The following is a 57,671-nucleotide window of genomic DNA, read 5'->3' on the forward strand; positions in this document are numbered from 1 at the left end:
TTGTTAGCTGATACTATTTTAGAACTATTAAAATCAGAGATAAGTGAAGTTGAATTTAATAGATATATAAAGCAGTTAAAATATCATGAAAAAGGCTCAAGGTCAGACCATGTTGTATTTATTGCTCCAAATATACTTATAGCAAATTGGGTAAAGACAAAATATTCAGACAAAATTGCCCATCTTTTTGAAGTAAAAACTGGTATAAAACCAACTGTAAAAATAATGCTAAAAAATCAAATAAGTACAAATACTAAAAAAAGTGTTCCAATCGAGTTAAATGAGCTTACAAAAAGCAGTAAAAATACAATCTTAAATCCTTCATACACTTTTGATAGTTTTGTAGTTGGAAGTTCTAACCAATACGCTTATACAATAGCAAAAAGTATAGCAACTAAACCAAATGTTATGTATAATCCAGCTTTTATATATGGTCCGACTGGACTTGGAAAAACGCATTTGATTCATGCAATTGGGAATTATTCACAAAATCAAGGAAAAATTGTAATTTATGCTACTATTGAGCAGTTTATGAATGATTTTACATATAACCTTAGAAATCAATCTATGGAGAGATTTAGAGATAAATATAGAAATTGTGATATATTGCTTATCGATGATACTCAGTTTTTATCAAACAAAATCCAAACTCAAGAGGAATTTTTCCACACATTTAATGAACTTCATAGCGCAGGAAAACAGATAGTTCTAACAAGTGATAAACCACCAAAAAGCATAAATGGACTTGAAGAAAGACTTCAAAGCAGATTTGAGTGGGGACTGATAGCTGATATTGGTTTACCTGAACTTGAAACAAAGATTGCAATTATAAAGAAAAAATGTGAACTTGATGGAATAGATTTAAATGATGATATAGTAAACTATATAGCAACAAAAATGGGTGATAATATAAGAGAAATAGAGAGTGCAATTATAAATCTAAATGCTTATGCTTCACTAATGCGTCAAGAAATAACCTTTGAATTTGCAAAAAATGTTATGAAAGAGCAAATAAAAGAAAAAAAAGAAAATATTAGCTTAGAAGATATAATAGCTACAATTTCAAGAGAACTAAATATAAAACCAAGTGAAATAAAATCTAAAAAAAGAAATAAAAATATAGTAGAAGCAAGAAGAATTGGTATATATCTAGCTAGAACTTTAACACCAAACTCAATGCCTTCACTCGCTTCATTTTTTGGTATGAAAGATCATACAGCAGTTTCACATAATATGAAAAAAATAAATGAATTAATAGAAACAAATGAAACATTTAGATTAAAGGTTGATGAACTTAAAAATAAAGTTTTAACAAAGGATTAGTTGTAAGTTTATAAAAAATATGTGAATAAAAGTGAAAAACTAAAAATTTTTTTTCACTAGTTAAAATCGCTCTGTTAAAGAGTTTTTAACCTATTTCACAAATTCAGGGTAAACTACTACTTTTACTATAATTATAAATAATAAAAGGAGAAAAAATGAAAGTCTCAATAAATAAAAATGTGTTAGAAACAATTCTTTTAAATACAACAGCTTATTTAGAAAAAAAAGATTTAAGTCAAATAACATCACATCTATATATTTCATCAAATGATGAAGAGTTTATAGTAAAAGCAACTGATTATGAAATAGGCTTAGAATATAAAACTAAAAATATAAAAATAGCAGATAATGGAGTTGCAACTGCTAATGGTAAAAAACTTTTAGATATAGTAAAAATTTTAAAAGATGATGATATTGTTCTTGAAACTATAAATGATTATTTATATATAAAACAAAATAGTTCAAAATTTAAACTTCCTATGTTTAATCCAAATGAATTTCCTGAACTTCCAAAAGTTGATAATAAACCAAAATTTGATATAAATTCAAATACTTTTGTAAGAAATATCAAAAAAATTGCAAATGCAATTGATACTAATAATCCAAAATATGAGTTAAATGGTGCATTAATTGATATTAAAAATGGATTTATCAACTTAGTAGCAACAGATACTCGAAGATTAGCATTAGTTAAAATTGAAAATTCAAGTGAAGATCAATTTTCACTTATAATTCCTAAAAAAGCAATAGCAGAAATTCAAAAACTATTTTTTGATGATATTGAAATTTTTTATGATGAAAATACTTTAATAGCAAAAAGTGATAATTTTCAATTTTTTACAAAACTGATAAATGGAAAATTTCCTGATTATGAAAGAATAATTCCAAAAGAAAAAAGATTTAGACTTCTTTTAGATAGAAATAAAATGGTAGATTCTATAAAACAAATCTCAACTGTTTCAAATGAAATGAAAATAACTTTTAAACCTGAATCTATTTTATTTGAAAGTTTAAATGATGATAATATAGAAGCTAAAACAGAAGTAGATTTTAAAACTGGACTAGATAGTGAAATTACAATGGCGGTTAATTCTCGCTATATTATAGATTTTCTATCCAATATAGAAAGTAACAGCTTTACACTAGGTTTTAATGATACTGGACTTCCTTTTTCATTAGAGAGTGAAAATTTTATGACAATAGTCATGCCAATAATGATATAAAAAACTGGAGATAATTAAATATGAGTGAATACGGTGCAAGTAATATTAAAGTTCTTAAGGGACTAGAAGCAGTTAGAAAAAGACCAGGAATGTACATTGGGGATACCAATATAAACGGTCTTCACCATCTTATTTATGAAGTTGTTGATAACTCTATAGATGAAGCAATGGCTGGATTTTGTGATAAAATCACAGTTGAAATTACAACAGAAGGTTCTGCAATCATCACGGATAATGGGCGTGGTATTCCAGTTGCTCACCATGAGGGTGAAAACATGAGTGCAGCAACAGTTGTTTTAACTGTTTTACATGCTGGTGGAAAATTTGATAAAGATACATATAAAGTTAGTGGTGGTCTTCATGGTGTTGGTGTAAGTGTTGTTAATGCACTTTCAAAAAAACTTGTAGCTACTATTAAAAGAGATGGATATGAGCATAGACAAGAGTTTGCAAAAGGAATTCCTCAAAGCGATTTAGAAAAAGTAAAAACTACAAATAGAACAGGAACTTCAATAGAGTTTTGGGCAGATGATTCTATTTTTGAGACAGTTGAATTTGAATTTGATACTTTAGCAAAGAGATTCAAAGAAATTGCATATTTAAATCCAAAAATAACAATAGAATTTAAAGATAACAGAATTGGAAAAAGAGAAGTTTATCACTTTGAAGGTGGTTTAAGACAATTTGTTGAAGATATGAACAAAAGAGAAAAAGTAACTTCTGCTTATCATTACAATGATAGTGTTGATGATATAGAAGTTGATATAGCTTTGATGTATAACTCTGGATATACTGAGAATTTATTGTCTTTTGTAAATAATATACGAACAATTGATGGTGGAACTCATGAAAGTGGATTTAGAGCTGGACTTACAAGAGCAATAGTTAATTATATAAACAATAATGCAAATGCAAGAGAAAAAGATACAAAAATAACTGGTGATGATGTAAGAGAAGGTTTGATTGCTGTTGTTAGTGTTAAAGTACCTGAGCCTCAATTTGAAGGACAAACTAAAGGAAAACTTGGCTCAAGCTATGTAAAACCTATTGTTCAAAAACTAACATTTGAAAAACTTGTAAAATATTTTGAAGAAAATCCAATCGAAGCAAAAGCTATAATGAATAAGGCTTTAAGTGCTGCTAGAGGAAGAGAAGCTGCAAAAAAAGCAAGAGATTTAACTCGTAGAAAAGATGCTATGAGTGTAGGAACACTTCCTGGTAAATTAGCTGATTGCCAAAGCAAAGATGCAAGTATTAGTGAACTTTACTTAGTGGAGGGAGATAGTGCTGGAGGTTCAGCTAAACAAGGTCGTGATAGAGTTTTTCAAGCAATTTTACCTCTTAAAGGTAAAATTTTAAATGTTGAAAAATCTCGTTTAGATAAAATTTTAAAATCTGATGAAATTAAAAATATGATAACAGCACTTGGTTGTGGAATCGGTGAAGAGTTTAACGAAGAAAAACTAAGATATCATAAACTTATAGTTATGACAGATGCCGATGTAGATGGTAGTCATATACAAACTTTACTTTTAACTTTCCTTTTTAGATTTTTACGCCCTGTTATTGAAAAAGGATATGTATATCTTGCTCAACCACCTCTTTATAGATATAAAAAAGGTAAAAAAGAGATATATTTAAAAGATGATACAGAACTAAATAATTACTTGATTGAAACTGGAATTGATAATTTTGAATTTGAAGGAATTGGAACTAAAGATTTAATTGATTTTTTCAAGATAGTATCAGCTTATAGAAGTATTTTAAAAGAGTTAGAAAAAAGATTTTCTGTTATTGCAGTCATTAGACATCTCATAGAAAATCCAGATCTTGTTAGTTTAAGCTCAAATGATCTTTTTGAAGAGATTAAAAAATTTATGGATGAAATTGGATATAACCTTTTAAATCACAAAGTAACTGATGAATATATTCATCTTTATGTTCAAACAGAAGGTGGATTGGAAGAGTTAAAATTAGATGATAACTTTTTTACAAATCCGCTTTATCAAGAAGCACTTTTTATAAGTGAAAAAATAAAAGAGAGAGACCTTTCAATACTAGAAGGTGAAGATCCTGTTGAAACTTTGATTAAGATAGAAAAAGCTGCTAAAAAAGGTGCTTATATTCAAAGATATAAAGGTCTTGGTGAGATGAATCCTGAGCAACTTTGGGAAACTACAATGAATCCAGAAAATAGAAGACTTTTACAAATAAAAATAGAAGATTTTGAAGAAGCTAGTGATACATTTACACTATTTATGGGTGATGAAGTAGAACCTAGAAGAAATTATATACAAGCTCATGCAAAAGATGTAAAACACTTAGACGTATAAAATGCTTTATTCTGAGTCAAAAGAGAGAGAAAATAGGTTTATACTAGCATTAAAAATTAGTATACCATTTCTCTTTATTTTGGCTCTAATTCTTGTTTTTATAACAAGAACATATAAAAATAATTTAGATATTATTATACTTTTAACTATATTAGTTCCAATATATATTTATTATATTTTTTATCTTATATATAGTGGTTTTAAATCTACTCTTATTGATTCAACTACAAAAGCTTTCACAAGAAAAGAGATATACGAAAAAATAAAATCAATTAAGAAAAAAAATTTTGATTCAAGTGTAATTTTAATAAGAGTATTAAATATAATAGATATCAATGATAGATATGGGATCGATAATGCTGATAAAATTTTAAAAGAGTTTGTTCAAAGATTAGATGATTTTTTTAAAAGTTATAATTTTATTGATACAAAAATAGGAAGATATAGTGGTGGAAATTTTTTACTTGTAACAAAAGGTAGAAAAAAAGAGTTAAATCATTTAGTAACTATTTTTTCAAAAGAATTAAAAAATATTGGTATTAATAACATAGAAGTAAAAATAAAATTTGCTGTAATTGAATCTAATTATGATGATAATGTAGATAATATTGTAAAAAAACTTCTATCTGATATAGATGAAATGCAAGATTCAAAACTTCCAAATATAAAACCAAATGAGTTTGAAAAAATAATTTGTGAGGCAATTGATAATGAAAAAATTATTTTTAAATATCAACCTTCAATCAATAAAAATAAAGAAGTTGAATTTGTAGAAGTATTGACTAAAATTTATACAAAAAGTGAAGGAATGCTTTCTCATTCACAAATTCAAAGAGTTGTAAATCATGTGGGATATGAAACAATTTTTGATAAGAAAATACTAAAAGTTTTAATAAAAGAATTAGAGAGTGTTGATATTAAAAATAAAGTTTTTTCAGTTAAATTATCTGCGGTTAGTTTAAGAAATAGTGAATTTAGGCAATATGTAGTAGAGTTGTTTCATAAAAGTACTTTAAAACCTGAAAATTTTGTACTTGAATTTTTTGAAAATAGTGCATATAGTGAAATAAATAGATTTAAAGAAATTCTAAATAGTTATAAAAAATATGGTTTTAAAATTGGATTAATTAATTTTGGTGGAAATAATTGCTCTTTAGAATATATAAAATATTTGCCAATTGATATTGTAAAATTTGATATAGAATTTACTAAAAATTTAAATAAAAGTCGATGTAAAAAGATTTTGAAATCATATAAAGAATTACTAAATGAACTTGGTATAAAAGTTATGATAAAATTCATAGACAAAACCAGTATGCTTGAAGTTGTAAATAGTTATAATTTTGATTATATTCAAGGTTTTGTTATTTCAAAACCAAAAAATTTAAAGGAAATATTATAATGAAATATGGTGAAAAAGAGATTGTAGAATTTGATGTAGATAAAGATTTGGAAATTTGGCCAAATAAACACAAAAAAAACTATGTTATAAAAATAACTCTTCCTGAGTTTATGTGTTTATGTCCTAGAAGTGGTTATCCTGATTTTGCTACTATTTATATTGAGTATATTCCAAATGAGTTAGTAGTAGAATTAAAGGCAATAAAACTGTATATAAATAGTTTTATGAACAGAAATATATCTCATGAAGATAGCGCAAATGAGATTTATGATGTATTAGATTCAAAGTTAAAACCAAAATGGTTAAAAGTAGTAGCAGATTTTAATCCTAGAGGAAATGTTCATACTGTTATTGAACTTGATTCAAAAGAGATAAGAAGAGAAAATTAGTATGTTAAGTGCTTCACTCATTGAGCAGTTTTTTTCTTCAGCTTCAATACAAAGATGGAATGATTATCCAAGAATGGTTGAGCTTGTTGAACTTGATAAACAAGCTCACAAATTTATAATAGCATTCTTTTTAGCAAGAATTGAAGAAGAACAAATAAATCATATTCATTTAATTGAAGCTGGAATTTTTGAATTTTTAAGGCGTGGTGTTGTAACTGACATAAGGCCTGATGTTTTTAGAAAAGCACTTCAAAAGAAAGAAAAAGAGATAAACGAGTGGGTACTTGCAAAACTTCATGATAAACTTTGTGATATAGAAGATGGAGAATTTTACGATAGATTTAAAAACTATCTTAATAATCCAGAAATGTATAAAAAAGAGAGATTTATACTAAAAGCAGCTTCATATCTTTCTACTAGATGGGAGTTTTCAATAGTTTATCAAACTAGTCAATTTTTAAGTGGAATTGATAGAGTAAAAGAAGCTGTTGAAGAAGAGATTGAAGATTATTATGAGTTAATTGGTGTAAGAAAAATTGCTCTTAATAAAAAATTAGCAAAAATTATAGATTTGAGCGGAAGACTTCGTTTTCAAAAAAGATGGGCACAAACTCCAAGGATTCCTGAAACTTCTGTTTTAGGACATATGTTAATAGTTGCTATTTTAGGTTATTTTTATTCTTTGCATATAAAAGCATGTCCAAAAAGGATGGAAAATAACTTCTATTGTGCTTTATTTCATGATTTACCTGAAGCTCTAACAAGAGATATAATAAGTCCTGTAAAATACTCTGTAAATGGATTAGATGATATTATAAGTGTATATGAGATAGATATGATTGAAGATGAGATATTGCCTTTTATACCATCTAATATACAATCTCATTTTAAATATCTTTTGGGTTTATATGGAGATAATGAAAAAGATGAATTTTTAAATAAAATTAATGAAAAAAAGGTTTTAGTTGTAGATACTTTGTCAACTTATAATGAAGATAGATACAATGCCATAGATGGAGTAGCTCTTAAAAATTGTGACAGACTCTCAGCTTTTATTGAAGCAGTTTTATCTATATCTCATGGTGTAAAATCAAAAGAGTTGATTCAAGGAAAAGATTATATAAAAAATACTCTAAAAGAAAAAGGAAAAGTCGAAGGATTTGATTTTTATAAACTCGCTTGTGAGATTGAAGATCATTTATTTAATTAAGACCTTCCTCCAGATTACTGCGGCACATGAAACTAAAAGAGTGCTCTGCTGTGTTCCCACCCTGAAGCGTTGCTCTTCAAGCTCATTGCACAGGTCTAAAGGAAGGCTGGATGAAATTATACCAAAATAAAATATTTTTTATCTTAATTAGAATAGGGATGTAATATGTTTTTTAAAAAAATTAAAATATTTTTTTTATCTTTCTTTAGAGAATTTTTTGTCTATCATCATACTTCTTTAGAATTTAGAGCAAAAATTTTTGCCTCAATGATTGCAACAAAAAAATTGAATGATGAATGTGAATATGAAATTTTAAAAGATATTGCAAAAGATATTTATAAAAATGATGAATATAGAATAGATATTTTAATTCATACTACAAAAGAGTATATTAAAAAAGTTGTTCAAAAAGATTTTTTAGATATTGATAAACTTTTATTGGATATTGATAGAGATTTAAGAAAATATAAAAGATTTGCCTATAAAATAAACTTAGATCACTTAAAACAATTTTTTAACTGCAAAGGTGATGAAGAAACCGTTTTACTCCAAACTAGAATTTTGGAGTATTTTGAAAGTGAATTAATTTCTAGAGGTATAGAAATTTCTAAAGAGCAAAAATAGTACAAAAAATAGTGCTGAAACAAGTATAATAGAAGCTCCAGATGTAATATCAAAATTATAAGATACAAAAAGACCAACTAAAGTAAAAAATGTTGAGATGATTGAAGAATAAAACATCATACTATAAAGCGAATTTGATAATTTTTCAGATATATAAATAGGAATTGTAAGAAGAGAAATAACTAGTATTAATCCAACTACTTTAATAGCAATTACAACAGTAAGAGCAGAAAGTACTAAAATTAGTGTGTAGAAAAACTTTACATTTATGTTTCTTAATCTAGCATATTCACTATCGTAAGATACAGCCAAAATATCTCTATAAAAAAATGTAACTATCACTAGTATAGATATAACCAAAATAGACATAAAATATATATCATCTTTACTAACTGCCAAAATTGAGCCAAAGAGATAACTCATCAAATCTACATTATAACCAGGCGTTAAATCTATTAGAACTATTCCAATAGCCATTCCAACTGCCCAAATAAGACCTATAAAAGTATCAATTCTATGTTTTTGGTTGATAGTTATATAAGAGATTAAAAGAGCTGCTAATACGCTAAAAATCGATGCTCCAAAAAAGATTGGTAGTCCAAAATATACTGCTAATCCAATTCCACCATAAGATGTATGAGCAATACCTCCAGCTAAAAAAACCATACGATTTACAACTATTAGACTTCCTATAATTCCTGAAGCTATACTTACTAAAATCCCAGCTATTAAAGCATTTTGAATGAATTCATAATTAAAAATTTCAAGCATGCTTATTTCCTAACATTTGTAAAAGTTCAACTTCACAAAAATGTTCATCTTTTGTATAAAACTTTTTTTGATCTTTTATATTGTGATAAGTTAGTGTTTTATTTACATGTGCAACGACATTAGCATAACCCAAAATAACAGATATATCATGACTTACTACAATAATTGTCATAGTTTTATTTAACTCTTTTAATAAATCATATATCTCTTTTTGCCCTTTTACATCTATACTAGAAGTTGGCTCATCCAAAATCATAATTTTTGGATGAGCGCATAGCGCTCTTGCTATCATAACTCTTTGTCTTTGTCCACCAGAGAGTGAACCTATCTTTTTATTTTCATATTCAAGCATACCAACACTTTTTAAGGCACCTCTAGCACATAAAATCTCTTCTTTTTTATAGCCTATTAAAGGACGTTTACTTCCCACATGTCCCATCATTACAACTTCTATGACTTTAATAGGAAAATTAGTATTGATGTTTGTATTTTGAGGAACATATCCTATATCGCTTAGATTTTTAATTGGTTCTTTGCCAAAAATCTTAATACTTCCCTTTTGAGGTTTTAAAAGCCCTAACATAAGTTTTAAAAGTGTACTTTTCCCTCCACCATTTGGGCCAATAATGGCTAAAAAATCTTTATCTTCTACATGTAGATTAATATTTTCTAAAATAGTCTCTTTTGCATATGAAAATGATAAATCTTTTATCTCTACTACATTCATATTATTTTATTGCTTTACTTAGTTTTATTAAATTATTTGACCAATCTTTGTTTAGTGGAGAAATTTTTAAAACTTTTATTTTTAATTCATTTGCCAAAGTTTTTGCAATTTTATCAGAAAATTCAGGCTGAGTTAAAATTGCTTTGATTTTTTCCTTTTTTGCAATCTTTATAATATTGATTAGAGTTTTAGGTTTGATACTTTTTCCCTCGACTTCTACAGCAATTTGTTCTAAATTATAATCTCTTGCAAAGTATCCCCATGATGGATGAAAAACCATAAATTTTGATCCGCTTTTTACATCTTTCAAAATTTCTCTTATTTTTAAATCTGTTTTATTTATCTCTTCTAAAAAAGCTTCTAAATTTTTTTTATAAAATTGTTCATTTTTCTTATCTTGACTTGATAAAGCAAAATAAATTTTTTTTGCTATTACTTTAACATTTTTAGGACTTAACCATATATGAGGATCATAACTTTCTTCTTTATCGTGATGTATTTCATGATTATGTTCATGATGTTCTTGCATATGTATTTTTTCAATACCATCATCTAAATGAACTACATGTAAAGATGGATTTTGGTTTTTAAATCTTTTTAGCCAAATATTTTCAAATTCTACACCAATTGCAAAATAGATATCTGCATTACTAATATCCCTCATTTGAGAAGGCTTTGGCTCATAAGTATGTGGAGAGTTTCCTGGTTTTACCATCAAACTAATATTAACTTTATCTTTTCCAATTTTTTCTACAAAAGTAACTAATGGTTGTATACTAACAACACTGTTTACATTAGCATATGAAAATGAAATTAAAAAAACTAATAGTATAAATATTTTTTTCATAGGAATACTCCTTAAAATGGCAGAGAGGAAGGGATTCGAACCCTCGAAGGCTTGCACCTTACACGCGTTCCAGGCGTGCTCCTTCAACCACTCGGACACCTCTCTTTGTAGAGTGGAATTTTATCTATTTTCTACTTAGACACTCTTTACATATAACATCAAATGAAATTGTAGTATCTAGTATTTTGCTTTGAGTTTGTTTTTGAAATTTTTGTATGATTTCTTGCGAATCTACCATAAGATCTTCTATTTTTCCACACTCTTTACATATAAGATGAACATGTTTTTCTTTAGTAATTTCAAAATAATCTTTCTTATTAGCGATTTTTACTTCGCTTAAAACATCTTTTTTTATCATTTCATTTATATTTCTATAAATAGTAGATAAAGAGAGTGTTGGGAATTTTTCTTTAGAGTATTTTTCAATTTCTTCTAAAGTTGCATGTCCGTACTTATCTAGTGTATCTAATATACAAAGTCTTTGTGGTGTTGCTTTTAATTCATAGTTTTTTAACAGGTCAACATGTGACATAATTGTTCCTTTTTAATTTTATAATGAAATTATATCACAAATAATAATTTTTAGCAACTAATTAAATTTATTTTAAGTAATTATATGCAATAATTTCCTTGTTGAAAAAAATTATTGTTTAGGAGTTAAGATGGCGTGCGATTCAAAAGAGGTTGTTGCAATAGAAAATGAAAGAACTGAAGAAAAAAAAGAAAATAAAATAAATAAGGAGAATGAAAAAATGAGTTCATCAATGGTTTTACAAAAGGTACCTGAGTTTAAAATGGATGCATATGATGCAAAAAGTGGTCACTACATAAGTGTAAGTAGTGAGGATTATAAAGGAAAATGGCATGTAGTTTGTTTTTATCCTGCTGATTTTACGTTTGTTTGTCCAACAGAAATAGCTGCTATGAATGCAAAGTATGATGAGTTTCAAGAGCTAGGAGTAGAAATTTTAGCAGTATCAACAGATACTAAATTTTCTCACAAAAGATTTGTTGAAACTGAGCCACTTTTAAAAGGTTTAAAATTAACAATAGGGGCTGATCCTACTGGTACTGTGACAAGAGCATTTGGTGTTATGATTGAAGAAGAAGGAATAGCTCTTAGAGGAAGATTTTTAATTAATCCAGAAGGAGTATGTGTTGCTCAAGAAGTTCAAGCTCCAATGGTTGGAAGAAATGTAAATGAATTTTTACGTCAAGTAAAAGCTTGGAAACACGCAAGTGAAACTGGTGAAGTTTGTCCAGCAGGTTGGGTACCAGGTAAAAAAACACTTCCTGTTAATACTGATGTTGAACAAATGACAGGAAGAGTTGGAGATTATATTACAATCGAAGAAATTCTATCTTAAAAAATAGGGGGCTTTGCCCCTTTTATAAGTGATAAAATTGCAAATTCACTTTTAAGATGAGAATCTGTATAGGAGTGTGTGATAAGAATGACAAATTTTCAAAATCATATAACAATAAGTGAATTTCCTAATTTTCAATTTCAGATTTAATTATTTGGAGAAGATAAATAATTAAATAACTTTGTAATTATATTATATATAAAAACAAAAAAATTGTTCTAAGTCAAGAAATATTAACTTTTATGACTCATAATATCTATAATAACCTCATCGGTTGTATACATTCCATCTTGAGATAATTTTCCAATATTTTTTAGTGTTTCTTCTATATCACTTGCAATTATACCATCTCCACCATGTAGATATTTCCCTACTCGTGCTAAAAGATAAGAATCAAATGCAGCGTAAATTGTTGTAGATATTTTCATAGCACAAGAACTTTTTGCACCATCACAAATTATCCCAGATACATCTCCAAGTGTATTGATAATCGAGTGAGCAATTACTTCAAAACTCTCCTTGTTTATAAATGCCAATGCCCCAGCAACTGCAGCAGAAGAACAAATAACTCCACAATAAGCAGATAATCTTCCAACATTTGTTTTTATGTGAATTGTAGCAAGATGAGAGAAAAATAGTGCTCTAATAAGCTCTTCGTGAGAAATTTTCATGATTCTAGCGTATTCTATAAGAGCTAAAGATGATGTCATTCCTTGATTTCCACTTCCACTTGTTGTCATAACAGGGAGTGCACATCCACTCATCCTAGCATCACTTCCAGCACTTGCAAAAGATGCAGCTCTGTTTCTAGCATCATCTCCGTAAATTCCAAGCTCTATATTATCAGCTATTATTTTTCCTATATTAACTCCATAATTACCGACTAATCCCTCTTTTGCAATTTGAGAGTTTAGAGCTATGACTTTATTAAAAAGTGGTTCAATTTTTTCTAAATCAATTTTTTTAGCATATTCATAAATAGTTTTTATTGATAAAACTTTTCTATCTGTAAGAGGAGAGTTAAAATCTATATCATTACAAGGTCTATCAAGAACTACCCTTCCATCTTTTGTGATTTTTGTTATATTTGTATGCATATGTTTTACTTCAACACTAGCACTTGATTTTTTTGATTTAAGTTCAATCTTTATATACAATTTAACATCAGTATCTTCATGAATTACTTTTATGCTTTTAGTATCTAAAAATTCTCTTACTTTTTTCATATCTTCATCTGTTATATCACTTATAACCATAAGATCTTTTTTTGAATCTCCAGCTATTAGTCCCATCACAACAGATACTTCAATTCCCACCATTCCCCCACTATTTGGTACAACTACACTTTTTACATTTTTGATTATATTGCCAGATACTCTTATGATTACCTCTTTTATATCATCATCATTTAGTATTTCTTTTGTTTTTGCAGCTGTATAAGCAAGAGCAATCGGTTCAGTACAACCCTCAGCAGGAACAATCTCTTCTTCTAATATTCTTAATATCTTTTCCTCTGTATTCATCACACCTCTTTTATAATCACATAATTATATAAAAAAAGATAAGATAAGTATATAGTTTTTACATGTAGAGGAAAAATTTTATGGATAAAAGATATAAAAGATTTTATATAAGACTAGCTATTGGGGTAGTTTTTATACTCTCAATCTTGATTAGTAGTATCCTAAGCAGAGTTCTTGGGTGAGTTTTATCTTTTTTTCTAGAGGAGATGGCCCAAAATATTTACATTTTTCAACATATATCTGATAGCCATAATCAAGCCCTAAATCATCATAAAATTCTTTTAAATTTACAAATTTTATGCCAAATATCTCAAAAATATCCAGCTTTTCATACAAAGAAGAGTTATTACTTTTTATCAAATGTGAAGGTGCAATGCCAGTGTATTTACAAAATGCACTAGCTAAAACAAAGCCGCTTAAATCTTTACATGTAGAAATAACTTCATGATATTTTGGGATGATTGTTCTTTTGTCTAAAAAAACAATTCTACTACCATCATATTTTGCCGCTTTTACACTTTTCCAAAACCTGTATGCATTTGATGAAATTCCAACTTTATGACATAACTCTTTATTTAGCACAAAATTATCTAGAAATTGATTGTTTGAGAGCGTATTCATCTGCATATGCAGCCTTTAATCAACAGGAATTTTCATATGAAAACAAGCACCATCTTCTACATTAAAAGCCCTTATACTACCTTTTATATGTTTTTCCATGATTATTTTACACATATATAGCCCTATTCCAGTTCCCTCCTCTTTTTTAGTACTAAAGTATGGTTCAAATATATTTGGAAGGATATCTTCAGGAATTCCTCCAGCATTATCGATTATATTTACATGTATAAAATAATCTTCTTCATTTGTTACTATTTTTATTTTTCTATTTTTTATATTTCTTTCGTTAAAAGCATCTTTTGAATTATTGATTATATTTATAAAAATTTGAAGTAACTCTCTTGAGTAAGAGTAAATTTTACTTTTTTCATTATTTTCTCTACAAATAAAAATTTTATTGTTTTCGAGGCTTTTGCCTATGATGTTTAGCATTTCATCTACTATATCTTTTACATAAAAATACTCTTTTTCTTTGTTTGGTTTAAAAAAGTTTCTAAAATCATCTATGGTTTTAGAGAGATATTGTGTTTGTTTTAAGATAGACTCTAACTCCTCTTTTAAACTTTTTTCATCAAGAGATTCTAGTTCTATATCTACTATTGTATTATTTACAGCCATATTTATGATAGAAATTGGTTGTCGCCATTGATGAGCTATGATGCTTATCATTTCACCCATAGCAGCGTGTCTTGATTGAGCTAAGAGGAGTTCATCTTTTTTTTCTAACTCTTTTTTTAAAGAGTAATGCTCTGTAATATCACTATATAAACTTCCTATATAGTCTTTTCTATTTTCCAAAGGAATTTTAAAATTATATGCTCTAAAATAGTGTGTTTTTCCATCTCTAACATACTCAACAATATTTTCAGCATTTCCATTTTTTAAAGCTTCTTTGGCTAGTTTTTGTATCTTTTGTGCAGTTTTTTCATCTAAAATATCTTCAGTTTTAACACCTACTAATTCATGGTTTAAAAATCTTTTTAATCTCTCATTTGCATATAAAACTTCATTTTTTTCATTTTTTATAGAGACTAAAAATGGACTGTTTTCCATAAAAAGATCAAATAATTTCTTAGCCTCTTTTAGTTGAATTTCAAGGTTTTTTTGTTCTGTTATGTCTGTATAAAAACCTATAACTCTAATCGGATTTCCAAATTCATCGTATATTATTTCTCCTCTATCTAAGTTCCAAACCCAACTTCCATCTTTTCTTTTTAGCCTGTGAATATGCTCATAAAATTTTTCTTTTTTTATCTTCATCTTATCAATGGTTTCTAAAACATTTTGTGAGTCATCAGGATGAACTAATTTTTGCCAAGCTTCAATGCTATTTTCAATCTCATATTCTTTATATCCTAGCATCTCTTTCCATTGAGGTGAAAAATAAACTTCATTTGTTACCAAATTCCAATCCCAAAGTCCCTCTTTGGAACCATGTATTGCCATTTCATATCTTTCTTTTGATCTTACTTCTTTTTTTATAAGAGTTGTTATGATTTTGTGTATATAAAAATCCATTATTGTAATTATTAATATTATGATTAAAATATTAATTCTAAAGCTATCTGATATCTCATTTTCTTGGTCATATATATAAGTTATAAAAAGTATAGGTACTATGCTAACTAAAAATATAAGTAGTGATATTTTTTTTGAGATTTTCATTTACTTTCCATATAACTCATCTAGATAATCACTTCCGCACTTAAACTCTTCAAACCAATTTAAAAAATTTTCTACATGTATATCTTTAAAAAGTGAGCCATGTTGTGGAGCTATAATGTCAATATCATACTTTTTAACTTTACTTACCCATTTTTTTGCAATTTCATTGCTAGCCATATATCTTTTGTGGAAAGATTCTAAAAAAGTTTTGTGTTCTTCAAAATCACTCACACTTATCTCATCCTCATTAGGCTCTTTAACACTAGCTCCAATATCACCTGAAAAAAGTATCTTTGAGCGACTATCATATAGCGAAAAATTTCCAGGAGAGTGTAAAAAATGAGCTGGTATAAAATGTAAAAAATCCTCTCCAAAGTTTATTTTAGCACCCTTGTCATTTAAAGGAATAATTTTTTCAGTATTCATAAATCCATAATGACTCATAAATCTAATCCAAATTTTAGATACTATAAATGTACTAGGAGCTGATATATTCCACTCTGTAATGGAACCTGCAACATCTGGATCTTGGTGTGAAAAAAAGATGTATTTTATTTTATTTAAATCTATGTGCTTCTCAACAGCATCTTTTAAATCATAAAAAAGTGAGCTTGAACCTGGATCAATCAATATCCCTTCATCTTTTTGGATTATTAAGTATTGATTTAAAGAAAGATAATTGTTTTCATACTCTTCATCATCCAAGCTAAACATTATACATTTGTGAAGACCATCATTGTAAAGCTCAAACTCTTTTGTTTTCATTTAATATTCTCCTTTTTGTTGGAAGTAAACTTCAACACAAATTCTTCTTACTAAAGCTTTGCCTTTAGTTATTTATCTTAAACCTTTAAATTCTTTTATTATTTTTATTTGCTGTTTTGAAATATACTCAGTTAGAGTCCTTTTTCCTTTTTCATCTGGATGAAGAAAACAGATTATGTAATAAGATCTCTCTTTTTTTACTATTTTATAAACACTTGCATCGCTATTTATAATCATATGTTTTTTATCAACAGTAAATACCATGTCTATTCTAACTTTTGCTTCTTCTTCTAATCCAACAGGAAGGCTACTTGCTTCTATCTTTATACCATTTAGCGAGATGTCTAAAATTTTCATAGGAGTTAATGATTTACGGCCATTAAAAAACATAGAAATTGTATGATCTTTATCAGGCTCAACCCTTACTATCTTTCTCTCTATCGCAGAGTGTTCTAAAAATCTTAGATTTGAAAATACTATAGTTTGAGTTTCAAAATCATTCTTAACAACATTTTTACAAAGTACAGCTTTTGGCAGGGCTTCTGAGTAAATCAAAGCTCCTTTTTCTCTTAGTATTGCTTTTTGTTGTGTAAAAGTACTTTTTAATACTACTTTATCATCCAAAACTTCAGAAATAATTGCATCATTTACTATACTTATACCTCTGTAATAATTATAAAGAGTTACTTGCGCTCCATTGTTTAAAATAACCCTTAAAAGGTCAAATATAGCTCTTTGTTCTTCTTCGTATGAGTCATTTTGTTCTTGATTTTTATCAAATAGACCAAGTAAATTAAGCTCAGTAATATCATCAAGTGATACAATAGAATAACCCTTTCTTTTTGGTATATAATGCAGTTTAAATATAAAATGGTGCATTTTGTGTTTTGTATCAGCTATTTTTACATGATAAAGTTTATCTGGATTTCTTGAAGCTTCATCAAACCAATCTCGTTTTTCATCGTTATACAAAAAGCCATCATGTTTTAAAAACTTAGTTCCTAAATCATGAAATTTATGGTTAAAATCTTTTGCACTTTCTACTTTAAAAAAGTTAAGAAATTTTTGGGAAACAACTTGAGCCTTTCTTCCTTTTAAAAGAATTGACATAGAGCTTTGATAGTTGAAGATATCATTTAACTGCGCATAAAAGATTTTTTGCTCTTCTTCATCTTTTATCTTTTTTATAGTTCTAAAAAGTGTAGAAGTTAGTGTTTTTACCTCCACTGGTTTTTTTAGAAAATCAAATATATTATATTTTATAGATTTGAGCAAATTCTCTTGCGAATCAAATGCTGACATTATGATTATCTTTACATCTGGATTAATCTCATGAACCCTTTTTGCAAGTTCTAGGCCATCCATTTCGGGCATATTGATATCTGTTATGATTATCGGAGAAAAATGCTCTTTAAAAATCTCTATTGCTTCTTTACCATTTGAAGCTGAATATACAGTTTGAAATATCTTTTCTAAAAGCTTAGTTGCTTTTTGTCTTAAGGCATCATTGTCTTCAACATAAAGTATTGATAAATCACCGATTTCTTCTTTCAAATCCAATATATCAGACATATTTAACCTTTACATGTAAAAGTGCAAGAATATTTTAGCATATATTTGCAAAAAGGTTAATTATTGGCTTGTAGTATGATATAAAAAACAATTCAAAAAATAGATCAAAATTTAATTTCTCAAATTTTAGGTCACGCTGATGCGTCTATGTTATTTAGAAGATATAACAAATATATTAAAAATGATGTACGAAACATGAGTAAAAATTTAGGAATATTTGATTAATTTAACTACTTTAAAAAAATAAATTAGTTTAAGTCCCTATTTTAGGGGGTTAAAAAGTAGTGGCCGGGAGAGGGAGATTCGAACTCCCGGAGGTATTACCCTCGCTGGTTTTCAAGACCAGTGCATTCAACCGCTCTGCCATCTCCCGACAATGATATGTAAAATTTTGGAGGCGACACCCGGATTCGAACCGGGGATCAGAGCTTTGCAGGCTCGTGCCTTAGCCACTTGGCTATGTCGCCTCTTGTCGCCTCGTTTCATTTTCAAAACAAGTTATAAGTGGTGCCCGGGGCCGGACTTGAACCGGCACGCTCGTAAAGGAGCGAGGGATTTTAAGTCCCTTGCGTCTACCAATTCCGCCACCCGGGCAAACGCATTTTTTGTATCAAGTAAATGGAGCGGGAAACGAGGTTCGAACTCGCGACCCCAACCTTGGCAAGGTTGTGCTCTACCACTGAGCTATTCCCGCAATCAAAAATGAGGTGAAATTATATCATGTCTTTTCTTAAATGTAAAGGGTATATATAAAATTTTTTAAAATTTCGTTATAATAAGAAAAAAATTGAAGGATTGGTATGCGTAGTGATCAAGTAAAAAAAGGTTATGATAGAGCTCCACATAGAAGTTTATTTAGAGCAACAGGGGTTAAAACAGAGGATTTTGATAAGCCATTTATCGGTGTTGCCAACTCTTACATAGATATTATTCCTGGTCATTTTTTCTTGCAAGAGTATGGAAGAATTATAAAAGATGAAATAAGAAAAAATGGTTGTGTTCCTTTTGAGTTTAATACAATAGGAGTTGATGATGGTATTGCAATGGGGCATGATGGTATGCTTTACTCTCTTCCTTCAAGAGAACTTATAGCAAACTCAATAGAAACTGTTATGAATGCACATAAACTTGATGCTATGATTTGTATACCAAACTGCGATAAGATAGTTCCTGGTATGATTATGGGCGCATTAAGAGTAAATGTTCCTACGGTTTTTGTTAGTGGCGGACCTATGAAAAAGGGTTATACAAAAAAAGATGGAACACCGATAGATTTAGCAACTGTTTTTGAAGGTGTTGGTAAGTTTGAATCAGGTGAAATTAGCGAAGATGATTTGAGTGATTTGGAGTGCAATGCATGTCCTAGTGGTGGTAGTTGCTCTGGAATGTTTACTGCAAACTCTATGAATACACTAATGGAAGCTATGGGTATAGCACTTCCTGGAAATGGAACTATTCCAGCTCTAACTCCTGAAAGAGAAGCTCTCATAAGAGCTGCTGCAAAAAGAGTTTGTGAAATCGCACTTGATGAAAAATATAATTTTAGAAATATACTAAATGAAAAAGCAGTTAAAAATGCATTTGCAATTGATATGGCGATGGGTGGAAGCTCAAATACAGTTTTACATATGTTAGCTATAGCAAAAGAAGCTGGAGTTGATTTTAACATAGCTGACATTAACAAAATAAGTAAAAAAGTTTCTCACATAGCAAAAATTTCTCCATCATTAAGTACAGTTCATATGGAAGATATAAATAGAGCTGGTGGAGTTGGAGCTGTTATGGCTGAAATTGCAAAAAGAGACAATGGAGCTATGTATCTTGATAACCTAACAGTTACAGGAGATACGATTGAAGAGAGAATTAAAGATGCCAAGATTAAAGACACATCTATCATCCATACCTTAGATAATCCATATTCAAAAGTTGGTGGACTTGCTATACTTTTTGGAAATTTAGCAGAACAAGGCTGTGTTATAAAAACAGCTGGAATTACAGGGGAGAGAAGATTTACTGGAAAGGCAGTTTGTTTTGATTCTCAACAAGAAGCAATTGATGGTATAGTTGGTGGAAAAGTAAAAGCTGGGGATGTTGTTGTAATACGATATGAAGGTCCTAGAGGAGGCCCTGGCATGCAAGAAATGTTAGCTCCAACAAGTCTTATTATGGGTATGGGACTTGGAGCAAGTGTTGCTTTGATAACTGATGGAAGATTTAGCGGTGCTACTAGAGGACTTAGTATTGGTCATGTAAGCCCTGAAGCAGCTGAAGGCGGAATGATAGGTCTATTAAAAGATGGTGATGAAATCTTTATCGATGTTGATACATATGAGATAAGAGTAAATCTTAGTGATGAAGAGATTGAAAAAAGAAGAAGTGAGTTTAAACCAAAAGTAAAAGAGATAAAAGGAAGTTGGCTAAAACAATACAGACAACTTGTAACAAATGCTAGCAGCGGAGCTGTTTTAAAGACGGAATTTTAAAGATAGTAAATGGAATTTTTAAACACTCTTTTACAAAATACTATAACAATGCTAGCCATTGTTGATCCACTAGGGGTGAGTGCCATTATGCTCTCACTCCTTCATTCTAGTGCGACTAAAGAAGAAGTAAATAAAATAGCATATAAATCTACCCTGACTATTGTAATAGCATTTTTTTTGGTACTTTTTTTAGGAAATTTTTTGTTAAAGATTTTTGGAATTGAGCTTGATTCTCTTAAAGTTATGGGTGGAATTATACTTTTGCTTATGGGCATAAAGATGGTAAATGGAGCAAATGAGAGCAAAAACCAAACAAAAGAGGAGAGAGAAGAGGTAAAAACTCATGAAGATTTTTCTGTAATCCCTCTTGCAATTCCTATAACTTTTGGCCCGGGTATTTTTGCTACCATTGTCATACTAAAAGGTCATTCTCATAGTATTAGTGAACTCTTAGCACTTATAATTGCTTTTTTAATTGTTGCATTTAGTGTATATCTTTCTTTTAAAAACAGTATTTATATCAGAAAATTTCTAGGAATAACAGGTCAAAAAATTATAAGTCGTTTGATGGGCTTGATAGTAGGAGCGATTGCAGTGCAATTTATACTATCAGGTACAACTGCACTGCTCAAAGGTTATTTAGATTAGATAAAAAGTATACTAACGTGATTGTATACTTAATAGCTGTTATAATTAAGCAATACTTAAAGACAATGCGTAACCAAAACCAATTAGTGAAAAAATCGCTGCTATATCAACATATTTTAAAATTTGTAATGATTTTTCTTCTTTTTCCATTTCATATCCTTTAAAGTATTTTTGAAATAATACATAAATAAGCTTAAAATAAAATAAATTATATAAAAATAAATTTATTAAATTAAAAAATGTTTCAAAATTACTCTTATATTAACTTAAAAGCAAAAACTCATCAGATTAAAATTAAGCTTAGTTTTATTAAAGTAAGATTTTTTTAACAAAATACAGATAATTTTAAGCTAATATTAAGGAAAAATGCAAAAAAACTAATTTTTTTCAAATTTTTTTCCTTAAACCGATTTAGTTATAATAAGTAGACAATTTTCAGATAAAAAGGAAGAGGAATGAATGAAGGCGGATGGACATGTCCACATGATGTAAGAGGCATATGTGATATCATAAAAAAAGAGTGTGATCCTGGAGATAAGGGATGTGTACTTTTTGGAAAGGCAAAATTTGCAAATCCTGAAACTCCATCAAATGAAGCATTTGAAAAGAGGATGGAAAGAAAGATGAAAAAAATGCTTGAAGAGAGTAAGTAGTTGAGAGTTTCTACAAAAGAGATGATAGAACTCTCTTCTAAAGAAAATATAAAAAACATAAAAGAGGGTGTAAAAAAATTTGTAAATTTAGATACGAAAACAAAAGCTCCAAACACACAAGCACCAAAGATAACATCAAGTAAATTGATACAAACTTTACTAAAAGATTTGAGTTTAAATGCAAAAACAAAAGAGAGTGTGAGTGAAAGTCTAAAGCAAAATGAAATATCAAAGCAGGTACAAAATACAAGCAAGGAGTTAAACACACTTTTAAATTCTATAAAGAGCGATAAGTCTCTTTTTAAATTTGCTCCTATTTTAGAAAAACTTCTTTTACATGTAAAAGATATAAATCCTCAAAATATAAAAACTAGCCTATTAAATTCTGGAGTTTTGATGGAGTCTAAAATGGCAAATCAAACAAAAGATATTATGCCTGAAAATTTAAAAGAGGTTTTAGCGACTCTAAAAAAATACATTTCAAATGACTCTCCTAAAATATTAAAAACTATAGATTTACTTTTAAATGCCAAAAAAGCAGACAAAAATTTTTTTAATACCATTCAAAATTTGATAAAAGATATAAAACAAGATGTAAATTTAGTAAAATCAGTATCATTGCCTCTAACAAAACTAGAAAGTGCTATAAAACAAAATGCTCCTATAAAAGATATTTTATTGCAACTAAAAAATGAAATCAAAAAAGAGTCTTTACATGTAAAAAGCATTGATGTACTTTTGAGTTCTAAAAAGATGGATAAAGGATTTAAAAACAATTTAGAAAACTTGATAAAAGATATAAAAAAAGATGTAGTACTGCCAAATAAAATTGATAATATTTTAACTAAATTACAAAATGCTTTAGAAAAAAACACTCATATAAAACATACACTTTTAGAACTGAAACAAGAAATTCAAAAAAACATACCAAAAAGTACTTTACATGTAGAAACAATAAACAGACTTTTAGATGCGAAAAAAGTAGACAAGGTTTTTATGCAAGATATAAAAACCCTACTATCAGATTTAAAAGCAAAACCACTAGTTAAGATTACTGCAAAGCTTGATAACATTGCTCAAGAAAGTAAATTAATAGAATCTAAAATTAGTAATTTGGTTGAAATTCCTCCAAAAGAGATTGAGAAAGTAACTAGCAATATAAAAGAGAGTATGACAGAGTTAAAAGAATTGATTAGTAAAACAAGTATAAATGAAAAAGCTCAAATTACAAATATAGCAAATCAAATCATAGCTACTAAAGAAGTCTTTCCAAAAAGTTTAAATAATGCAAGTGTATCTGAACAAATCAAGCAAGTAGTTAATATCTTAAAAAGTGAGTTAGTTAAAACAGATATAAAAAGCCCTTTACATGTAGAGGTAGAAAAACTAGCAAATAAATTAGAATTTACTATAAAAGAGCAAATTCAAAGCAAAAAGATTGTTCCAAATCAAAACCTCAAAATGCCTTTAAAACCTGAGCTACTAAATGATGTTAAAGCTACACTTCTTAGTATAAAACATGAAATTAATTCAACTCAAACTCCAATTCATAAAGATATATTAGTTCAAGTTGATAGGCTTTTAACTCATATTGATTATTTTCAACTTGTTTCTCTTAGTTCAAACTCTTTAACTTCATATTTGCCATTTTCTTGGGATAGTTTAGAAGGTGGGCAGATTAGTTTGAAAAGGTTAAAAGAAAATAGATTTTTTTGTGAGATTAACTTGAAATTAAAAGAGTATGGTAGTATTGATTTGATGTTGATGCTTTTTGAAGATGTACATGTAAATGTCTCTTTTTTTACACAAAACAAAGATTTTTTAGAGTTGGTACAAGAGAATTTGTTGGCATTGAAACAAGGTATGAATAAATTAGGATTGGTTCCTTCAAATATTCAACTTTTTGATTCTAAAAAAGATAAAAAATTAAAAGAAGATACAAGAAATTATGCAAGTTCAATGGAGCTTGGAAATGGGATTAATATAGAGATATGATACAAAAGATATTGCAAGAAAAATTTGGATTTAATAGTTTTAGAGCTCTTCAAGAAGAAAGTATAAAAGCTATCATTGAAGGTAGAGACTTACTTACGATTTTGCCAACTGGTGGAGGAAAATCACTTTGTTATCAGCTTCCTGCACTTTATTTTAGGGATAAAGTAGCCATAGTTATTTCTCCTTTAATCGCTCTCATAAACGACCAAGTAATGGCTCTAAAGCAAAATGGCATAAATGCACAAAAACTAACTAGTGAGCAAAATGCATTTGAAATTGATGAGGTTTATACAAAACTATATAACCATGAAGTTTCACTTTTATATGTTTCCCCTGAAAGAGCAAATACTGATGGATTTAAAGTGCTTTTAAATGAGCTTGATATTAGCTTTATTGTGATTGATGAAGCTCATTGTGTGAGCGAATGGGGACATGAGTTTCGCCCTGATTATAGAAGTCTTCATTTTTTAAAAGAGGAGTTTTCACATATCCCAATAGCAGCTTTTACAGCAACTGCTACAAAAAGAGTTGCAAATGACATAGTAGAAGCTCTTGGATTAAAAAATCCAGTTAAACTAAAAGGAAGTTTTTTTAGAGACAACCTCATTTTAAATGTGAAAAAAAGAGTGGGAAATGGGCGAATTGAGCTTGTGAATTTTTTAAAAAACTATGAAGGTGAAAGCGGAATTATATATACTTTTACTAGAAAAGAGAGCGAAGAAGTTGCAAAGTTTTTAAATACTAGAGGTTTTGAAGCTTTGGCTTATCATGCAGGATTGAGTAATGAACTTAGAAGAGATACGCAAGATAAATTTGTAAAAGATGAAGTAAAAATAATAGTAGCAACCATAGCTTTTGGAATGGGCATAGATAAATCAAATGTTAGATTTGTTGTTCATATGGATTTGCCTAAGAGTATGGAGGGATATTATCAAGAGATAGGAAGAGCAGGAAGGGATGGTTTGAAAAGTGAATGTTTGCTTTTGTATTCTATGGGTGATGTTGTTAAAAAAAGTGAACTGATGAATCAAATAGAAGATGAAAGATATAAAAACTTTGCAAAAAATAAGATTGAAGAGCTTTATGCTTATGCAAACTCTAAAGAGTGTAGACACAAGGCAATTACGAGTTATTTTGAAGAAGAGATAGCTCCTTGCAATACTTTGTGTGATAATTGTCAAAAAGAGTATGAAGATGAGATTGATATAACAAAAGAAGCTAGGATGGTTCTTTCTACGATTTATAGAACAAATCAAAACTTTGGTAAAGCTCATATCGTTGATATTTTAAGAGGAAGTAAAAACAAAAAAGTTTTAGATAACAATCACGATAAATTAAGTGTTTATGCAATTGGAAGTGAAATTAGCAGTACTAGTTGGAACTTGGTAATTGATAAATTGTTTGAGTTAAAAGCTATAAGTAGAGGAGAGTTTAGAGAGCTTGTTTTAACTCCACTTGGAGCTGAGATTTTAAAAGGAAATGTAAAAGTTGAAGCAGAAGTTGACATTTTTAAAAAGCAAGATAAAAAAGTATCATTGGCTAAAAAAGAGATAGATTTTATTCATAAAGATGAGCATTTTGAAGCACTAAGAGAGCTTAGAAAGAGTATTGCTTTAAGAGATGGAGTTCCTCCGTATATCGTTTTTTCAGATAAAACACTAAAAGAAATTGCAAGTGTATTACCAAAAGATGAAGAAAGTTTTTTAGCAATCAATGGAGTTGGAGAAGTCAAGCTTGAGAGATACGGAAAACTTTTTTTAGATAAAATCAAAGAGTTTGGGCAGTAGGATGAAAAAAGCAGTAGCTCTCAGGTATAATCAAAAAAAAGAGAATGCACCAAAAGTTGTGGCTAAAGGACAGGGAAAAATTGCTGAGAGAATTATCAAAATTGCTGAAGAAAATGAACTACCTATAAAAAAAGATGAAGATTTGGTTGAACTTTTAACAAAAATAGATATAGACAAAGAAATCCCACAAAATCTATACAAAGCAGTTGCAGAAGTTTTTAGTTTTATATATAATATCACGAATAAAACAAAATAAGGAAAAAAATGGAAAATTTACCAAATTGCCCAAAATGTGGGAGTGAATACACTTATGAAGATGGAGAATTATTAGTTTGTCCTGAGTGTGCTCATGAGTGGTCAGCTAATGAAGAAAAAGAAGAAGAGTTTAGTGTAAAAGATGCACATGGAAATGTTTTAAAAACTGGCGATGATGTTACAGTGATAAAAGATTTAAAAGTAAAGGGAAGCTCTAGTGGTATCAAAGTTGGTACAAAAATCAAAGGTATTAGAGTTGTAGAAGGAAATGACGGACACAATATCGACTGCAAAATTCCAGGAATTGGAGCTATCAAGATCAAACAAGAGTTTGTAAAAAAATCTTAGTTTTTTAAGAAGATAATTTTTTTTTCATTTTAAGATTATTTTTAGCAAAAATCTTCATTTTGTTGATTATAATTACGTTTACTATTATAGATTTTATCTATGTATAGCATTGTAGATTTATTCTTTGAAGTCTAAATAATTGTTTAAGAGAAAAACATGAATGCATATGTATATGAGATGGTAGTTAATGGTGTTGACCAAGATGACATTGATGCTATTATGTCAAAACTTGAGGGTCGACTAAGCGGTAAAAGAATAGATGTAGAGCTTGAAAAATTAGGCTACGAAAGAATTTTCGATGATGAAGAAGATTCTAGCGAAACTGACAGCTTTGAACACATAAAAAGAAAAAAAGAGATGAGAGATGACTAATTTGCATAGATTGTCTAAATGATAGATAATCTATGCTTTTTTAATTGTCTTTTACAATTTCATATCCAAAAATAATATCTTTAGATTCGCCAGCTTCAAGTCTAAATTTCCATTGGATTTTTCCATTTGGACTTTTTAGACTTGGCTTTGGCTCTCCTATAAAATTTACTTTTATTTCTGCATCTTTTGATACAGGAATTTGCTCTGTAAAATTTACATTTTTGCTATATTTTCCAGCATTTTTTATACTATACTTCCAGTTTTGGGTTGAGATTGTTTTATCTCCAAAGAATGTTTTATCATTTAGTGTTTTAATCAATTCTTTTTTTATTTGTATATGCTCGTCTTCTCCAAAATACATAGTACTAAGAGATTCTTTTTTAATGGTTTGGATATTTCTTTTAGCAATTGGATTTAAATCCAAGTATAGATTTGCAAGTCCCCTTTCAAAATTTTTATGGCTTTTAAAAGTTGCTTTTATATAAGGCTTATTTGTCCCATAAGCATCTATAAAAGTTTCAAAATTTGCATCTAAAACTTCTTTGTTTAGCATATATAAATTATTTTGGTTTGAGATTAGTTTTTGATTTTTTAGAGTGTATTTGGATTTAGATACTAATTCTGAGTGAAAAGCTTCAGATTCTGCTGAAAAATCAGCTTTTGCCATTGCTAAAGCCATATTTTTTTTATAAGTAGTAGGCTGACCAATATATCTTGGATAAAACTTTCTAGGAGCTATATTTTCATTAAATGCGTAAGAGTAGATATTTATATCAACATTTTCTAAATCTTTTATCCCTTTATAATCAATACTGCTAAATTTTTCAATGCTTACAGATTTGTTTTTTGTATTCGCATATATATTGTAAAAATCTGATTCTTTTATATCTTTGTATGGAAATGAAACTTCTATTTTATTGGCTGAATTTTCTTTACATGTAAAGCTGACTTCAAGTTTTTTATACTCATTTAAAAATCTGTTGTTTTGTTTTATTTGTTGTAATTTGTTTGTTAGATCATCAATATTTTTTAAATTTTCTATTAATTTTGTACTTATGTAATCTGAGATTTTTTCTATCTCTTCAAAATTATTATCTACCTTAATAGATTTTAAAAGATTATTTTTTGCTCTTAATGCTTCAATTTTATATATTATATTATTTATTTCATCAGAACTTTTAAAAGTTTGATTGTTGGATAATTCATACTTTTTTATGTTGCAAATAGATTTTATTTTTATATCTTTTAAGTCTACAAAAGCTGGAATATCAATGCTTAGTGAACTAGAGTTTGTTTCAAAAGACTGTTTTAGTATGGCTTTGTTTTTATATAAATTTAGCTCTACATTTAAAGGCTCATAACTTGCAAATAAACTCACTGAAATTGCTAGTAAAAAAAGTTTTAATTTTAACATGGGTATAAAAAATCCTTTTTGTTTGTATTTTAGCATATTTGAGTAAACGCTTTATTATGTTATTGTTGATATAATATAATAAAAAAATACAGGGATATAGTCACATGAGCAAAAAAGAGACAAAATATATATTTGTAACAGGTGGAGTGTTAAGCTCGCTTGGGAAGGGAATTGCGGCTGCTAGTATAGCAACTTTGTTAAAACATAGCGGATTAAAAGTTAGTATATTAAAAGCAGATCCATACATCAATGTTGATCCAGGAACTATGAGTCCACTTGAGCACGGAGAGGTTTTTGTAACTAATGATGGAGCTGAAACTGACCTAGACTTAGGGCATTATGAGAGATTTTTAGATGAAGATTTATCTCAAAACAACAACTTTACAACAGGAAAAGTTTACTCTTCAGTAATTGAAAAAGAAAGAAGAGGAGATTATCTTGGAAAAACTATTCAAGTTATCCCTCATATCGTAAATGAAATTGCTGATAGGATTAAAAAAGCTGGAGAGGGAAAAGATATTTTAATCGTTGAAATTGGCGGAACTGTTGGAGACATAGAAGGACTTCCGTTTTTAGAAGCTATTAGGTCTTTAAGAAGTGAAGTGGGAAGAAAAAGAGCCATGTTTATTCACTTAACATTGATTCCTTATATAAAAGTTGCAGGCGAATTAAAAACAAAACCAACACAACACTCTGTTCAAGAATTAAGAAGAATTGGAATTAGTCCTGATATTTTGATTTGTAGAAGTGAAAAACCTCTGCCAAAAGAGTTAAAAAATAAACTCGCTTTTTCATGTGGAGTTGAGAGAAACTCTGTGATTGAATCAAGTGATGCTAGAACAATCTATAAAGTGCCATTGAATTTTCAAAAAGAAAATATACTAGAGCCAATTGCAGAAATTTTAGATTTGGGTGAGCTTAAACCAAACATGGATGAGTGGGATTCTTTGGTAAAAAGGGTAATTGCTCCTAGAAGTGAGCTTACAATAGGATTTGTTGGAAAGTATCTTGATTTGAAAGAGGCATACAAGTCTTTGACTGAATCTTTTATCCATGCTGGAGCTCATTTGGATGCAAAAGTGAATCTAAAATGGGTTGATTCAGAAGATATAGAAGAAAAAGGTGCTGGAGAGTTTTTAAGCGATGTAGATGGCATCTTAGTAGCTGGTGGCTTTGGTCACAGAGGTGTTGAAGGTAAAATAGATGCTATTAGATATGCAAGAGAAAATAAAATCCCATTTTTAGGAATTTGTTTGGGAATGCAGTTGAGTCTTATTGAGTATGCAAGAAATGTCTTAGGCATAAGTGATGCAACTTCAGTTGAGTTTGATAAAGATACAAAATCACCTATTGTTTATCTCATAGATAACTTTTTAGATGCTTCAGGAAACAAACAAGTAAGAACTCATACAAGCCCGCTTGGTGGAACTATGAGATTAGGCTCTTACAGATGTGATACAAAGGCTGGTTCACTTCTAAGAGAGGTTTATGAGGGCAAAAAAGTTATACACGAAAGACATAGACACAGATACGAAGCAAATCCAAGTTACAGAGATGCTTTTGAAAAAGCTGGGATGATAGTAAGTGGAGAGAGTGATGGATTGATTGAAGTTGTTGAAATCAAAGATCATCCATGGTTTTTAGCTGTTCAATTTCATCCTGAATTTACTTCAAGATTAACTGCGCCAAATAGAGTTTTACTCTCTTTTTGTGATGCAGCATTAAAATCAAATAAAGATGGGTAGGTTACTAAGTAAAGAAGATGTAAGGAATATATTAGCAAATAGATTTAAAGATGATACATGTAAAAGTTTGGGGCAAATGCCTAGCCCAAAATCATTTAAAGATATATCTAAAGCATCTTCTAGGATAGTTGAGGCTATAAACAATAATGAAAGCATTGTTATAGTAGGTGATTACGATGTTGATGGAGTAGTGTCGTCAGTAATTTTAAGTGAATTTTTTGATGATATTGATGTTTCTTACTCTTTGATAATCCCAAATAGATTTAGTGATGGATATGGATTAAATCCTGAGATAGTAAAAAAAGTAGACGCCAATGTAATCATCACAGTTGATAATGGCATAAGTGCAGTTGAAGCTGCACAGCATTGTAAAGAAAAAGGTATAGATTTAATTATTACAGACCACCATACCGTACCTTCAGAAGTTCCTGATGCTTATGCAATAGTAAATCCAAAACAAGATGATTGTGATTTTCCAAATTGTGAGATTTGTGGAGCTCAAGTTGCGTGGTATTTAGTAGCTGCTTTAAAAGAAAAACTAGGGCTCAAAACTTATGATCTTTCTAAATTTTTAGACCTTTTAAGTGTGGCAATTATAGCTGATATGATGGAATTAAAAGATATGAACAGAGTAATGGTCCTAAGAGGTATAAAAGCTCTTAATTGCTCAAACAGAATTCCTTTCATTGCTATAAAAGAGTATTTTGGAAAAGATATTTTAGAAGGAGATGATATCTCTTTTCTTATAGCTCCACTCATAAATAGCTCAGGCAGAATGGAAGATGCAATTTATTCTTATGAGTTTTTAAAATCAACAAACCTTGAAGATGCTATGGATAAACTAGAATACATAGTTCATCTAAACAATAGTAGAAAAGATGAAGAAAAAGCTCTATTTGAAGCGTCACTAGAACAAATAAGTGATGATGAAAATATCATCGTAGTTTGGGGCGAAGATTGGCATGAAGGTGTTATTGGGATAGTAGCATCAAGATTATCTAAAAAGTTTAAAAAACCAGCTATTGTATTTTCTATAAAAGATGATTTTGCAAAAGGAAGTGCTAGAAGTGTTGGTGAAATTGATATACTTTCTTTGATTCAATCTCAAGAAGATTTACTTTTAGGTTTTGGAGGACACAAAGGGGCTGCTGGAGTTGCTTTGAAAAAAGAAATGCTACCAAAATTTAAAAGTCAAATGATTAAAGCTTGTGAAAACTTAACCCCAAAAGAACTTGAAGCTGGAAGTGATGTTTTAGGAGAGCTTTGTTTAAAAGATATAGATTTTGAGCTTTTAGAGATTTTAGAAGAGTTTGAGCCATATGGACAAAAAAATCCAAAACCAAATTTTATACTTAAAGATGCTATGGTTAAGGTTGATAAAATCATAGGTAGAGACGGAAGGCATTTGAAGCTTATACTTCAAAAAGAAAATCACTCTATTGAGTCTTTATTTTTTAATTATGATGTGGATATAAGAAGAGGAGACAGGGTTGAGCTTGTATTTAGTGTTTCTAAAAACACTTACAGAGGACTTGTAACACCTCAACTTCTTATCAAACAAATTAGTATAGTTTAAAAAGATTTACCATCTTTGACAGGTACAAAAAGGCAATCATCTAACTCTTCTACATGTAGAGTGTTATTTGTCTTTTTGTATCTTGTGATTATCTGTTTTTCACCTTTTTCAATGGGAGCTACTAAAATACCTCCATCTTTTAATTGTTCAAAGATTTTATCTGGAACTTTTGGAGTTGAAGCAGAAAACAGAATTCTATCAAATGGTGCAAATTCTCTCCATCCATTTTGACCATCATCAAATCTTGTGTGAATATTGTATATATTTAAGTCTTTAAATCTCTGTTTAGCTTCTAAAAGTAATCTCTCAATCCTTTCAATCGTAAAAACTCTTCTTATGATTTTGCTTAGAACTATTGCTTGATAACCACTTCCACAACCAATTTCTAAAACACTATCAGCTCCCTTTGGTTTTAGGGCTTGAGTCATTTTAGCAACTGTTAAAGGAGAGCTTATCCATTGGTTTGCAACCATTGGTAAAGCTTCTAATTTATATGCATGTCTTATAAATCCTTTTGGCACAAAATGCTCTCTTTCGCTTAAACAAATTGCTTTGTATACCTCATCATCCAAGTGAATTACTTTTTTTATCTCATCAGCCATTTTTTTGCATTTTTGAAGTTTTATTTTACTACTAAAATCACTCATTATAGTCCTATATTCACGTATCTTCTCATTTTTTTTATTTCTCTTGAGTCAAAATTTTTTTTGATGATAAAAGATGAATCATCCCTATAAATATCACCAAAGGGAGTTATTATGCCACTGCTACTAGCCATGCTTTCATCACTACTATTTGAAACTATTACAAAGGCTTGATTTGCTATAGCAAGAGCTGTGCTAAGTGCTTTTAGATGCTCTTTTCTTGGCATTCCCCAAAAAGACGGAATCAAGATAACATCAGCACCAGATATTCTATCCCAAAGCTTGGTAAATCTCAACTCAAAACATATGAGTGTAGCAATTTTTATTCCTTTTATTTCTACTGTTTGTATCTCTTCTTCTTTCCCACTTGTGAAATATTTTGGCTCATCTCCTAGAGGAAAAAGTTTTGCTTTTGCTCTTTTTTGTACTATTTTTCCATAAGAAAATATATATAGGTTATTTAGATATTTGTCATTTTCTTTTTCGATTAGTGTTAAAGCTAAAGTTCTATCTTTAGATAGCTCTAATAGTTTTGGTATCGCTTCTTTGCTAAACTGGGCTGATATATCTAGGCTATCATATTTGTATCCACTAAGACAAAGCTCAGGTGCAAGTATGATAGAATCTTCTTTTGTTAGCTTGATAAGTCTTAAAAGAGTCTTGAAATTTTCTTCAAGACTCCTGTTTTCGTAGTTAAATTGAAGTGCAACAAGTGTAGGATTAAAAGTCATCAAAAGATAGACTTCCTTTTGAATAGTTAGTTACATTTCCTTCAAAAAAGTTTGTTTTTTGTTCATTAAATTTTGAAAAGTCATCAACCCATTTTATAGGGTGGCTTGCATTGTACATTTTTTCGTATCCAACAGCACTTAATCGCTCATCAATTAGGTAGTGAATGTATTCTTCAATGATATCATCAGTAAATCCCATAACTTGATTTTGAGTTATGTATTGTCCCCACTCAATCTCTAGCTCTCCTGCTTTTTTAAACATGTCAAAAACTTTAGCTTTAAGCTCATCTGTAAAAAGCTCAGGTCTTTCTTTTCTAACAGAATTTATCATGTTTTGAAAAAGTAGTAGATGAGTTATCTCATCTCTTTGGATAAATCTAATCATTTGAGCACTTCCTAACATTCTTCCTGCACGAGCTAGAGCATAGATTGCAGTGAAGCCTGCATAAAAGTAAATACCTTCTAAGATTTGGTTTGCAAACATAGCTAAAACAAGTTTTTCATCTGTTACATCTCCAGCTAATTCTTCATAAACACTAGAAATGTAATCATTTTTACGTCTTAAAACATCATCATGCTTTTCCATCTCATAAATTAAATCAGTATTATCACAAATGGCTTCAACCATAACTGCATAACTTTTTGAGTGATTTGCTTCTTCGTAAGCTTGTCTTGCAAGTAAGGCATTGATTTCAGGAGCTGTAATATAAGGATTGATGTTATCAGCTAAATTATTTGTTTGAAAACTATCCATACTAATTAGCTGAGACCAAACTAAATCATACATTCTTTTCTCTGCATCTGTTAAATTTTTGTTGTAATCAATCACATCTTTTGTTGTATCAACTTCTTTTGGAAACCAAGTATTTGCTTCCATCATATCCCATAGATTTAAAGCCCAAGTATATTTTGCTTTTGTAAAATTAAGAATTCCATGAGGATTTCCACCAAATACCCTTCTTTCATTTAAATTTTCATTTGAATTTGGGTTATATATTCTTTTTCTGTTCATTTAATTGTCCCCTTTTTACTGAACAAGTCCAGCAAAAATTCCCCGCGACTCTTGTGAAGTAAAACGGTTGCATAGCAATCACTCTCTTCGAGAAAGCACGAAGTAAACTTCTGTAAGTTTCATTTTGCTGTGTCTTTTATTTTATTTTATCTAAAATTATATATAATTGTTATTATGAAACAATATGAAGTAAAAATATTTAACAACCTAAATGATTCACTAAAAGATGAGATTAACAAACACGCAGAACTGATATCTTTTAAAAAAGGTGAGTATGTTTTCAATGCTGAAGATGCTATGAAAAATTTTTATATATTTTTAAGTGGAAAAGTAAAAATATATCAAATAAATCTAGAAAACGCAAAAGAGCAAACAATTTTTATACTTACCTTAGGAGATATGTACGATACAATCAGCTTACTTGATGGAAAACCTCACGACGTAATAAGTGAAATTTTAGAAGATGGAGAAGCTCTTAGGATTCCTGTTAAAAAAGTTAGAGAGTGGATAGGAACAAACCCAACTTTCAACAAAATTTTCTTTCCATATTTAGCAAAACAGATGAGAAGCGTAGAAGAGTTAGCAACTGATCTTTCGCTTTATAGTACTTCAGAGCGTTTAATAAAATTGATTTTAAAAAACATCACACCAAATGGAGTAAAATCACTACTTCACAACCTCTCAAGAACTGAAATCGCTAGTCTTATTGGGACTGTTAGACATGTTGTAGATAGACATATAAATGAGCTAAAAGAAGACAATGCGATAGAAGTAAAACGAAAACAAATTATCATCAAAGATATACAAAAATTGATAAAGAAACTAAATTTTTTAGAGTAATGCAACTAAAGTAGCAAAACTTTTTTTTCTTCCATGATAAAATTTCATCAAAGTTAAGTCAATAAGACTAAGAAATATTGCTTTGAAGGAGGAATATCATGTTATTAACAAGATTTGAACCAATGAGAGAATTAAGAGAGTTAAGAAAAGGTTTTGAGTATATGAACTCAATTATGAATGAGTTAGAAGGTCAAGGAAGTGAAGTTGGTATATCTTCTTTTGTTCCATCAGTAAACTCAAGAGAGGCAAAAGATGCTTATCACATCGAGATTGATTTACCAGGAATTAAAAAAGATGATATCTCAATAGATATTAAAGACAATGTTTTAACAGTAAGTGGAGAGAGAAAAGTAAGAGATGAGATTAGTGAAGACTCTTACTACAAGGTAGAAAGCAGTTATGGAAAATTTATAAGAAGTTTTACTCTACCAAAAAATGTAGATGTCGATAAGATTGAAGCAAACAGTGAAAATGGAGTTCTTGAAATCAAGATTCCAAAACAAGAAGTTATAAAAGACCAACCTAAAAAGATAAAAATTAAATAAAAATTTTCTAGGAGGTGTGACATGGATATTGTAAAAAGTACAAATGACATAAGCTCAAAAATTGAAGAAAAATTTGAGAAGGGTTTAGAGAAGACAAAAGAAATTTTTACAAATGTTGCAAGTCATCTTCCTTTCGCGAATTTTGGTAAAAAAAATTCTGATGTTTACAACATCGAAGTTGATTTGCCAGGTGTAAAAAAAGAGGATATTGAGTTAAAAGTTGAAGATAAATATCTTCAAGTAAATGCCGTAAGACACATGAAAAAAGAGGTTAAAGAAGAAGATTATTATCTTCTAAGCAGTCACTTTGGAAAGATTTCTAGGGTATTTGTTCTTCCTGATGGAATTAACAAAGATAGTATAAAAGCTAAGTTTGAAGATGGAAGATTATACATAGAAATCGAAAAAGAAGAATCTAAAAAAGCAAAAGTTATAAGTATAAAATAAGCTCTACATGTAGAGCTTAAGTACTTATTTTAAGGAGGGAGCCATGAAAAGTTATAAAAATATATTATATGCGATTGTTGCACTTCTTGTACTTATTGTAGGATTACAGGGGTATTATATATATAAATTAAATGAAAAAAGTGAGCCTGTAATTGCCCAACATGTGATAGATTCGTCTAAGCTTCCTTTAGATAAGTTTCAAGGAGCTAATCCATTTGAAGATATGATAAAAATGCAAAAAGAAATGGATAAGCTATTTAATTCTATGAGTTCTAATTTTGCGACAATTCCTGAATTTGAGAAATTTTTTAAAGATATGAGCATTTCACCAGCACTTGATTTAAAAGATTTGGGTGATAAGTACGAATTAAACCTAAATATACCAGGAAGTGATGAAAATAGCATAAATATAGATGTAAAAGACAACCAGCTAAAAGTAGAAGCAAAAACTTCAAAAGACAACAGTAAAAAAAGCGATAACTACATCTATAAAGAGATCTTTTCTGGCTCTTTTTCAAGGGTATTAACCCTCCCAAATGATGCAGATGCAAGTAAATTAAAAAGTGATTATAAAGATGGAGTTTTAAAGATAACTATCCCTAAGAAGGATTAATTCCTAAACTCTATTTGTAGTTCTTGTGATAGTTTTGATTTATCTAAAATAGCAGTAGGAGGGTTTGTCTCTCCTATTGTGTCTTCTACATGTAGATAGTTTTGAATGTAGTAAGTGTTGTTGTATTTTCTTTTTGTTAAATCTTTTATGATGTTATTTATGTCTTCTTCATTGATTAAATCAGGGTGAACAGTTGTTCTTGCTTCAAAAGGGAAGTTTTTTTCTATGAGTAAATCTAGTGTTTTATAAAATTGTTCAATATGTTTATTTTTTGTTATATCATTAAATTTATAAGCAGGCGCTTTATAATCAAGTGATATAAAATCAACTAGATTAAAATCAATAAGCTCTTTTATCACATTTGGGTTTAATCCATTTGTATCTATTTTTATATCAAATCCAAGCTCTTTTATCTCTTCACAAAGTTCAATTATGTGTGGATTTAATGTACACTCTCCACCACTTAAAACAACTCCATCAAGACGACCTATTCTTGTTTTTAAAAAATCCAAAATCTCTTGGTTTGTATATTTGCCCTCACCTAGAACAATCTCTTTGTTGTAGCAGTAAGGGCAACGCATATTGCATTTGGCAAACCAAATTATACATGCTAAATGATCTTTAAAATCAAGCGTAGTAAATTTGGTTATGTCAAATGCACTTTTATGCTCAAGAAAGTTTTTCTTCAAACTTTACTCTCTCTTTGTGTTCACCAATTTTACCTATGTTGAAACTCTCAACAGGGCGATGGTAACCCATAACTCTAGTGTAAACTATACACTTTGTTCTTCTGTCTTCTAGCTTCTTGAGTACTTCTTCTTTACTCATCTTCTAACTCCTTTTCATATTGTTTTATCAATTCTTCATCACACATTGGACAAAATTCATGTTCTCCACTAATGTAGCCATGTTTTTCACACACTGAAAAAACAGGAGTGATTGTAAGGTATGGCATACGATAATTTGTTATTACATTTTTTATCATTTTTCTACAAGCTTCAACTGAGCTAATTCTTTCTTTCATATATAAATGAAGTACTGTTCCTCCAGTGTAAGCGCATTGTAAATCATCTTGTAAATCTAGTGCTTCAAAAGGATCAGCTGTATAATCAGCAGGCAGTTGAGTAGAGTTTGTATAGTAGATATTTTCTCCACTTCCTGCTTGGATTATATCAGGAAATCTTTTTTTATCTTCTTTAGCAAAACGATAAGTTGTACCCTCTGCTGGAGTTGCTTCTAGGTTATATAAATTACCAGTTTCTTCTTGATATGCTACCATTTTTTTTCGCATGAACTCTATGATTTTACTAGCAAGTTCCATTCCATATTCATCTGCTATATTATGTTTGTCATCACTAAAATTTCTTATCATTTCATTTACACCATTGATACCAATGGTTGAGAAGTGATTTGCAAATCCAGGAAGATATCTTTTTGTATATGGATAAAGTCCTCTTTCATACATCTCTTGAACAAATACTCTTTTTTTCTCAAGAGTAGATTTTGCTAAATCCATAAGATATTCTATCTTGTCAAAAAGTGCTTTTTCATCACTCTTGTGAAGATAACCAAGTCTAGCCATATTTAGAGTTACTACTCCAATACTTCCTGTCATCTCAGCACTTCCAAAAAGTCCTCCACCTCTTTTTAGCAACTCTCTTAAGTCAAGTTGCAATCTACAGCACATACTTCTTACATTGCCAGGTTTATAAGCATCAGGATCTTCTACTAAGTTTCCATTTTCATCTCTTTTGTATTGACTTCCTATAAAGTTTTGAAAATAAGATGATCCAATCTTTGCTGTATTCTCAAAAAGTATATCGGTATTTTCTCCATACCAATCAAAATCTTCTGTTATATTAACAGTAGGAATTGGAAAAGTAAAAGGTTGGCCTGTTTTATCACCTTCAGTCATAACTTCGTAATATGCTTTATTTATGAGGTTCATCTCTTTTTGAAAATATTTATAAGTCATCTCTTCTAAAGAGTTAGCACCTCTATTTTTTGCTTCTTCTAAGAGTTTTTTATCTTCAATGCCCTTAAAAAGGTGAATATCATTACATGTAGGAATTTGACCAGCCAAATCAGTAGGTACTGTCCAGTCAATTGTTATATTGGTAAATGGACTTTGTCCCCAACGAGCTGGAACATTTAAGTTGTATACAAAGCTTCTTATAGCTTTTTTTATCTCTTTATATGATAAATTGTCTTTAAAAACATAAGGAGCAAGGTATGTATCAAAAGAGCTAAATGCTTGAGCACCAGCCCACTCACTTTGAAGTATTCCTAAAAAGTTTGCCATTTGACCTAGTGCTTCTCTAAAGTGTCTTGGCGGGCGAGATTCAACTCTTCCTCTAACACCATTAAATCCTTCATTTAGAAGCGCTCGAAGACTCCATCCCGCACAATAAGCAGTTAAACAATCAAGGTCATGTATATGATAGTCTCCATTTCTATGTGCAAAGCCCTCTTCTTTTGAGTAGATTTTATCAAGCCAGTAATTTGCTATGATTTTACCTGCTGTGTTATTTACAAGTCCGGCGTTTGAATATCCAGTATTAGAATTTGCTTTTATTCGCCAATCGCTTCCACCGATATATTCTTCTATCGTTTGAGTTGAATTTACAAAAGTAGTATCCTCATTTAGCCCTGCTACATGTTCTCTTTGCATTTTGTGAGTGTGTCTGTATATCATAAATGAGCGCATTACATCAAAATATCTTGCTTTATAAAGTTCTTGTTCTATCAAATCTTGTATATCTTCAACTGCTGCTACTCTTTTTGTGTCTAGTACACTCATAACATTTTTAAATACGCTTTCATCATAAGTTACTCTAACACTTTTAAAAGCTTTTTTAATCGCATCTTCTATTTTAAAAGCTTGAAAATCCTCAGTTGAGCCATCTCGTTTTAGTATTTTAGTAAGCATAACTTTCCTATTTGTTTTGGGGGTTAATTTAGTGCGATTATACTAAATGAAATTTAAACTAAAACTTAAAAATAAGTGCGTAACAGTTTTGTCACAACTAAGAAATAGCAAAAATAGCAAAAATTACTTAAAAGGTATAGATACTATAAAAACGATTATAATAAGCTAATTAAAAATATAAACTTAAAAAATATAAATAAATATATAATTAAGTTAAAAATTTTTATAAAGTTTAACTTTGTTAAAAGAGCCTAATCAAGAGTACTTTTTCGATATGAATAATTTTTTTTATGAAATGTTAAAAATTTATACATTATTTTTTTTATTTTAATAATATAAAGATAATAGTAACAAAAAAGTTATGGAGTAAATTGTTAAATTTACTCCATATAACAAGATTAGTCTATTTTTATAACAGCTCTTCCACTGCTATTGCCTGCTAGCATATCATCAATGAGTTTTGGTAACTCTTCTAGTGTGTGTTCGTGAATCAAATCATCAAGGTTTATTTTCCATTCGTTTGATAGCATGTTCCATATACTGATTCTTTGTTCACTTTTTAATTCTGCAGAATCAATTCCAAGTAAATTAACACCTCTTAAAATAAATGGAAAAACTGTTGTATTTAAAGATGGCGAGCCTACCAATCCACATATAGCAACACTTCCTTCTGGTTTTATTTGTTTTAGGATTTCTTCTAAAAGCTCTCCTCCAACAACATCAATACACCCATCATAAACAGGTTTTAAAAGCGGTCTTTTAGGGTTTTTTTCTATGCTATCTACTACTTTACTAGCTCCAAGTTTTTTTAGAAATTCTACTTTATCGCTTTTTCTACTAAGAGCACTTACTTCAAATCCAAGATGAGATAGTAGCTTTACACTAAAGCTTCCAACAGCTCCGCTAGAACCTGTAACTAAAATACTATCAGCTTTTTTCGCTCCATTTGCTATTAGTTTATAAACACCAATAGCAGAAGTTATTCCAGCAGTTCCAATTGCAGCAGCTTCTTTTAGGCTAAGAGTATCAGGAAGTGGTACAATCCACTCTTTTGGAACGCTTATATACTCGCTAAATGCTCCGTTTGTATTCATTCCTAAATCAAAACTAGTAACAATAACCTCATCACCTACTTTTATGTCATCACAATTACTTCGCTCAACAATACCAGCTGCATCAATTCCAGGTGTGTGAGGGTAGTTTCTAGTAACTCCTTTATTGCCACTTGCACTTAATGCATCTTTAAAATTTAGAGCGCTATATTTTACTCTTACAAGTATATCGTTTTTGTCCAAATCAACTAGAGGTAATTCTTTGATTTGTTTAGTAAATTTACCATCAATCTCTTCTACATGTAAAGCTTTATATGTCATATAAATATCCTTTTTTATTTATGGGCACCTCTAAAAACCCTAAAAGGTCCCAGAGGGAAGAAAAAAGATGAGATTGTAAAAAATCTTTTTTGAAGTGTAGCCGTAGCTACGGTGATAAAAAGTTTTTTGCAAGATCGCTTTTTTTATCCCTCCCGTAGGGCTTTTCATAGAGAGTAGTACTCGGCGTTAGATAACCTTCAATGTAGCTATGGCTACACTGAAGAACATCTGCCTTGATTACAACTCTCTATGAAAAGCTGAGACCATTTAGGGTTATTAGAGGTGCCCTTATTTTAACATATATAGCATATCTTTACAAATCATGAAAAACCATATGTAGTGAGTAATGTTAGTTGCTAAGTTCCTTTAGGGCTTTCATAGCTAAATTAGCTTTATTCTTTGGTACAAATATGTGATCATGATAGTAACCAGCTACTACATTTGCAGATATATTATAAGATGTCAATGCTTTAGAAAATGTAGCCGTTAATCCAACAGCTTCTAAACTAGAGTGTATTTCTAATGTGATTTTATTAAACACACCATCATATGCAATTTTATTTGCATCTGCTTTTTCTTTTTTGATTATTAGGGTTATGCCCTCTTTTTCAATAAATGTTCCAATTGGCTCTAAGTCTATGATATCTTTGGTTATTTTTGAAGTTTTTTTTGTACAAAAAACATAATCAGTTTCATCTAAAATTGGGTGCATCTCTTTTAGCAATAATTTTAAATCAACTATACCAGCCATAATTTATCCTCAATCAATAATAAAAGAAAGTTGCCTATTGGCAACCTTCACACTCCATACTTCTATCTGCAACATCAATCTTGCTCTCTGGAGATTGGCTTCTTAGGTAGTATGTAGATTTAATTCCTAGTTTCCACCCTAGCATATATATGTCATTTAAGTATTTCCCACTTGCTTTATCTAGAGTTATAAATATATTTAAACTTTGTCCTTGGTCTATCCATTTTTGTCTGATTGCTCCAGCTTTTATTAGTACTCTTTGGTCTAGTTCATATGCTGGAGTATAGTAGCTCCAAGTATCAGGGCTTAGATTTGGAACAACTACAGGAATCATTCCAGATAGATTTTCTTCAAACCATTTTCTTTTATAAACAGGTTCAATTGCTTGGGTGGTTCCTACCAGTATAGAAATTGAACTTGTTGGTGCAATGGCCATAAGATATCCATTTCTCATACCAAATTCTTTTACTTTTTTTCGTAAATCTTCCCAATTGTATGTGTATCCAAAAAGACCACCTCTATCTACTAGCTTTTTAGCTTCTTCGTTTGCAACATCTATTGGGAAAATTCCCCTACTCCATTTTGAGCCTTCAAATTCAGGATATTTTCCTTTTTCTACTGCTAAATTTGATGATGCATTGATAGCATTGTAACTAATAGCTTCCATAATTTCATCAATTTTACTAAAATGCTCATAGCTTCCCCACTCTATACCATGTTCAGCCAGCATTTGAGCTTCACCCATAACTCCAAGACCTATAGAGCGAGATTTTAGGTTTGTATTTTTTACTTTTGCATGAGGATAAAAGTTCAAATCGATTACATTATCAAGCATCCTAATAGCAATTGGCACAACTCTTTCAATATCCTCTTTTGTATTTATTTTAGAAAGATTTACACTCGCAAGGTTACATACAGCAGTTTTGCCTTCAATCATCTCTTTTTCAACTATGAAAATCTTTTTGCCATTTATACTATCAAGAGCAGTTATTTTTTTTGCTGGTTTTTCTATACCACTATCTACTTTGACTAAATCACTCTCTTCATATAATTCTACACTTTTATCTTCATAAACTATTTTTATTTTGTAGTGATTTGGCTCAGTATTTTGAAAAATTTCTGTACATAAATTTGAACTTCTAATAAAACCAGTATGATCATTTGGATTTACTCTATTTGCATTGTCTTTAAAGCATAAAAATGGATTTCCTGTTTCAAAAAGTTCAGTTAAAATCTTTTTCCATAACTCTTTAGCTTTTACTCTTTCTTTTGCTATATTTGGATCGTTTTCATACTCTACATATCTTTTTTCAAATTCCTCACCATGAAGTGTAGATAAATCATTTACTTCACAAGGATCAAAAAGTGTCCATATCTCATCAGCCTCTGCTCTTTTCATAAACAAATCATTGATCCAAAGAGCAGGGAATAAATCATGAGCTCTTCTTCTTTCTTCTCCAGAATTTTTCTTTAAATCCAAAAAGTCAGCTATATCCATGTGCCAAGGCTCAATATAAACTGCAATTGCACCTTTTCTTGTTCCTAACTGATCAACTGCTATTGCTATATCATTTGTTATTTTTAAAAATGGGATAATTCCTCCAGCAGCATTTTTGTGTCCATCAATGCTTCCCCCCATACTTCTAACAAGGTTCCAATCCCAACCAATTCCTCCACCAAACTTACTAAGTAAGCTCATCTCTTTGTAGCTATCAAATATGCCTTCAATATTATCAGGAGTACTTCCAATATAGCATGAGCTTAGTTGGTGTCTGTGTGTTCTTGCATTTGAGAGGGTTGGAGTTGCAAGCATGACTTCAAATTTTGAAATCAAGTCATAAAACTTTTTAGCCCAATCTTGACAGTTCAATTCATTTTGAGCTAAAAACATTGCTATTGCCATAAACATATGTTGTGGTAGTTCTATGGGATTTCCTTGTTTGTCTTTTAAAAGATATCTATCATATAGAGTTTTCATTCCAAGATAGTTAAATTGTAAATCTCTTTCAGGCTTTATATAATCATTTAAATCATCTAAATCATATTTTTCTTTTAATCCTAAAACAAGTCTTCCTTCTTTCTCTCCTCTTTGGAAATACTCTCTTAAATGAGAATACCCACTGTATTGATTAACTCTATGATATAAATCATATAAAAAAAGTCTAGCTGCAACAAATGTCCAATTTGGTCTATCAATATCTATTTTATCAACAGCAGTTTTTATAAGTGTTGCTTGAATCTCTTTTGTTGTTATCATATTTCTAAATTGAATCTTTGCATCAACTTCAAGTTCGCTTTGACTTACATTTTCAAGGCCTTCTACTGCACGGCTAGTATGCTTTTGAATTTTTGAGATATCTAATGCTTCAGTTCTTCCATTTCTTTTTTGTACAGTTATCATTTATTCTCCAAATACTCTTGTAAAAATTTTATCAACATTTTTTGTGTAATAATCATAATTAAAACACTCTCTTATCTGTTCTTCGCTCAATTTTTCTCTTAATTCTTTATCATTTAGTAAATGATTTAGATATAGGCTTTCACCTTTTTCATTAATGCTAGGTTTTCCTTTTTGGATTTCTTCCCAAACTTTCATGGCATTTCTTTGAACAATTTTATATGCATCTTCTCTACTTACCCCAGCTTTTGGAAGTTCAAGAAGAACTCTTTGTGAAAATACTAAACCACCAGTCAAATTTAAATTTTTCATCATATTTTCTGGCATTACGGTTAGGTTGGCAATGACATTATTCATGCGATGAAGCATAAAATCAGTTGTTATAAAACTATCAGGTAGCCAAAATCTCTCTGTGCTGCTATGGCTTATATCTCTTTCATGCCAAAGAGCTACATTTTCCATTGCTGGATTTGCATAAGCCCTTATGATTCTTGCTAGTCCTGTTATGTTTTCAGTTAATATAGGATTTCTTTTATGAGGCATAGCAGAGCTTCCTTTTTGCCCTTTTGCAAAAAATTCTTCACACTCATAAACCTCAGTTCTTTGCCAATGTCTTACTTGCACTGCAAACTTTTCTATACTAGAAGCTAGAAGAGCAAGTGTTGTTGCTAGTCTTGCGTATCTGTCTCTTTGGATTACCTGGTTCGAAACAGGAGCTGGTTTTAGTCCTAACTCTTCCATTGCATACTCTTCAAGTTCAAGTGGAGCATGAGCAAAATTACCCATAGCGCCGCTTATTTGGCCAACTGCAATGACTTCCATTGTTTCTTCAAGGTTTTTAAGATGTCTCGCCATTTCATCATACCAAACAGCAAGTACTAATCCAAAAGTAATTGGTTCTCCATGTATCCCGTGGCTTCTTCCTACCATCAATGTCATCTTATGTTCATATGCTCTTTTTTTGATACTTTCCATAAGCATTTTAGTGTCTTCTATGATAATTTCTAGAGAGTTTTTCATCTGAAGAGCAACACCAGTATCAACAGCATCACTGCTTGTCATTCCATAGTGAAACCATCTGCTCTCTTCTCCTAAGCTTTCACTAACACTTGTGTTAAAAGCTATGAGGTCATGTTTTGTAACTGCTTCAATCTCTTCTATTCTTTCAACACTAAACTTTGCATTTTCTACTATCTTTTTACAATCTTCATCAGGGATAAGTCCAAGTTTATTCCAAGCTTTGACTACAGCTTTTTCTACATCTAGCCATGCTTGATATCTTGCTTCTTGTGTCCAGTTTTTTTTCATCTCTTCTCTAGCATATCTCTCTACCATTTGTTATCCTTGTGAAGTATTTATGTTATAATTTTCTATTATTATATTAGGGTAATTCAAGTTTAAGTTTTATATCAACTTTTATCTCATTCTCAAAAATGCATCCTTGCATTTTTTCCGAGGCTTTAGACTATTTGTGCGTCCTTGCACAAACAAACGTCCCAAGAACCGATAAAAGTTGATATAAAACTTAAATTTGAATTGCTCTAATTCTTTATATAAGATATAGATTTTATCTAAAAAATTGTTATAAAAAGGTTAATCAGTTTTGGCATATGTCACAAAAAAGTTTTTTCAAAAAACACAAAAAAAAATCTTAAGAATATTGATGGATGAATTAAATATATCAGTTCATAAAGCTCAAAGACTAATTGATAGAAAAAGAGTATTTGTAGATGGAAAACTTTTTGAAAACAAAAGTGCAGAAGTTTTTGGGGAGATTGAAGTTGTTGTTTTTGAGCCAAATCCTTTGGGACTTAAACCAGTTTTTGAAACTGAAGATTTTGCAGTTTTTGAAAAGCCAAGTGGAGTACTAGTTCATCCAAGAAAAAGAGAAGAAGTACAAACACTAAATGATGATATAAAATATCTTTTTGGAGATACTGCTAATGCAGCACATAGGATAGATAAAGAAACGAGCGGATTGGTTATAGTTGGAAAAAACAAAAAAAGCGAAATAGAATTAAAACAACTTTTTGAAGATAAAAAAGTGCATAAGGAGTATTTGGCTTTAGTGGTGGGTAAAATAGAAAAGCCATTGGAAATTGATGCAAAGTTAAAAGTTGGCTCAGAAACTTCAAAAATAAAAATAAAAGTACATGTAGATGAACGAGGAAAAAAATCAATTACAAATATTGTGCCTATAAAGTATGATGATAAACTAGATGTAACACTGGTAAAAGCAATTCCAAAAACAGGTAGACAACATCAAATAAGAGCTCATTTGTTCCACGTGAAACATAATATTCTTGGAGATACACTCTATGGAGTTGATGAGGATTTTGCAGATAGATTTTTAAGCAAAGAAGTTTCTTATGATGAGAGACTAAAAGTAACAAAAGCATCAAGGTTAATGCTTCATGCTAGTAGGATAAAATTTGACTATAAAGATAAAGAGTATGATATAATATCAGATATTGATATACAGAAGGATTTTTATGAAAAGTGTAAACTACAATCAAAAGAAAGTTAAACCGAGTAAAATTGTTTGTGTAGGAAGAAACTATGTAGAACATATAAAAGAGCTAGGAAATGAAGTCCCTACTTCTATGGTAATTTTTCTCAAACCAAACTCTTCTATTTCTGATATACTCTCTACATGTAAAGACAAAATCCACTATGAAGCAGAAATTTCTTTTTTAGTTGAAAACAACAGTTTAAAGGGGGTTGCTGTTGGACTTGACTTAACAAAAAGAGAAATACAATCAAAATTAAAAGAAAAAGGTCTTCCTTGGGAGAGAGCTAAAGCTTTTGATGGCGCAGCATTATTTAGTGATTTTGTAGATTTTGAAGATGCAAGTTCTTTACATGTAAGATTGTACATAAATGATGAGCTTGTACAAGATGGTGGGGTTGAACTTATGATGTATAAGCCAAAAACTATTTTAGACGAAATTCAAAGCTTTATGAGTTTAGAAGATGGAGATATCATTATGAGTGGAACTCCTAAAGGTGTTGGCGCAGTAAAAAGTGGAGATAAATTTGTTGGCGAGATACTAGAGGGTGGAAAAGTTTTAGTAAAAAAAGAGTGGATAGTTAGTTAAGTACCTAACTATCCTTCTTGTCCATAAATAAAACTTTTATCATCCCCCCAACGCCAATTATAACTACAACAGCTAAAAATGCAACTTGTCCCCAATCTAACATTGTCATTCTTGATCCTTTAATTCCATATCCGTTTTTTCTTTTAGCTGCCCACAAGCTGCACTTATATCAAGTCCTTTTGATTGTCTAATAGTACATAATACTCCATGGTCTATTAAGTATTGTTGAAATGCTTGAACATCTTTAGTACTAGGTCTATCAAACTCGCTTCCTATATGAGGATTAAAATAGATAAGATTTACTTTTGCTTTTATTCCATGTAAAAGTTTAACTAATTTTTTAGCACTCTTTATATCATCATTTACATTTTTCATGACTAAGTACTCAAACATTATTCTTTTTCTTGCATCTATTGGAAAGTTTTTTACTGCATTTATAATTGATTCTATATTGTAAGCTTTGTTAATTGGCATTAACTTTTCTCTTAATTCATCATCAACTGCATGTAGTGAAATTGCCAAAAGAACTCCTAGATCCATTTTTCCTAATTTTTCTATTTGACTACTTAATCCACTAGTCGAAATTGTTTGCCTTCTTGGGCTTATTGCTAAACCATCTAAATCAGAAAAGATTTTAACTGCTTTTGATACATTTTTTATATTATCAAGTGGTTCACCCATACCCATATATACTATATTTACTCTTCTTTCTTGAGCTATATTATTATCTTTTTTTATTTCTAAAACTTGAGAAGTAATTTCTCCTGGTGTTAAATTTCGCTTGAAGCCTCCTTTTGCTGTTAAACAAAAGCTACAACCTATTTTACATCCTACCTGAGAAGATATGCATATAGTATATTTTGTGTGATGTATCCTTTTTCCATCTTCATCAATTTCCTCTTTTTTCATAGGAAGTAAAACTGATTCAACAGTGTATCCGTCATGCAATCTAAAAAGATATTTTTTGCTCTCATCACTACTAGTTTCCACTTTGACAATTTTTAGTGGTTTTAAAGTATATTTTTCTTCTAGTTCATCTCTTAATTGCTTCGGTAGATTTTTCATATCTTCAAATTTATCTGCATACTTATGATATATCCACTGATAAATTTGCTTCGCTCTAAAAGATGGTTTAATGATTTGTGATAATTCTTCTTTTGAAAAGTCAAGTATATTAATTTTTTGCAAGGTAATCCTTTGTATATTGTGTTAGTAATTGTTTTGCTTTTGTATGGTTTGAAATAAACTCTTCGTGAGCATTTTCATAACAGTAGTTAGTTATAATAAAGATTCCAGATACTGGTATACCGAACTCACGCCCTACACTAACGATTGAAAAAAATTCCATATTTTCAGCACTCAAACCTAACTTTAAAAACTCATTTGAACTATGTTTGTTTGTTGTTATATAGTTAGATGAGTTTATGATGTTTTTTGTTTCACGTGGAACATTATCTAGATTATCTGTGCTAATTGTATTTTTAAGTGGTGTATAGCATTTGTTTTCTAGATATCCAAGTTCTATATTTGAAGCTGTTTTTGAATGAATAATGTCAAAGATATTATGCTTTCCATAGCTTCCTGCACTTCCTACAAATAAAAATGAATCAGGTTTATTTGAGATAATTAATTTCGTAAGATTTATACTACTTTCTACTAACCCAACTCCAATAGGTTTTGCAAAATCAAATATCTCATTTCTTCCAGCACAAACTATCATAATCTAACAGCTACCCCCTCTTCTTTTAAGTATCGCTTTAAATCCATGATATCTATTTCTTTGAAGTGAAAAATACTAGCTGCAAGTGCTGCATCTGCATCATTTAAAAAAGCTTCTTTTATATGATCCATTGTTCCAGCACCACCACTTGCAATTACTGGAATATCTAGCATTTTACTCATTTTTGAAGTAAGTTCAATATCATATCCGTTTTTTACACCATCACAATCCATTGAAGTTAGAAGTATCTCTCCAGCACCTCTTTCTTGAACTTCCCTAGCCCAATCAAGAGCATCAAGTCCAGTATCAATTCTACCACCATTTATAAATACATTCCAGCTATCCCCTACTCTTTTAGCATCAATAGCAACAACTATGGTGGATGAGCCAAATCTTATAGAAGCTTCGTTTATGAAATCAGGATTTTTAATAGCATGAGAATTTATGCTTATCTTGTCACATCCTACATGTAAAAGTCTATAAATATCTTCAAGAGTCCTGATGCCTCCTCCAACTGTTAGAGGAATAAATACTTCTTTTGCTACTTTTTCTAGTATATCAACGATGGTGTCTCTTTTTTCATGAGTTGCAGTGATGTCTAAAAATGTTATCTCATCTGCACCTTCGTCATTATATCTTTTTGCAACTTCTACTGGATCACCAGCATCTTTGAGTCCTACAAAATTAACACCTTTTACAACTCTTCCATCTTTGATATCTAAACAAGGTATAATTCTTTTAGCAAAACTCGTTTTTTTATTCATAATTTTCTCCAAATTTTCTATGACCTTATGATACAAAAATAGCCCCAAAAATCTGCTGAAAATTTACCTATAATGACTATCTAAGTAAAGTTTAGATAAAATCAAGCCAAATTTAAACTGACCTTACGCACGATATATAGTGCGTAAGGTCAGTTGTAAAGAGTAAAGATGATAGAAGCAAAGAAAAAATTTGGACAAAATTTTTTACAAGATACATCAGTCCTTCATAAAATCATCCAAGCGATGCCCAAAAATGATAGAAAACTTATCGAAATTGGACCTGGCTTAGGTGATTTGACGCAAAAGTTACTAGAGGTTAAACCTGTAGTAGCGTATGAGGTAGATACAGATTTATGTGTTTATCTAAAAGAAAAATTTTCTAAAGAAATAGATGAAAAAAACTTAACTCTAGTGCAAGGTGATGTACTAGAGAAATTTAGTAGTGGTAGCTTAGCAAATGAACCATATGACTTGGTTGCAAATTTGCCGTATTATATAGCTACGACTATTATTTTAAGAGCTCTAAAAGACCCACTGTGCAAGAGTATGGTCGTAATGATTCAAAAAGAGGTTGCTAAAAAATTTAGTGCACCTCATAAGACAAAAGAGTTTACATCATTGGCAATTTTGGCTGGCAGTATTGCAAAAGCTGAGATTCTATTTGATGTTTTCCCTGAATCATTTGAGCCTCAACCAAAAGTGGTTTCATCTGTTTTAAAAATTGAAAAAGAGAAAAACTTTATAGGAAGCGATGGAATTTTTAAGAGCCAAGATGATTTAGATGAATTTGAAATTTATCTAAGATATGCCTTTAGTGCTCCTAGAAAAACATGGCTAAAAAATATTTCTGCTTGGGTAGATAAAGCAAAAGCAAAATCTATATTGGCAAAGTATGAATACAAAGAATCTATAAGACCTCATGAGCTAAGCGTCTCGTCTCATCATCTATTATTTAACGAATTAAGGTACAAAGATGGAAGAGAAAAAGAAACAAGAGGTAAAAGCTAATAATGCTCAACAAACTGGGAAAAAACAGGTAGCTAACAAACCACGAGCAAACAAAAATCAACAAGCAAAACAAAACAACAACCAGCCTAAAAAACAGAACAGTAAAAGGCAAAAGTTTCAAAGTGCAAAAGACAAACAAAGTACACTAGAAGGCAATGAAAAGTGGCAAAATGATATGCGTCGTGCAATAGAGGCAAATCAAAAAATGCACAAAGATAGACTTCAAAAGTTTAACCAAATCAATTCTGGTGATGCAAAAATCCGCATAACTCCACTAGGTGGTTTAGGTGAAATTGGCGGGAATATTTGTGTATTTGAGACTGATACTAGCGCAATTATTTTAGATGTTGGGATGAGTTTTCCAACAGAAGATATGCATGGAGTTGATATACTAATACCAGATTTTACATATTTAAGAACAATCAAGAAAAAAATTAAAGCTATTGTAATAAGCCATGCGCATGAAGATCACATAGGGGCATTACCGTATCTTTTTAAAGAGATGCAATTTCCAATCTATGCAACTCCATTGCCACTTGGAATGATATCAAATAAGTTTGATGAACATGGATTAAAAGCTCATAAGAAGTATTTCCGTCCAGTTGAAAAGAGAAAAGTAATTAAAATTGGTGATTTCAAGGTAGAATGGCTTCATATCACCCACTCTATTATAGATGCTTCTTCTTTGGCTATCACAACAGAAGCTGGAACAATTATTCATACTGGTGATTTCAAGATAGACCATACTCCAATTGATGGATATGTTAGTGATTTACATCGTTTTGCACAGTATGGTGAAAAAGGTGTTTTATGTCTGATGAGTGATAGTACAAACTCTTACAAAGAGGGCATAACAAGAAGCGAAAGCACCGTTGGAAAAACATTTGATGCAATTTTTTCTAAAGCAAGAGGAAGAGTCATCATGTCAACTTTCTCTTCTAATATACATAGAGTTTATCAAGCTATAGAGTATGGACTTAGATATAACAGAAAAGTTTGTGTTATTGGGCGCTCGATGGAGAGAAACCTTTTTACTGCTATTGATTTAGGCTATATTGATCTAGATAAAAGTATCTTTATTGATCCTCATGAGGTTAATAAATATAGTGACAAAGAGGTTTTAATTGTTACAACAGGAAGCCAAGGTGAAACAATGGCAGCACTTTATAGAATGGCAACTGATGAGCATAGACATATAAAAATAAAAACAAGTGACCAGATTATAATCTCAGCAAAAGCAATTCCAGGAAATGAAGCAAGTGTATCAAAAGTGCTAAACTTTTTGATAAAAAGTGGAGCAAGTGTTGCGTATCAGGATTTTAGTGAAATTCATGTTAGTGGTCACGCTGCTCAAGAGGAGCAAAAGCTCGTTCTTCGCTTAACAAAACCAAAATTTTTCTTACCAGTTCATGGCGAATACAATCACATTGCAAAACATAAAGAAACTGCAATAAAATGTGGAATCCCAAATAGAAATATACTTTTGATGAGCGATGGTGATCAAGTAGAGGTTTGTAGTAAATACATCAAAAAAGTTAAATCTGTAAAAACTGGAAAAGTATTCATTGATAATCAAATCAATGAGCAAATTTCAACAGATGTTGTTATTGATAGGCAAAAGATGGCTGATTCTGGACTTGTTATGATAGTGGCTCAAATTGATGCAAGTGAACACAAGTTAATAGCTAAGCCAAAAGTTGTTAGCTACGGATTAGTGCCTGATAGTAAAGATCAAGCTTTTAGCAAGGATATGGAAGGGATTATTGATCAATTTATAATAAATGCTAAAAAAGAGTTACTGCAAAATACAAGAGCACTAGAAAATGAACTTCGTCAGGTAGTAAGAAAACATATATTTAGAAAAATGAAAAAGTATCCAACAATCGTTCCTACGATTTTTGCGATGTAAGGGAAAAAGATGAATTTAGTAAAAATTGCAAAAGAAGTTTTAGAATTAGAAGCAAATGAACTTAATAGAAGTGCTCAAAAACTTGGTAATGAGATAGAAAAAGCAGTTGAATTAGTAATGTCAACAAAAGGCAAACTAATTGTAACTGGAGTTGGTAAAAGTGGACTAATAGGTGCAAAAATAGCAGCAACTCTAGCAAGTACAGGAACTAGTAGTTTCTTTTTACATCCAACTGAAGCACTTCATGGTGATTTAGGAATGATTGGAAGTGATGATGCAGTTTTGGCGATTAGTTTTAGTGGTGAGAGTGAAGAGCTTATTAAAATCTTACCTCATATAAAAAGATTTGATATACCTCTTATTGGTATGGCAAGAAGTATTGAAAGCTCTCTTGGTAAATATAGTGATGTTTTTTTATCTATTGATATTCAAAAAGAAGCTTGTCCGCTTGGAGCTGCTCCTACAACTTCTACTACGCTAACATTAGCACTTGGTGATGCCCTAGCAGTTTGCTTAATGAAAAAAAGAGATTTTAAAAAATCAGACTTTGCTTCATTTCATCCTGGAGGTAGTTTAGGAAAACAATTGTTTGTTAAAGTTAGTGATTTAATGAGAAGTAAAAATCTACCAATCATAAGTGACAAAACACCTCTAAAAGAGGCTATTATAGCTATAAGCGAAGGTAGACTTGGAAATGTAATCATAACTAACAAAGAAGATAAGTTAGTTGGTGTTTTAAGTGATGGAGATTTGAGAAGAGCTCTTTTGGAAGATGGCTTTTCAATGGATAATTATGCCATAGATTATGCTTCAAAAAATCCAAAAACTTTAAATGATGAGTATATGTTAGCAAGTGATGCTTTAAAAGTTATAGAAGAGCATAAAATCCAAATGTTAGTGATAACTGATGAGTCTTTACATGTAAAGGGAGTTTTACATATTCACGATTTGGTTGAAGCTGGTATAAAATAATGGAAAAAATAAGACTAAACAAGATAATTTCACACAATACAAGATACTCAAGGCGTGAAGCTGATGAGCTTATAAAACAAGGTTTGGTAAAAGTTGGAGGAAAAGTTGTAACTGATCTTTCGACTAAAGTAAGCTTTGAAGACAAAGTTAGTGTTAAGGGTAAGAATTTATTTGAAAAAAGTGGTTACTCAGTCATAGTATATAACAAACCAAAAGGTGAGCTAGTTAGTAAAAAAGATGATAGAGGAAGAAAAACGATATATGATTCTCTTCCAAAGAAATTTTCTCATTTTTTAAGTGTAGGAAGATTAGATTTTTCAAGTGAAGGTTTGCTTTTGCTTTGTGATTCTCCTGAAGTTGTTTCAGCCTTGATGCACGGTGATTTGGAAAGAGTTTATTATGTGAAAATAAAAGGTGAGATAACACCAAGCATGGAAGAAGCCATGAAAAACGGCTTGGTTGCAGAAGATGCAAGAGCTGGAGGACACTCAAAAAGCAAACTTCACTCTATGGAATTTGCTCCATTTGTAAATTACCGCATCATCAAAAACCGCCCTACTTTTTCGACTCTAAAAGTTACAATAACAGAGGGTAAAAATAGAGAATTAAGAAGATTTTTCGCATATTTTGATGCAGAGGTAGTGGATTTAAAAAGGGTAAGCTACGGGATAGTTGATTTGGGTATGTTAAAGCCTGGAAAAACTCGCTATCTTGAAGCAAATGAATACAGAGCTCTAAGAGATTATCTAAATTATGCAAAGCAAAGTAGTGATACATAATCTAGCACTATCTTTTCGTCCTAAAACTATAGAGGATTTTATTGGGCAAAGGCATTTAGTTGGCAAAAATGCACCTTTTTATAAACTTTTAAAATCTAAAACAATTCCTCATGCTATATTTTTCGGTCCAGCAGGAGTTGGTAAAACTACTCTTGCTAGGATTATATCTCGTGAGCTTGACCTCCCCTTTTATGAGTTGGATGCAACTAGCGTTAAAGTTGAAGAATTTAGGAAGATATTTGCTCAGCACAAAAATGCACTTTATAAACCTTTAGTTTTCATAGATGAGGTACATAGACTCTCAAAAACACAACAAGAGGTACTCTTGCTTCCAATGGAAAATAAAGAAGCTATTATCATAGGAGCAAGTACTGAAAATCCATACTATACACTATCAAGTGGTATTCGCTCTCGCTCAATGCTTTTTGAATTTTTACCCTTAGATAGTGAAGATTTAGAGATACTTATACAACGAGTTCAAAACAATCATGATTTTAGCATAATGGATGATGCCAAAGAGTATCTTATAAGCTCATCTAGTGGTGATTGTAGGTCCTTACTAAATCTTTTGGAATTTGCTTTACATGTAGATACTAATATAACAATAGATACTTTAAAATCACTTCGTCCAAATGCTCTAAAAGATGGTGTTAGCTCAAGCCAAACACATTATGATTTGATAAGTGCTATGATAAAAAGCGTTAGAGGAAGTGATGTTGATGCAGCTTTATATTACCTTGCTAGATTGATTGACGGTGGAGAAAGTGCAGATTTTATAGCTAGAAGGTTAGTTATACTAGCAAGCGAAGATATTGGAAATGCAAACCCAAATGCACTAAATTTAGCTAACAGTTGCTTACAAAGTGTTAGTAAAATCGGATTTCCTGAAGCCAGAATCATATTGGCCCAAACACTTGTATATCTTACATGTAGCCCAAAATCAAATAGCTCATATAAAGCAATCAATAATGCTTTAAATTATGTAAAAAATGAAAAAGCACTTACAACTCCAAGTTATCTAACAAGCATGGATTCTAGTGATTACAAGTACCCTCATGATTTTGGAGGATGGGTAGAACAGAAATACTTGGAAAAAGAACTATGTTTCTATGAGAACTCTACTATAGGGTTTGAAAAGACTTTAGAAGAGTGGCTGAGGAAGATAAAAGGATAAAAAGAAATTATATATTTTTACAAATATAGAAGTAGCGTACATATATGAATACATCTTGTGTGAAATTTAGAAATTGACCTAAGTTATCTCTTTATTAAGTAGATAACACTATAATACTTATTTAAAATGTTTAAGGAACTACAATGAACATAGCAATTATTGGTGGTGGTATAAGTGGTCTTAGTACGGCTTTTTATCTTAAAAAAGAAAATCCTGATGTAAAAATTACTTTATTTGAAAAGAAGCCAAATCTTGGTGGAAAGATGAAAACAAGAAATCAAGATGGTTTTTTATTTGAAAAAGGAAGTAATGGCTTTTTATCCAATAAACCTGATACACTAGAGCTTGTAAAAGAATCGGGATGTGAAGATTTACTGCTAAAGAGCGATGATAATGCTAGAATAAGATATATCTACAAAGATGCACTTCATAGACTACCTGAATCACCGATGGCATTTTTGAAGACTCCTCTTTTGAGTTTTTCAGGGAAAATTAGAGTTGCAAGTGAATATTTAAGAGCCCCTAAAAAAGATGATAGTGATGAAACTTTACAAAGTTTTGGATATAGAAGAGTAGGTCGTGAGATGACTGATACCTTTTTAGATGCAATGGTAGCTGGAATTTTTGCTTCAAAACCAGATAAGATTTCAGTAAAATCAGCATTTCCTGCTGTAGTTAAACTCGAAAAAGAGTATGGTGGACTTTTTCGTGGGATGTTGGCAAAAAAGAAAAAAGAAGCAGGTCCTGGTGGTGTTTTGATGAGCTTTAAAGGTGGTGTCAGCAGTTTTATTGACAGATTATCAAAGAGTGTGGATATTGAGATAAAAAAAGATACTTTTGTTGATAAAGTAGATAAAGAAAACGATAAATTTGTAGTAATTGCCGATGATAAAAAGTATCTGTTTGACAAAGTAGTTCTCTCAACCCCAGCTTATACAAGTGCAAAGTTAGTAACAGGTTTGGATATGTGCTTGTCTGAGATGTTAAAGACAATAGAGTATTCTCCTATTAGCGTTGTTGGGCTTGGATATGATAATTTAAGCCACCCATTAAATGGTTTTGGGCTTTTGACAACCACCTCTTCTAAAAAAGAGATTTTAGGAGTTTTATGGGATAGTTCAATTTTTCATGATAGAGCACCAGCTGGTAAAAAATCTCTTAGAGTAATGATAGGAGGGCAAAGAAATCCTGAACTTGCTTTAAAAAGCGACAAGACCCTTGAAGAGATAGCTCTAAGAGGCGTTAAAGAAACTATGGGCATTGAAGATGTTCCTAGTGTAGTTTATATAAGACGATATCAAAGAGGTATTCCAAATTATAGAGTTGGGCATTTAGAGAGTATGAAACAACTTTTTGATAGATTAAAAGAGCATGAAGGATTATATCTTAATTCAAATGCGTATTTTGGAGTTGGACTAAATGATTGTGTTTCAAACTCTAAAAAAACTGCACATAAAATATCTCAAGATATTAAAAAAGGATAAATTTGCTTAAAATTAGTATAAAACCACTAGAACATGGGCCTTTTAGATTGAGCGTAGATACAGATGAAGACAAGGTTGAAAATATATTATTTGATTCAAGAGGCAAATCAATAGCAATTAGAAGAAGCAATATCTTATGCAGATGTGGAAAATCAAGAAGGCAGCCATTTTGTGATGGAGTTCACAGAATGAGTGGATTTAAAACAGAACAATACGAAGATATAGAGATAAGTAATATCAAAAAGATAACAGTGGTTAAAAACGGACCTTTACATGTAGAAGAATCTACGGGCGCTAAAGAAGCTAAAAAACATAGTTTATGCAGGTGTGGTGCATCTAATGACAAGTTGTTTTGTGATCAAACTCACATTTCACTAAAAGCAAAAAATTATACATTTTAAATGAAATATAAAGAATTTGAAGAAGCAGTAGATACATTGGGGCTTTGTACAAAAGTTAGCTTGAATGACTTAAAAGAGAGATACAAAGAGTTATCAAAAATATATCACCCTGATATGCCAACTGGAGATGCTAAGAAGTTTGATGAGGTTTCTAAGGCTTATAAACTTTTAAAAGCATATATGCAAGATTTTAGATTTTCTCTTAGCGAAGATGAATTTTATGAGCAATTTCCAGCTGTTTTGAGTATGGACGATTGGCTAAGTGGAAAAACTCAGTAAATACCTCTAAGATAAAGACTTAATATGCCAAAGTACTCATGAAGAGCTTTATAGCTTCTTTTAAATGCTCCCATTTGTGGGAATAAATCCCAAATATTTTTTTTCTCATAACTTACTTTAAAATCTGTTGCCATTGGGATTACATCAAATCCAAAATGTTTA

The 57,671-nt window shown here is 30.3% G+C and carries 56 protein-coding genes, 5 tRNA genes and 1 other RNA gene (1 of these 62 running past the window's edge); 32 read left to right on the plus strand and 30 right to left on the minus strand.

The annotated features are described in order from the left end of the window. The 6 genes from dnaA (at nt 1) to ACKGJI_RS00030 (ending at nt 7,880) form a co-directional block, all read left to right on the plus strand. A complete protein-coding gene (gene dnaA, locus ACKGJI_RS00005; RefSeq protein ID WP_458700527.1) occupies nt 1-1,323 on the plus strand; it encodes a chromosomal replication initiator protein DnaA in 1,323 nt (440 codons plus the stop codon). A 155-nt stretch (nt 1,324-1,478) separates the two neighbouring features. Next, the gene (gene dnaN, locus ACKGJI_RS00010) at nt 1,479-2,546 is read left to right on the plus strand and encodes a DNA polymerase III subunit beta (protein ID WP_458700528.1); all 1,068 of its coding nucleotides are present in this window, start codon (nt 1,479-1,481) and stop codon (nt 2,544-2,546) included. A gap of 20 nt (nt 2,547-2,566) precedes the next feature. Continuing rightward, nucleotides 2,567-4,879, plus strand: a complete 2,313-nt coding sequence (gyrB, locus tag ACKGJI_RS00015; protein WP_458700529.1) for a DNA topoisomerase (ATP-hydrolyzing) subunit B — start codon at nt 2,567-2,569, stop codon at nt 4,877-4,879. A 1-nt stretch (nt 4,880) separates the two neighbouring features. Then, nucleotides 4,881-6,281, plus strand: coding sequence for a bifunctional diguanylate cyclase/phosphodiesterase (locus ACKGJI_RS00020; protein WP_458700530.1), 1,401 nt, complete (start codon nt 4,881-4,883; stop codon nt 6,279-6,281). Continuing rightward, entirely contained in the window at nt 6,281-6,670 is a 390-nt protein-coding gene (gene queF, locus ACKGJI_RS00025; protein ID WP_458700531.1) for a preQ(1) synthase, read from the plus strand. The genes ACKGJI_RS00020 and queF overlap by 1 nt, the downstream gene beginning before the upstream one ends. Before the next feature lies 1 nt (nt 6,671). Next, the gene (locus ACKGJI_RS00030; RefSeq protein WP_458700532.1) at nt 6,672-7,880 is read left to right on the plus strand and encodes an HD domain-containing protein; all 1,209 of its coding nucleotides are present in this window, start codon (nt 6,672-6,674) and stop codon (nt 7,878-7,880) included. Between the two features lie 3 nt (nt 7,881-7,883). Here the strand turns inward: ACKGJI_RS00030 and ffs are convergent. Next, an RNA gene (ffs, locus tag ACKGJI_RS00035) (signal recognition particle sRNA small type) lies at nt 7,884-7,982 on the minus strand. A 63-nt stretch (nt 7,983-8,045) separates the two neighbouring features. Here ffs and ACKGJI_RS00040 point away from each other — a divergent pair. After that, entirely contained in the window at nt 8,046-8,504 is a 459-nt protein-coding gene (locus ACKGJI_RS00040; protein WP_458700533.1) for a hypothetical protein, read from the plus strand. Here the strand turns inward: ACKGJI_RS00040 and ACKGJI_RS00045 are convergent. The 5 genes from ACKGJI_RS00045 to ACKGJI_RS00065 form a co-directional block, all read right to left on the minus strand. Then, a complete protein-coding gene (locus ACKGJI_RS00045) occupies nt 8,463-9,275 on the minus strand; it encodes a metal ABC transporter permease (protein ID WP_458700534.1) in 813 nt (270 codons plus the stop codon). The two genes, ACKGJI_RS00040 and ACKGJI_RS00045, sit on opposite strands and share 42 nt — an antisense overlap. Further along, on the minus strand, nt 9,268-10,002 hold the full coding sequence (locus ACKGJI_RS00050) for a metal ABC transporter ATP-binding protein (RefSeq protein ID WP_458700535.1): 735 nt from the start codon (nt 10,000-10,002) through the stop codon (nt 9,268-9,270). The genes ACKGJI_RS00045 and ACKGJI_RS00050 overlap by 8 nt, the downstream gene beginning before the upstream one ends. A gap of 1 nt (nt 10,003) precedes the next feature. Beyond that, nucleotides 10,004-10,849 carry a metal ABC transporter solute-binding protein, Zn/Mn family gene (locus tag ACKGJI_RS00055; RefSeq protein ID WP_458700536.1) on the minus strand — a complete coding sequence of 282 codons (846 nt, stop codon included), beginning with the start codon at nt 10,847-10,849 and terminating at the stop codon, nt 10,004-10,006. A gap of 17 nt (nt 10,850-10,866) precedes the next feature. Further along, nucleotides 10,867-10,954, minus strand: a tRNA-Ser gene (locus tag ACKGJI_RS00060). Between the two features lie 19 nt (nt 10,955-10,973). Beyond that, nucleotides 10,974-11,381 carry a Fur family transcriptional regulator gene (locus ACKGJI_RS00065; RefSeq protein WP_458700537.1) on the minus strand — a complete coding sequence of 136 codons (408 nt, stop codon included), beginning with the start codon at nt 11,379-11,381 and terminating at the stop codon, nt 10,974-10,976. Nucleotides 11,382-11,643: 262 nt separating this feature from the next. Here ACKGJI_RS00065 and ACKGJI_RS00070 point away from each other — a divergent pair, with 262 nt between their 5' ends. Then, the gene (locus tag ACKGJI_RS00070) at nt 11,644-12,216 is read left to right on the plus strand and encodes a redoxin domain-containing protein (protein WP_458701666.1); all 573 of its coding nucleotides are present in this window, start codon (nt 11,644-11,646) and stop codon (nt 12,214-12,216) included. Between the two features lie 233 nt (nt 12,217-12,449). Here the strand turns inward: ACKGJI_RS00070 and ACKGJI_RS00075 are convergent, their stop codons facing one another. The 9 genes from ACKGJI_RS00075 to ACKGJI_RS00115 all read right to left on the minus strand — a co-directional run bounded on the left by ACKGJI_RS00075 (nt 12,450) and on the right by ACKGJI_RS00115 (nt 19,056). Beyond that, entirely contained in the window at nt 12,450-13,739 is a 1,290-nt protein-coding gene (locus ACKGJI_RS00075; RefSeq protein WP_458700539.1) for an L-cysteine desulfidase family protein, read from the minus strand. A gap of 150 nt (nt 13,740-13,889) precedes the next feature. After that, entirely contained in the window at nt 13,890-14,366 is a 477-nt protein-coding gene (locus ACKGJI_RS00080) for a cysteine permease (RefSeq protein ID WP_458700540.1), read from the minus strand. A 9-nt stretch (nt 14,367-14,375) separates the two neighbouring features. Then, a complete protein-coding gene (locus ACKGJI_RS00085; protein WP_458700541.1) occupies nt 14,376-16,025 on the minus strand; it encodes a PAS domain-containing sensor histidine kinase in 1,650 nt (549 codons plus the stop codon). After that, nucleotides 16,026-16,790 (minus strand): oxygen-binding di-iron domain-containing protein, encoded by a 765-nt coding sequence (locus tag ACKGJI_RS00090; RefSeq protein WP_458700542.1) that lies wholly within the window; start codon nt 16,788-16,790, stop codon nt 16,026-16,028. It lies immediately after the preceding gene. A 72-nt stretch (nt 16,791-16,862) separates the two neighbouring features. Next, nucleotides 16,863-18,362 carry a response regulator transcription factor gene (locus tag ACKGJI_RS00095; RefSeq protein ID WP_458700543.1) on the minus strand — a complete coding sequence of 500 codons (1,500 nt, stop codon included), beginning with the start codon at nt 18,360-18,362 and terminating at the stop codon, nt 16,863-16,865. Between the two features lie 285 nt (nt 18,363-18,647). Next, nucleotides 18,648-18,735: transfer RNA gene (locus tag ACKGJI_RS00100), tRNA-Ser, on the minus strand. Nucleotides 18,736-18,754: 19 nt separating this feature from the next. Then, nucleotides 18,755-18,829: transfer RNA gene (locus ACKGJI_RS00105), tRNA-Cys, on the minus strand. Between the two features lie 38 nt (nt 18,830-18,867). Further along, nucleotides 18,868-18,956 (minus strand) — tRNA-Leu (locus tag ACKGJI_RS00110). 25 nt (nt 18,957-18,981) lie between these two features. Beyond that, nucleotides 18,982-19,056: transfer RNA gene (locus tag ACKGJI_RS00115), tRNA-Gly, on the minus strand. 106 nt (nt 19,057-19,162) lie between these two features. Here ACKGJI_RS00115 and ilvD point away from each other — a divergent pair. From ilvD to ACKGJI_RS00155, 8 genes are all read left to right on the plus strand, one after another. After that, nucleotides 19,163-20,845 carry a dihydroxy-acid dehydratase gene (ilvD, locus tag ACKGJI_RS00120; protein ID WP_458700544.1) on the plus strand — a complete coding sequence of 561 codons (1,683 nt, stop codon included), beginning with the start codon at nt 19,163-19,165 and terminating at the stop codon, nt 20,843-20,845. Between the two features lie 9 nt (nt 20,846-20,854). Then, nucleotides 20,855-21,493, plus strand: a complete 639-nt coding sequence (locus ACKGJI_RS00125; protein ID WP_458700545.1) for a MarC family protein — start codon at nt 20,855-20,857, stop codon at nt 21,491-21,493. Nucleotides 21,494-21,948: 455 nt separating this feature from the next. Beyond that, nucleotides 21,949-22,146: a hypothetical protein gene (locus tag ACKGJI_RS00130; protein ID WP_458700546.1), complete on the plus strand. Its 198-nt coding sequence runs from the start codon at nt 21,949-21,951 to the stop codon at nt 22,144-22,146. Continuing rightward, nucleotides 22,147-24,141, plus strand: coding sequence for a flagellar hook-length control protein FliK (gene fliK, locus ACKGJI_RS00135; protein ID WP_458700547.1), 1,995 nt, complete (start codon nt 22,147-22,149; stop codon nt 24,139-24,141). Further along, on the plus strand, nt 24,138-25,928 hold the full coding sequence (gene recQ / locus ACKGJI_RS00140) for a DNA helicase RecQ (protein WP_458700548.1): 1,791 nt from the start codon (nt 24,138-24,140) through the stop codon (nt 25,926-25,928). The genes fliK and recQ overlap by 4 nt, the downstream gene beginning before the upstream one ends. A gap of 1 nt (nt 25,929) precedes the next feature. Next, the gene (locus ACKGJI_RS00145; protein WP_458700549.1) at nt 25,930-26,184 is read left to right on the plus strand and encodes an EscU/YscU/HrcU family type III secretion system export apparatus switch protein; all 255 of its coding nucleotides are present in this window, start codon (nt 25,930-25,932) and stop codon (nt 26,182-26,184) included. A gap of 8 nt (nt 26,185-26,192) precedes the next feature. Then, the gene (locus ACKGJI_RS00150) at nt 26,193-26,531 is read left to right on the plus strand and encodes a zinc ribbon domain-containing protein YjdM (RefSeq protein ID WP_458700551.1); all 339 of its coding nucleotides are present in this window, start codon (nt 26,193-26,195) and stop codon (nt 26,529-26,531) included. A 156-nt stretch (nt 26,532-26,687) separates the two neighbouring features. After that, nucleotides 26,688-26,903 (plus strand): hypothetical protein, encoded by a 216-nt coding sequence (locus ACKGJI_RS00155; protein WP_458700552.1) that lies wholly within the window; start codon nt 26,688-26,690, stop codon nt 26,901-26,903. Between the two features lie 40 nt (nt 26,904-26,943). Here ACKGJI_RS00155 and ACKGJI_RS00160 read toward each other — a convergent pair whose 3' ends face one another. Then, a complete protein-coding gene (locus ACKGJI_RS00160) occupies nt 26,944-28,317 on the minus strand; it encodes a DUF4139 domain-containing protein (RefSeq protein WP_458700553.1) in 1,374 nt (457 codons plus the stop codon). Nucleotides 28,318-28,421: 104 nt separating this feature from the next. Between ACKGJI_RS00160 and ACKGJI_RS00165 the strand changes: the two genes are divergently transcribed. Together ACKGJI_RS00165 and recJ are read left to right on the plus strand one after the other, a co-directional pair. After that, complete coding sequence (locus tag ACKGJI_RS00165) at nt 28,422-30,062, plus strand: CTP synthase (RefSeq protein WP_458700554.1); 1,641 nt, start codon at nt 28,422-28,424, stop codon at nt 30,060-30,062. After that, complete coding sequence (gene recJ / locus ACKGJI_RS00170; RefSeq protein ID WP_458700555.1) at nt 30,055-31,638, plus strand: single-stranded-DNA-specific exonuclease RecJ; 1,584 nt, start codon at nt 30,055-30,057, stop codon at nt 31,636-31,638. The genes ACKGJI_RS00165 and recJ overlap by 8 nt, the downstream gene beginning before the upstream one ends. Here recJ and ACKGJI_RS00175 read toward each other — a convergent pair. From ACKGJI_RS00175 to ACKGJI_RS00185, 3 genes are read right to left on the minus strand one after another with little or no spacing between them, the layout of a single operon-like run. Beyond that, nucleotides 31,635-32,285 (minus strand): protein-L-isoaspartate(D-aspartate) O-methyltransferase, encoded by a 651-nt coding sequence (locus ACKGJI_RS00175; RefSeq protein WP_458700556.1) that lies wholly within the window; start codon nt 32,283-32,285, stop codon nt 31,635-31,637. The genes recJ and ACKGJI_RS00175 overlap by 4 nt on opposite strands. Next, on the minus strand, nt 32,285-33,013 hold the full coding sequence (locus ACKGJI_RS00180; RefSeq protein ID WP_458700557.1) for a carbon-nitrogen hydrolase family protein: 729 nt from the start codon (nt 33,011-33,013) through the stop codon (nt 32,285-32,287). The genes ACKGJI_RS00175 and ACKGJI_RS00180 overlap by 1 nt, the downstream gene beginning before the upstream one ends. Then, nucleotides 33,003-34,025 (minus strand): ribonucleotide-diphosphate reductase subunit beta, encoded by a 1,023-nt coding sequence (locus ACKGJI_RS00185; RefSeq protein ID WP_458700558.1) that lies wholly within the window; start codon nt 34,023-34,025, stop codon nt 33,003-33,005. Before ACKGJI_RS00185 ends, ACKGJI_RS00180 begins: the two co-directional genes overlap by 11 nt. Nucleotides 34,026-34,199: 174 nt before the next feature. Between ACKGJI_RS00185 and ACKGJI_RS00190 the strand changes: the two genes are divergently transcribed. The 4 genes from ACKGJI_RS00190 to ACKGJI_RS00205 all read left to right on the plus strand — a co-directional run bounded on the left by ACKGJI_RS00190 (nt 34,200) and on the right by ACKGJI_RS00205 (nt 36,470). Further along, on the plus strand, nt 34,200-34,865 hold the full coding sequence (locus tag ACKGJI_RS00190) for a Crp/Fnr family transcriptional regulator (protein ID WP_458700559.1): 666 nt from the start codon (nt 34,200-34,202) through the stop codon (nt 34,863-34,865). Nucleotides 34,866-34,963: 98 nt separating this feature from the next. Then, on the plus strand, nt 34,964-35,410 hold the full coding sequence (locus tag ACKGJI_RS00195) for an Hsp20/alpha crystallin family protein (RefSeq protein ID WP_458700560.1): 447 nt from the start codon (nt 34,964-34,966) through the stop codon (nt 35,408-35,410). Between the two features lie 21 nt (nt 35,411-35,431). Next, nucleotides 35,432-35,857, plus strand: coding sequence for an Hsp20/alpha crystallin family protein (locus ACKGJI_RS00200; protein WP_458700561.1), 426 nt, complete (start codon nt 35,432-35,434; stop codon nt 35,855-35,857). Between the two features lie 43 nt (nt 35,858-35,900). After that, nucleotides 35,901-36,470 (plus strand): Hsp20/alpha crystallin family protein, encoded by a 570-nt coding sequence (locus tag ACKGJI_RS00205; RefSeq protein ID WP_458700562.1) that lies wholly within the window; start codon nt 35,901-35,903, stop codon nt 36,468-36,470. Here ACKGJI_RS00205 and ACKGJI_RS00210 read toward each other — a convergent pair. The 7 genes from ACKGJI_RS00210 to purB form a co-directional block, all read right to left on the minus strand. Next, the gene (locus ACKGJI_RS00210; RefSeq protein ID WP_458700563.1) at nt 36,467-37,159 is read right to left on the minus strand and encodes an anaerobic ribonucleoside-triphosphate reductase activating protein; all 693 of its coding nucleotides are present in this window, start codon (nt 37,157-37,159) and stop codon (nt 36,467-36,469) included. The two genes, ACKGJI_RS00205 and ACKGJI_RS00210, sit on opposite strands and share 4 nt — an antisense overlap. Further along, a complete protein-coding gene (gene nrdD, locus ACKGJI_RS00215) occupies nt 37,140-37,298 on the minus strand; it encodes an anaerobic ribonucleoside-triphosphate reductase (RefSeq protein WP_458700564.1) in 159 nt (52 codons plus the stop codon). Before nrdD ends, ACKGJI_RS00210 begins: the two co-directional genes overlap by 20 nt. Next, nucleotides 37,291-39,399 carry a ribonucleoside triphosphate reductase gene (locus tag ACKGJI_RS00220; protein ID WP_458700565.1) on the minus strand — a complete coding sequence of 703 codons (2,109 nt, stop codon included), beginning with the start codon at nt 39,397-39,399 and terminating at the stop codon, nt 37,291-37,293. The genes nrdD and ACKGJI_RS00220 overlap by 8 nt, the downstream gene beginning before the upstream one ends. A 398-nt stretch (nt 39,400-39,797) precedes the next feature. Then, entirely contained in the window at nt 39,798-40,772 is a 975-nt protein-coding gene (locus ACKGJI_RS00225) for a YhdH/YhfP family quinone oxidoreductase (RefSeq protein WP_458700566.1), read from the minus strand. 349 nt (nt 40,773-41,121) lie between these two features. Beyond that, nucleotides 41,122-41,523, minus strand: coding sequence for an ACT domain-containing protein (locus ACKGJI_RS00230; protein WP_458700567.1), 402 nt, complete (start codon nt 41,521-41,523; stop codon nt 41,122-41,124). A 34-nt stretch (nt 41,524-41,557) separates the two neighbouring features. Further along, nucleotides 41,558-43,921, minus strand: coding sequence for a ribonucleoside-diphosphate reductase subunit alpha (locus ACKGJI_RS00235; protein WP_458701667.1), 2,364 nt, complete (start codon nt 43,919-43,921; stop codon nt 41,558-41,560). Between the two features lie 3 nt (nt 43,922-43,924). Continuing rightward, on the minus strand, nt 43,925-45,256 hold the full coding sequence (purB, locus tag ACKGJI_RS00240) for an adenylosuccinate lyase (protein WP_458700568.1): 1,332 nt from the start codon (nt 45,254-45,256) through the stop codon (nt 43,925-43,927). A gap of 268 nt (nt 45,257-45,524) precedes the next feature. On the opposite strand from purB, the gene ACKGJI_RS00245 reads away from it, so the two are divergent. Together ACKGJI_RS00245 and ACKGJI_RS00250 are read left to right on the plus strand one after the other, a co-directional pair. Beyond that, nucleotides 45,525-46,448: an RluA family pseudouridine synthase gene (locus ACKGJI_RS00245; RefSeq protein ID WP_458700569.1), complete on the plus strand. Its 924-nt coding sequence runs from the start codon at nt 45,525-45,527 to the stop codon at nt 46,446-46,448. Beyond that, on the plus strand, nt 46,414-47,019 hold the full coding sequence (locus tag ACKGJI_RS00250) for a fumarylacetoacetate hydrolase family protein (protein ID WP_458700570.1): 606 nt from the start codon (nt 46,414-46,416) through the stop codon (nt 47,017-47,019). The genes ACKGJI_RS00245 and ACKGJI_RS00250 overlap by 35 nt, the downstream gene beginning before the upstream one ends. Nucleotides 47,020-47,124: 105 nt before the next feature. Here the strand turns inward: ACKGJI_RS00250 and rlmN are convergent, their stop codons facing one another. From rlmN to hisF, 3 genes are read right to left on the minus strand one after another with little or no spacing between them, the layout of a single operon-like run. Continuing rightward, nucleotides 47,125-48,207, minus strand: a complete 1,083-nt coding sequence (rlmN, locus tag ACKGJI_RS00255) for a 23S rRNA (adenine(2503)-C(2))-methyltransferase RlmN (RefSeq protein WP_458700571.1) — start codon at nt 48,205-48,207, stop codon at nt 47,125-47,127. Then, nucleotides 48,194-48,739: a phosphorylase family protein gene (locus tag ACKGJI_RS00260; RefSeq protein ID WP_458700572.1), complete on the minus strand. Its 546-nt coding sequence runs from the start codon at nt 48,737-48,739 to the stop codon at nt 48,194-48,196. Before ACKGJI_RS00260 ends, rlmN begins: the two co-directional genes overlap by 14 nt. Next, nucleotides 48,736-49,503 carry an imidazole glycerol phosphate synthase subunit HisF gene (gene hisF / locus ACKGJI_RS00265; RefSeq protein ID WP_458700573.1) on the minus strand — a complete coding sequence of 256 codons (768 nt, stop codon included), beginning with the start codon at nt 49,501-49,503 and terminating at the stop codon, nt 48,736-48,738. Before hisF ends, ACKGJI_RS00260 begins: the two co-directional genes overlap by 4 nt. A gap of 168 nt (nt 49,504-49,671) precedes the next feature. On the opposite strand from hisF, the gene rsmA reads away from it, so the two are divergent. The 8 genes from rsmA to ACKGJI_RS00305 all read left to right on the plus strand — a co-directional run bounded on the left by rsmA (nt 49,672) and on the right by ACKGJI_RS00305 (nt 57,509). After that, nucleotides 49,672-50,511, plus strand: coding sequence for a 16S rRNA (adenine(1518)-N(6)/adenine(1519)-N(6))-dimethyltransferase RsmA (gene rsmA, locus ACKGJI_RS00270; RefSeq protein WP_458700574.1), 840 nt, complete (start codon nt 49,672-49,674; stop codon nt 50,509-50,511). Next, on the plus strand, nt 50,477-52,420 hold the full coding sequence (locus ACKGJI_RS00275; protein ID WP_458700575.1) for a ribonuclease J: 1,944 nt from the start codon (nt 50,477-50,479) through the stop codon (nt 52,418-52,420). Before rsmA ends, ACKGJI_RS00275 begins: the two co-directional genes overlap by 35 nt. A 9-nt stretch (nt 52,421-52,429) precedes the next feature. Further along, entirely contained in the window at nt 52,430-53,392 is a 963-nt protein-coding gene (locus ACKGJI_RS00280; protein WP_458700576.1) for a KpsF/GutQ family sugar-phosphate isomerase, read from the plus strand. Between the two features lie 8 nt (nt 53,393-53,400). After that, nucleotides 53,401-54,171, plus strand: a complete 771-nt coding sequence (locus ACKGJI_RS00285; RefSeq protein ID WP_458701668.1) for a pseudouridine synthase — start codon at nt 53,401-53,403, stop codon at nt 54,169-54,171. Further along, nucleotides 54,164-55,345 carry a replication-associated recombination protein A gene (locus ACKGJI_RS00290; RefSeq protein WP_458701669.1) on the plus strand — a complete coding sequence of 394 codons (1,182 nt, stop codon included), beginning with the start codon at nt 54,164-54,166 and terminating at the stop codon, nt 55,343-55,345. Before ACKGJI_RS00285 ends, ACKGJI_RS00290 begins: the two co-directional genes overlap by 8 nt. A gap of 143 nt (nt 55,346-55,488) precedes the next feature. Then, a complete protein-coding gene (hemG, locus tag ACKGJI_RS00295; protein ID WP_458700577.1) occupies nt 55,489-56,829 on the plus strand; it encodes a protoporphyrinogen oxidase in 1,341 nt (446 codons plus the stop codon). A 2-nt stretch (nt 56,830-56,831) separates the two neighbouring features. Continuing rightward, complete coding sequence (locus ACKGJI_RS00300) at nt 56,832-57,230, plus strand: CDGSH iron-sulfur domain-containing protein (RefSeq protein ID WP_458700578.1); 399 nt, start codon at nt 56,832-56,834, stop codon at nt 57,228-57,230. Continuing rightward, a complete protein-coding gene (locus ACKGJI_RS00305; RefSeq protein WP_458700579.1) occupies nt 57,231-57,509 on the plus strand; it encodes a J domain-containing protein in 279 nt (92 codons plus the stop codon). Here the strand turns inward: ACKGJI_RS00305 and ACKGJI_RS00310 are convergent. Further along, nucleotides 57,503-57,671 carry the end of a YdcF family protein gene (locus ACKGJI_RS00310; RefSeq protein WP_458701670.1) on the minus strand. 584 nt of this gene lie beyond the right edge of the window, so 169 of the gene's 753 nt are visible here — the last part of the coding sequence; its start codon lies off the right edge, out of view — the gene reads right to left on this strand; its stop codon occupies nt 57,503-57,505. The genes ACKGJI_RS00305 and ACKGJI_RS00310 overlap by 7 nt on opposite strands.

It is taken from the genome of Sulfurospirillum sp. 1307 (genome assembly GCF_054408545.1).

What these genes read in the sequence shown, in the direction of transcription:
- dnaN (WP_458700528.1), top strand. Translation starts at nt 1,479, where the DNA reads ATGAAAGTCTCAATAAATAAAAATGTGTTAGAAACAATTCTTTTAAAT.
- gyrB (WP_458700529.1), top strand. Translation starts at nt 2,567, where the DNA reads ATGAGTGAATACGGTGCAAGTAATATTAAAGTTCTTAAGGGACTAGAA.
- ACKGJI_RS00020 (WP_458700530.1), top strand. Translation starts at nt 4,881, where the DNA reads ATGCTTTATTCTGAGTCAAAAGAGAGAGAAAATAGGTTTATACTAGCA.
- queF (WP_458700531.1), top strand. Translation starts at nt 6,281, where the DNA reads ATGAAATATGGTGAAAAAGAGATTGTAGAATTTGATGTAGATAAAGAT.
- ACKGJI_RS00030 (WP_458700532.1), top strand. Translation starts at nt 6,672, where the DNA reads ATGTTAAGTGCTTCACTCATTGAGCAGTTTTTTTCTTCAGCTTCAATA.
- ACKGJI_RS00040 (WP_458700533.1), top strand. Translation starts at nt 8,046, where the DNA reads ATGTTTTTTAAAAAAATTAAAATATTTTTTTTATCTTTCTTTAGAGAA.
- ACKGJI_RS00045 (WP_458700534.1), bottom strand. Translation starts at nt 9,275, where the DNA reads ATGCTTGAAATTTTTAATTATGAATTCATTCAAAATGCTTTAATAGCT.
- ACKGJI_RS00050 (WP_458700535.1), bottom strand. Translation starts at nt 10,002, where the DNA reads ATGAATGTAGTAGAGATAAAAGATTTATCATTTTCATATGCAAAAGAG.
- ACKGJI_RS00055 (WP_458700536.1), bottom strand. Translation starts at nt 10,849, where the DNA reads ATGAAAAAAATATTTATACTATTAGTTTTTTTAATTTCATTTTCATAT.
- ACKGJI_RS00065 (WP_458700537.1), bottom strand. Translation starts at nt 11,381, where the DNA reads ATGTCACATGTTGACCTGTTAAAAAACTATGAATTAAAAGCAACACCA.
- ACKGJI_RS00070 (WP_458701666.1), top strand. Translation starts at nt 11,644, where the DNA reads ATGGATGCATATGATGCAAAAAGTGGTCACTACATAAGTGTAAGTAGT.
- ACKGJI_RS00075 (WP_458700539.1), bottom strand. Translation starts at nt 13,739, where the DNA reads ATGAATACAGAGGAAAAGATATTAAGAATATTAGAAGAAGAGATTGTT.
- ACKGJI_RS00080 (WP_458700540.1), bottom strand. Translation starts at nt 14,366, where the DNA reads ATGCAGATGAATACGCTCTCAAACAATCAATTTCTAGATAATTTTGTG.
- ACKGJI_RS00085 (WP_458700541.1), bottom strand. Translation starts at nt 16,025, where the DNA reads ATGAAAATCTCAAAAAAAATATCACTACTTATATTTTTAGTTAGCATA.
- ACKGJI_RS00090 (WP_458700542.1), bottom strand. Translation starts at nt 16,790, where the DNA reads ATGAAAACAAAAGAGTTTGAGCTTTACAATGATGGTCTTCACAAATGT.
- ACKGJI_RS00095 (WP_458700543.1), bottom strand. Translation starts at nt 18,362, where the DNA reads ATGTCTGATATATTGGATTTGAAAGAAGAAATCGGTGATTTATCAATA.
- ilvD (WP_458700544.1), top strand. Translation starts at nt 19,163, where the DNA reads ATGCGTAGTGATCAAGTAAAAAAAGGTTATGATAGAGCTCCACATAGA.
- ACKGJI_RS00125 (WP_458700545.1), top strand. Translation starts at nt 20,855, where the DNA reads ATGGAATTTTTAAACACTCTTTTACAAAATACTATAACAATGCTAGCC.
- ACKGJI_RS00130 (WP_458700546.1), top strand. Translation starts at nt 21,949, where the DNA reads ATGAATGAAGGCGGATGGACATGTCCACATGATGTAAGAGGCATATGT.
- recQ (WP_458700548.1), top strand. Translation starts at nt 24,138, where the DNA reads ATGATACAAAAGATATTGCAAGAAAAATTTGGATTTAATAGTTTTAGA.
- ACKGJI_RS00145 (WP_458700549.1), top strand. Translation starts at nt 25,930, where the DNA reads ATGAAAAAAGCAGTAGCTCTCAGGTATAATCAAAAAAAAGAGAATGCA.
- ACKGJI_RS00150 (WP_458700551.1), top strand. Translation starts at nt 26,193, where the DNA reads ATGGAAAATTTACCAAATTGCCCAAAATGTGGGAGTGAATACACTTAT.
- ACKGJI_RS00155 (WP_458700552.1), top strand. Translation starts at nt 26,688, where the DNA reads ATGAATGCATATGTATATGAGATGGTAGTTAATGGTGTTGACCAAGAT.
- ACKGJI_RS00160 (WP_458700553.1), bottom strand. Translation starts at nt 28,317, where the DNA reads ATGTTAAAATTAAAACTTTTTTTACTAGCAATTTCAGTGAGTTTATTT.
- ACKGJI_RS00165 (WP_458700554.1), top strand. Translation starts at nt 28,422, where the DNA reads ATGAGCAAAAAAGAGACAAAATATATATTTGTAACAGGTGGAGTGTTA.
- recJ (WP_458700555.1), top strand. Translation starts at nt 30,055, where the DNA reads ATGGGTAGGTTACTAAGTAAAGAAGATGTAAGGAATATATTAGCAAAT.
- ACKGJI_RS00175 (WP_458700556.1), bottom strand. Translation starts at nt 32,285, where the DNA reads ATGAGTGATTTTAGTAGTAAAATAAAACTTCAAAAATGCAAAAAAATG.
- ACKGJI_RS00180 (WP_458700557.1), bottom strand. Translation starts at nt 33,013, where the DNA reads ATGACTTTTAATCCTACACTTGTTGCACTTCAATTTAACTACGAAAAC.
- ACKGJI_RS00185 (WP_458700558.1), bottom strand. Translation starts at nt 34,025, where the DNA reads ATGAACAGAAAAAGAATATATAACCCAAATTCAAATGAAAATTTAAAT.
- ACKGJI_RS00190 (WP_458700559.1), top strand. Translation starts at nt 34,200, where the DNA reads ATGAAACAATATGAAGTAAAAATATTTAACAACCTAAATGATTCACTA.
- ACKGJI_RS00195 (WP_458700560.1), top strand. Translation starts at nt 34,964, where the DNA reads ATGTTATTAACAAGATTTGAACCAATGAGAGAATTAAGAGAGTTAAGA.
- ACKGJI_RS00200 (WP_458700561.1), top strand. Translation starts at nt 35,432, where the DNA reads ATGGATATTGTAAAAAGTACAAATGACATAAGCTCAAAAATTGAAGAA.
- ACKGJI_RS00205 (WP_458700562.1), top strand. Translation starts at nt 35,901, where the DNA reads ATGAAAAGTTATAAAAATATATTATATGCGATTGTTGCACTTCTTGTA.
- nrdD (WP_458700564.1), bottom strand. Translation starts at nt 37,298, where the DNA reads ATGAGTAAAGAAGAAGTACTCAAGAAGCTAGAAGACAGAAGAACAAAG.
- ACKGJI_RS00220 (WP_458700565.1), bottom strand. Translation starts at nt 39,399, where the DNA reads ATGCTTACTAAAATACTAAAACGAGATGGCTCAACTGAGGATTTTCAA.
- ACKGJI_RS00225 (WP_458700566.1), bottom strand. Translation starts at nt 40,772, where the DNA reads ATGACATATAAAGCTTTACATGTAGAAGAGATTGATGGTAAATTTACT.
- ACKGJI_RS00230 (WP_458700567.1), bottom strand. Translation starts at nt 41,523, where the DNA reads ATGGCTGGTATAGTTGATTTAAAATTATTGCTAAAAGAGATGCACCCA.
- purB (WP_458700568.1), bottom strand. Translation starts at nt 45,256, where the DNA reads ATGGTAGAGAGATATGCTAGAGAAGAGATGAAAAAAAACTGGACACAA.
- ACKGJI_RS00250 (WP_458700570.1), top strand. Translation starts at nt 46,414, where the DNA reads ATGAAAAGTGTAAACTACAATCAAAAGAAAGTTAAACCGAGTAAAATT.
- ACKGJI_RS00260 (WP_458700572.1), bottom strand. Translation starts at nt 48,739, where the DNA reads ATGATAGTTTGTGCTGGAAGAAATGAGATATTTGATTTTGCAAAACCT.
- hisF (WP_458700573.1), bottom strand. Translation starts at nt 49,503, where the DNA reads ATGAATAAAAAAACGAGTTTTGCTAAAAGAATTATACCTTGTTTAGAT.
- rsmA (WP_458700574.1), top strand. Translation starts at nt 49,672, where the DNA reads ATGATAGAAGCAAAGAAAAAATTTGGACAAAATTTTTTACAAGATACA.
- ACKGJI_RS00275 (WP_458700575.1), top strand. Translation starts at nt 50,477, where the DNA reads ATGGAAGAGAAAAAGAAACAAGAGGTAAAAGCTAATAATGCTCAACAA.
- ACKGJI_RS00280 (WP_458700576.1), top strand. Translation starts at nt 52,430, where the DNA reads ATGAATTTAGTAAAAATTGCAAAAGAAGTTTTAGAATTAGAAGCAAAT.
- hemG (WP_458700577.1), top strand. Translation starts at nt 55,489, where the DNA reads ATGAACATAGCAATTATTGGTGGTGGTATAAGTGGTCTTAGTACGGCT.
- ACKGJI_RS00305 (WP_458700579.1), top strand. Translation starts at nt 57,231, where the DNA reads ATGAAATATAAAGAATTTGAAGAAGCAGTAGATACATTGGGGCTTTGT.